Raw genomic sequence first — 54,032 nt, 5'->3', positions numbered from 1 at the left:
CAGCTTGGGGTCGATGACCACCGCGGCGTAGGCGATGAACATGGGAACGAACGCGAAGGCGAGGTAGGCGGCGCCGCCCAGCAGCGAGCCGCGCACCGCGGTCTTCTCGTCCGTGGCGCTGGTCACGCGCTGGAACATGTCCTGGCGCGGCAGGGAGCCCAGCGCCATCGTCATCCACGCAGCGACGAAGGGCAGCCATTCCACCAGGCCGCCTTCGGGCCAGAGGTCGAGCCTGCCGGCGGCATGCGCATGGGCGATCACATTGGCCGGGCCGCCGGCCATGTCGCCCACCAGCCAGGCGACCAGCAGCAGGCCCACCACGATGACCAGGGTCTGCAGAACGTTGGTGAGCGCCACCGCCCACATCCCGCCGAGCAGGGTGTAGCCCGTCACCACCAGGGCGCCGGCCAGGATGCACCAGTCCAGGGGCCAGGCGCCGCCCGATGACACGTGGAGGACCAGGCCCAGCGCGGTCAGCTGCGCCGCGATCCAGCCCACGTAGGAGACGGTGATGGTCAGGCTGGTCACCACCTCCACCAGCTTGCCGTAGCGGCGCCGGTAGAAGTCGCCGATGGTCAGCAGGTCCATCCGGTAGAAGGCCCTGGCGAAGAAGATCGCGAAGAAGAACAGCGCGAAGGATGCGCCGAAGGGGTCGCCGGGGACGCCGCGCAGCCCTTCGCCGGTGAAGGTGGCCGACACCGACAGCACGGTCTGCGCGCCGAACCAGGCGGCGAACACCGTGGCGAAGTTGATGCCGAGCGGCAGGCTGCGGCCGGCGACCAGGAAGTCGCGCGAGCCGCGCACCCGTTTGGCGGCGTAGACGCCGATGCCGACGGTCAGCGCGAGGTACAGGAGGATGGAGCCGATCAGCATCCCGGGGGCGTCTTCCTATCGTCCGTGCGCATGGCCGGGCGCCGGTGCGGCGCTGCTGCCGTGCAGGTGGGCGTGGCCATGGACGGCTTCATCGACCACGTTCGGGTGGCCGCGGCCGCCAGCGATGGTGGGCGCCAGCGTGCCGGCGACCATGCCGAAGATTGCTGCACCCAGGCCCACCAGCTGCGGCGGGATCAGGCCTTCGGGAGCCAGCTGCTCCATCGTGATCCAGGTGGCCAGGCCGAACACGATCGACAGCAGCGCACCCTGCGGGGTGGCGCGCCGCCAGAACATGCCGAAGGCCAGCGGCGTGAACGCGGCCACCAGCGTGACCTTGTAGGCGTTCTGCACCATCTCGTACATCGACGATTGGCTGTTCAGCGCGAACAGCATCGTTGAGCCGGTGAACAGCACCAGCATGATCCGCGCGGTCATCAGCAGGTTGCGGTCGGACATGCGCCCGCCGAGCGCCGGCTTGAGGATGTTCTCGCTGAAGATGGCGGTGGGCGCCAGCAGCGCGCCGGAGGCGGTCGACAGGATGGCCGACAGCAGCGCGCCGAAGAACAGCGCCTGCGCGAACAGCGGCGTGTTGTTCAGGATGAGCGTGGGCAGGATGAGCTGGAAATCGTTGCCGTCGCTCGCGAGCATCTTCGAGACCATGTCCTTCTCGATCAGGAAGGCCGACATCGCGATGAACATCGGCACGAAGGCGATCACCAGGTAGGCGATGCCGCCGAACAGCGTGCCGCGCATCGCGGTCTTCTCGTCCTTGGCGCTGGTGACCCGCTGGAAGACGTCCTGCTGGGCGATCGAGCCGAGCGCCATCGTGAGGAAGGCCGCGAACAGCGCGATGACGTCTCTCGTCTCGAAGGAAGGCAGCACCACGAACTTGCCTTCGCCTGCGGCCGCCGACACCACGCGCTCGAAGCCGCCCGCCTGGCCGCCGAGCAGCACCGCAATGTAGAGCAGTCCCAGCACGATGATCACCGTCTGGAAGAGGTCGGTGAACGCCACCGCCCACATCCCGCCGATCAGCAGGTAGACCAGCACCACTGCGGCGCCGATCATGATGCCGGTCTCGAGCGGGATGGCGCCGCGCGAGAGCACGTTGAAGCAGATGCCCAGCGCCATCAGGTTGGCCGAAGCCCAGCCGAGATAGGACAGGGTGATCGCCACCGCGGTGCCGAGCTCCACGGTGCGGTTGTAGCGCTTCTTGTAGAAGTCGCCGATGGTCAGCAGGTTCAGCCGGTAGAAGCGCTTGGCGAACACGATGGCCACGATGATCAGGCAGGCGGCGGCGCCGAAGGGGTCGGCAGCGACACCGCCCAGGCCGTCCCGCAGGAAGGTGGAGGACACCGCGAGCACGGTCTCGGCGCCGAACCAGGTGGCGAAGACCGTGGCCATGTTCATGTACAGCGGAAGGCTGCGGCCCGCGACGAAGTAGTCGGTGGCGTTGTGGACGCGGCGGGCGGCGTACCAGCCGATGCCGATGGTGACGAGCAGGTACAGGGCGACGAATCCGACGAGCATGGTCGAAGGCTCCGGGGAGTCAGCGGTTGAGGTTGAGGTTGAGGGGACTCAGGCCGGCGGGCGCAGCAGCAGCGCCACCAGCAGCGCCGCCAGCACGGCCACTCCGGCGCCCAGCAGCCGCCGGGTGCGGCGCTGCTCGCGCAGCAGCGGCTCGAGCCAGACGGGCTGCACGCCGTCGCGGGTGCTGCGGCGCGCATGGTGGGAGATGATGGTGTGCGCCAGCCGCGGCAGCTCGGGCAGCATCTGCGACCACTGCACGGCCTCCTGCTCGAGGCGCTTGCGCAGGCCGGCGGGGCCCACCTGCACCTGCATCCAGCGCTCCAGGAAGGGCTTGGCGGTGACCCACAGGTCGAGCTCCGGGTCGAGCTGGCGGCCCAGCCCTTCGATGTTCAGCAGGGTCTTCTGCAGCAGCACCAGCTGCGGCTGGATCTCGACGTTGAAGCGGCGCGACGCCTGGAACAGCCGCAGCAGCACCAGGCCCAGCGAGATCTCCTTGAGCGGGCGGTCGAAGACCGGCTCGCAGCAGGCGCGCACGGCGCCCTCGAGCTCCTCCACCCGGGTATCGCGGGGCACCCAGCCGGATTCCACGTGCAGCTCGGCCACGCGGTGGTAGTCGCGCCGGAAGAAGGCGAGGAAGTTCTGGGCCAGGTAGTTCTTGTCGGTGTCGGAGAGCGTGCCGACGATGCCGAAGTCGAGCGCGATGTAGCGGTTGAAGTCCGGGCCCACGTCGCCGACCAGGATGTTGCCCGGGTGCATGTCGGCATGGAAGAAGCCGTGCTCGAAGACCTGGGTGAAGAAAATCTCCACGCCATCGCGCGAGAGCTTCTTCAGGTCGATGCCGGCGGCGCGCATCCGCTCGATCTGGCCGATGGGGATGCCGTGCATGCGCTCCATGGTCAGCACGCCGGTGGTGCAGAAGTCCCAGTGCATCTCCGGCACGCGCAGCAGCGTGGAGCGCCCGAAGTTGCGGCGCAGCTGGTTGGCGTTGGCGGCCTCGCGGATCAGGTCGAGCTCGTCGTGCAGGTACTTGTCGAACTCGTCGATGACGTCGAGCGGCCGCAGCCGGCGCGCGTCGGCTGACACCCGCACCAGCAGTCCGCCGGCCACCCGCAGCAGCGCCAGGTCGCGGTCGATCACCCCGGCCATGCCGGGACGCAGCACCTTCACTGCCACCGGAGTGCCGTCCTTCAGGGTGGCGAAGTGCACCTGGGCGATCGACGCGGACGCCACCGGCTCCGGCTCGAAGCTGCCGTAGATCTCGGCGACGCTGCGGCCCAGTTCGCGCTCCACCGCGGCGATCGCCTGCGCGCTCGGGAACGGCGGCACCTGGTCCTGCAGCCGGGCGAGCTCGTCGGCGATGTCGGGCGGCATCAGGTCGCGCCGGGTGGACAGCACCTGGCCGAACTTCACGAAGATGGGGCCCAGGCTCTCGAGCGCGAGCCGAAGCCGCTCGCCGCGCGGCGCATCCAGGCGCCTGCCGAAGCGCAGCATCCGCGAGACGGTCAGCAGCGCCCCCGAGCCGAAGGTGGCCGCGGCGCCCGACGCGGCGATCTCGTCGAGGCCGTAGCGCCAGGCCACGAACAGGATGCGGGTGAGTCGGAACAGGCGCACGGGGCGGGAGCGGGGGGTGGGTTGGACCGGCAGCGATTGTAACGGCGGGGCTTCAGCCGTTCCTGGCCACCAGCCGCGCGGGCGGCGCTGCCGCGGCGGCCGGACCCTCGAAGGCGGGGTCCACGTCGAAGGCGATGTCGCCGTCGGCGCGCGGCTCGCCGGTGGCCCGCAGCCCGGCGAAGTCGAACAGCTCGCGGTCCATCAGGTGCGAGGGCACCACGCGCGTGAGCGACGCGACGATGTTCTCCACGCGGCCCGGGAAGCGCTTCTCCCACTCGCGCATCAGCTGCTTGATCTCGCGCCGCTTGAGGTTCTCCTGAGAGCCGCACAGGTTGCAGGGGATGATCGGGAACTCGCGCCAGCGGGCGTAGTCCTCCAGGTCGCATTCCTGCACGTAGGCCAGCGGCCGGATCACCATGTGGCGCCCGTCGTCGGACACCAGCTTGGCCGGCATGCCCTTGAGCTTGCCGCCGAAGAACATGTTCAGGAAGAAGGTCTCGAGGATGTCGTCGCGGTGATGGCCCAGCGCGATCTTGGTCGCGCCCAGCTCGTCGGCCACCCGGTACAGGATGCCGCGGCGCAGCCTCGAGCACAGCGAGCACATCGTGCGGCCCTCGGGAATCACCCGCGTCACGATCGAGTAGGTGTCCTGGTTCTCGATGTGGAAGGGGACGTCGATCGAGCGCAGGTAGTCGGGCAGCACGTGCTCGGGGAAGCCGGGCTGCTTCTGGTCGAGGTTGACTGCGATCAGCTCGAAGGAGATGGGCGCGCGCTGGCGCAGGGTGCCCAGCAGGTCGAGCAGCGCGTAGCTGTCCTTGCCGCCGGACAGGCACACCATCACCTTGTCGCCGTCCTCGATCATGCCGAAGTCGCCGATCGCCTGGCCGGTCAGGCGCAGCAGCCGCTTGTGCAGCTTGTTGCGCTCGTAGGCGAGCTTCTGCCCGGCGCGCGTGGCGGCGTCGGCTGCGGCGCCGGCGCCTTCCGGGGCGTCGGCTGCGGCCTCGTCGGTGCCCGCGTCGAGACGGATGTCTGCGTTCATCGTCGGTCTCTCCTTGCCTTGCGCCTGCCGCTCAGGGCCGGAAGCGGAACACCTCGACGCCCACCGTGTGGCAGTCGGGGTAGATGTCGGGCTTCTCGGTGCTGGCGCGGACCGCGCGCACCGAGGGCTGGGCCATGCACAGGTCGACGATGCCGTCGAGCAGCGTCTCCTGCAGGTTGAAGTGGCGCGAGCCGGCCCATTCGCTGATGTCGCGCCGGATCAGGTCGTAGTCGAGCGTCTCGGAGACGTGGTCACTGTGCGACAGCGAGGCGTGCAGCGGCACGAACAGGTCGACGTTGATCAGCACCCGCTGCCGGGCCTCGAGTTCGAAGTCGTGGAAGCCGATGGACGCCTCGAGCGCGAGCCCGTGGAGGAAGATGCGCCGGCAGTCGGTGAGCCGGGGGTCGAGGAGGGCGTTCACGGCCTGGGGATCTCGGTGCTTGGGCTGAGCGGGCGCCGCCCGCAAAGGTCGTGCCGGAGCACGGTCGGTCTCATTGGTCTTCGAGGTACATCACGTCGCGGGCGAGCGGCATCAGGTGCTGCCCGCCGTCGACCAGCAGGTTGACTCCGGTGATCGCCGGCGCCTGGGCCAGGAAGATCACGGCGTCGACGATGTCGCGCGGGGTCGACGAGGCGCCCAGCGGGGTCCGCCGGTGCGCGCGCTCGAAGCCCGCCTCGGTCTGGTCGCCCGAGACCAGGGTGATGCCGGGCGAGACGCCCACCACGCGCACCCTGGGCGCGAAGGCCATCGCCATCATCCGGGTGGCGGCGGCCAGCGCGGCCTTGCTCAGCGTGTAGGAGAAGAAGTCGGGGTTCAGATTGTCCAGCTTCTGGTCGAGCAGGTTGACCACGACGCCGCATTCGCCCGGCGCCAGCCGGTCGTGCAGCCGGCGCGCCAGCAGCAGCGGGGCTGCGAGGTTGGGGCGCATGTGCTCGTCCAGCGCCGCGTAGCCGAAGGCCTCGGGGCGGTCGAAATCGAAGCGCGAGGCGTTGTTCACCAGGCAGCCGATCGGGCCAAGCGCCTGGCGGGCTGCGTCGAACATCGCCGCGGTGGCGGCTTCGTCGGCCAGGTCGGCCTGCACCGCCACTGCGCGCTGGCCGAGCGCGAGGATCTCGTCGACGGTGGCCAGCGCATCGCCGGCGGAGCGCCCGTAATGCACCGCGATGTCCCAGCCGGCGCGCGCCAGGCCGAGCGCAACCTCGCGGCCCAGCCGGCGGGCCGCGCCGGTGACCAGGGCGACGCGCGGCACCGCCTCGGCGGCGCGGCGCGGCGCGGCGTCGGGACGGGAGTCCGGGGATCGGTGGTCTTGGGTCATCGCCTGTGCGGGTGCGGTTTCCGGAGGCGGGAACACGGGGAAAGACGCCGGAGTTTACCGGCAAAGCCCCGGGGAACCATGCAGAAGCCCTCTACAATCGCCGGGTGACCAGCATCGAGTTCCCCGTTCCCGACGCGGCCGCGCAGCAGGCCAGCGACCTCCTCTCCCGGCGCATCGCGCAGCGGATCCGCGCCGCCGGCGGCTGGATCGGCTTCGACGCCTACATGCAGGCGGCGCTCTACGAGCCCGGCCTGGGCTACTACAGCGGCGGCGCCGTGAAGTTCGGCCCGGCCGGCGATTTCGTCACCGCACCCGAGATCAGCCCGCTGTTCGCCGCCTGCCTGGCGCGGCAGTGCGCGCAGTGGTTCGGGCATCTGCCGCAGCGCATCCACGAGTTCGGCGCAGGCAGCGGCGCGCTGGCCGCCGACCTGCTGCTGGAGCTGGAACGGCTGGGGCACGCGGAGCTGGACTACCGGATTGTCGAGCTGTCGGGCGAACTGCGCGAGCGCCAGCGCCGCACGATCGAAGCGCGCGCGCCGGCGCTGGCCGGGCGCGTGCAGTGGCTGGACCGCTGGCCCGACGAGATCGAGGGCGTGGTGCTCGGCAACGAACTGCTCGATGCGATTCCTGCGCGCCTGTTCCGGCTGCGCGACGGGCAGGTGCTGGAGCGCGGGGTGGGGCTGGAGGAGGGCGATGCGCGCGGCGCGGCGGTGCACGGCGCTGTGACGGCGGGCGGCGCCACGGCCGGCGTCCGCTTCGGCTGGCGCGAGCGGCCGGCCGATCCCGCCTTCGCGGCAGCGGTGCGCGCGCGCCTCGCCGCGCCGATCGCGGAGGCGGGCGCCGACTGGCCGGACGACTACGAAAGCGAGCTCGGCGAGCAGGCGCAGGCCTGGGTGGCGGAGCTGGCCGGCCGGCTGCGGCACGGCGCGCTGCTGCTGGTCGACTACGGTTTCCCGGCGCGCGAGTACTACCACCCGCAGCGCCGGCTCGGCACGCTGATGTGCCACTACCGGCACATCGCCCACGGCGATCCCTTCCTGCTGCCGGGCCTGCAGGACCTCACGGTGCACGTGGACTTCTCGGCGGTGGCGCAGGCTGCTGCCGGCGCCGGGCTGGACCTGCTTGGCTACACCTCGCAGGCGGCGCTGCTCTTCAACCTGGGCCTGGTGGAGCGGCTGCAGGAGATCCCGATGGAGCCCGCGGCGGAGTACCTGAAGCTCACCCAGGGCGTGAAGCGGCTGATTTCCGAGGCCGAGATGGGCGAGCTCTTCAAGGCGATCGCCTTCGGGCGCGGGCTGCCGGGCGATGCGCTGGGCTTCCTGCGCTCGGACCGCAGCGGAGGCCTCTGAACGTGCCGGAGCTCGGGCGGCGGGCGGGCGCGCAACGATGAAGTGGCTGCTGGTGACGGTGCTGGCCATGGTGGTGTTCTCGGGGCTGCGTCCCTGGCTGGCGAAGCTGGGCATCGGCCGGCTGCCGGGCGACCTGCACTTCCGGGCCTTCGGCCGCGACTGGTCGCTGCCGATCGGATCGACGATCCTGCTGTCCCTGCTCGCCGCGGGATTGGCGCGGCTGCTCTAGCGCTCTGCTGAGCTCAGTCCGCGAGCGCCTGCGCCACTGCCCGCACCCGGGCGTCATGCACCCGCTCGCGGATCGCCTCGCCCTTGGGTGTGGCCTTGGCGATCGCGCCGGCATCCACCGAGCGGGCCGCGGCCAGTGCTGCGCGGATCCGGTCGGCCTGCGGATAGGGGCGGTCGGCATAGCCGGGCCGGCCGCGGAAATCGGCTGCGCAGGCGGACAGCACCTCCTCGACCCGCGCCGGCCGGCGCATCGCATCCATGCGTTCGAGCAGCTTCACCAGCGTGGCCGGGCGCAGCTCCAGCGCGCGATGCACGTTGCCATGCTCCGCCGCGACGATCCGCGCCAGGTCGCGCACCTCGGTGGGTGCGCGCAGCCGCTCGCAGGCCTGCTCCACCAGCCGCACCGAGCGCGCCTCGTGGCCGATGTGCCGGGGCAGCACGTCCTGCGGGGTCTCGCCCTTGCCCAGGTCGTGGGTGAGCGCGGCGAAACGCACCGCCAGGCCGTGACCCTGGCCGGCCGCGTGATCGAGCACCAGCATCGTGTGCACGCCGGTGTCCACCTCGGGGTGGTGGTCGGCGCGCTGCGGCACCCCCCACAACCGGTCCAGCTCGGGGAAGATCCGCGCCAGCGCGCCGCTCTCGCGCAGCACCTCGAACATCCGCGACGGCTTCGCCTCCATCAGCCCGCGCGCCAGCTCCTGCCAGACCCGTTCCGGCACCAGCGCGTCCACCTCGCCCTCGCCGACCATCCAGCGCATCAGCGCCATGGTTTCGTCGGCCACCGTGAAGTCGGTGAAGCGCGCGGCGAAACGGGCCAGCCGGAGGATGCGTACCGGGTCCTCGGTGAACGCATGGCTGACGTGGCGCAGCACGCGGGCCTGCAGGTCGCGCAGGCCGCCGTGCGGATCGGTCAGCGTGCCGTCCTCGTCGCGGGCGATGGCGTTGATGGTGAGGTCGCGCCGGCGCAGGTCGTCCTCCAGCGTGACGTCGGGCGCGTGGTCGACGGCAAAGCCTCGGTAGCCGCGGGCCACCTTGCGCTCGGTGCGCGCCAGCGCGTACTCCTCGCGGGTGCGGGGATGCAGGAAGACCGGGAAGTCGGTGCCCACCGGGGTGAAGCCCAGCGCGATCAGCTGCTCCGGGCTGCCACCGACCACCACCCAGTCGTGGTCCTTCACCGGCAGGCCGAGGAGTTCGTCGCGGACCGCGCCGCCGACGCTGTAGAACTTCATGGCGCCCCCGGCTTCAGGGCGCGCGCCGGTAGGGCTCGTCTTCCGGCAGGAAGCAGTGCTCGGCGAGCGCCTTGTCGGTCCATTCGCGCATCGCGGGCAGCGCCAGCACCGTCTGCCGGTACTGGTCGCAGATCGGCGGCAGCGCAACCGCGTGGGTGGTGAAGCGCGAGCACACCGGCGCGAAGAAGGCATCCGCCGCGCAGAATTCGCCGAACAGGAAGGGACCCCTGGCCGCGTGCAGGGTGCGCAGCTCGGTCCAGATCGACACGATGCGGTCGATGTCGGCCTGCACCGCCAGGTCCCAGCCCATGCCGGGCAGGCTGGCTTCGATGTTCATCGGCATGCGGCTGCGCAGGTTGCCGAAGCCCGCATGCATCTCGGCGCACACAGCGCGCGCGCGGGCGCGCTCGCGCGGGTCGGCCGGCCAGACGCCGGCCTGCGGATGGCGCTCGGCCAGGTACTCGACGATGGCGAGCGACTCCCAGATCGCCAGGCCATCGTCCACCAGCAGCGGCACGCGGGCCACCGGCGACACCTTCGCCAGCACGCTGCGGAACTCCTCGCTGAAGAGGCGCAGCGGATGCTCGTCGAAGTCGATGCCCAGTTCGCGCATCAGCAGCCATGCCCGCAGCGACCACGACGAGTAGTTGCGGTTGCCGATGTAGAGGGTGGGCCGCTCGGCGGGCATCGTGGGCGCGCTCCTCAGCGGCGCGCCTGCGCGCGTTCGTCGTTGTAGCGGACGCGCTGCGGCAGGTAGCTCGGCGCCACCGAGGCGAGCGGGGTGGGGACGATGTTCAGCTCGGGCGCGATCGGGCCGCTGGCGACGTTGTCGATGCTCATCGAATCGAAGTTGTCCATCGACATCATCGGGCGCGGCAGCGCGCCCAGCACTCCGGCCTGCAGCTGGCCGAGGGTGTAGCCCAGCGGCCAGACCGGGCGCGGGTGGCCGCTCCAGCGGCCCGACAGCTCGACCAGCTCGCGCAGCGTGAACACATCGGGACCGGCGAGCTCGTAGGTCTTGCCGATGGTCGCCGGGGTGTCCAGCGCATTGACGATGGCCTGGGCGACATCGCCGACGAACACCGGCTGGAAGCGGGCCTCGGCGCGCGCCAGCGGGATCACCGGGAAGACGCGCTGCAGCTTTGCGAAGGCGTTGAGGAAGCTGTCTTCGGGGCCGAACACCACGGACGGCCGCAGGATGGTCCAGTCGACGCCTTCGACGGCGCGGATGGCGCGCTCGCCGTCGGCCTTGGAGCGCAGGTACATCGAGGGGCCCGGCGCGGCGGGGTCGTCGGAGACGCCCAGCGCGGACACGTGGACCAGCCTGCGCACGCCGGTGCTGGCGCAGACCTCCGCGAGCCGGCGCGGCAGCTCGACGTGCGTCTGCGCGAATTCCCGGCCGTAGGGGTCGCCCCAGCTGCCGTGCAGGATGCCAGCCAGGTTGACCACCGCGTCGCTGTCCGCCACCAGCGACTCCAGGCTGGGAGCGTCCGGGGCGGCGAGGTCCACCAGCCGTCCGGTCGGCAGCATCAGGATGTGGCGCGCGCGCTCGGCGCGGCGGCTCGGGACGATGACGCGGCGGTTCTGCGCGGAGAGCCGGGCGGTGAGGTGGCGGCCGAGGAAGCCCGAGCCCCCGACGATCAGGATGCGGGACGGTTTCATGGGATTGGGACGCGTGTCTGTGGCTGGCGGAGCGGGCGCGGCGCGCCCGCAATGACCGTCATTCTAGGCGATCGATCCCGGCGCGGGTCACTCGGGAGACGTCACGCGCGCCACGCTGGCCCCCGCCCGGGGCCGTCTCGCGTCAGGGCAGGTCGGCGCGGCCGGCGGACGACGAGGGCGCGACGCTGCCCAGGCGCCGCTTGAGCGACTGGGGCTCGCCGCTCAGCAGCGCCGCATAGAAAGTGGCATTGGACAGCACGTTCTTGACGTAGTCGCGGGTCTCGGTGAACGGGATGATCTCGGCGAACACCGCGCCCTCGACCTTGCCGGGCAGCGTGTTGCGCCAGCTGCGCGGCCTGTTGGGGCCCGCGTTGTAGCCGGCCGAGGCCAGCACCGGCGAGCCGTCGAGGTCGTCCAGCACGTTCTTCAGGTAGAAGGTGCCGAAGCTCAGGTTGGTCTCGATTGTGTTCAGGTCCTCGAGCCGGAAGTCGGTGACGCCGAGCTTGCGCGCGATCCAGCGTGCGGTCGGCGGGATGATCTGCATCAGCCCCTGCGCGTTGGCCGAGGAGCGCACGTTCATGATGAAGCGCGACTCCTGGCGGATCAGGCCGTAGACCCAGGCCGGGTCGAGCTCGCGCTCGCGGGCGGCCGGCTGGAGCTGCTCCAGGAACGGGGTGACGAAGCGCAGGCTGAAGTCATGCTCCTGGCGGGTGCGGTCGGCGGTGTTCACGCAGCGGTCGAGCACCGATTTCCGGCAGGCCCAGTGGGCGGCGGCCAGCAGCTGGCGGTCGTCCATGCCGCGCAGCTGGTAGTTCCACTCGCGGTTGCCCTCGAAGCGCAGGCCCAGCTCGTAGAACTTCAGCGCGCGGGCGAAGCCCGGGTTGCGCGCCGGCGCTGCGAACTCCTCGTCGGTGGGACGCGGCGCCGACGGGGGGGTGACGGTGAGCTGGCCGAGTTCCTCGGCGGCCAGCTGGCCGTAGAAGTGGAACTGCCCGGCGATGGAGCGCAGCGCAGCCTGCGCCTGCTCGGGCCGGCCCAGCGCCTGGTGCGCGCGGGCATGCCAGTAGACCCAGGCCGGCTCGCGGCGGTTCGCGAGGCTCATCTTCTCGATCACCGCATGAAGCGTGCGCCAGTCGGAGTCGCGCAGCGCAGCGCGCGCCAGCCAGTCCAGGGTCTCGTCCGAGACCTGGGCGTCCAGCGACTGCCGGGTCCACTGCAGCGCCTGCGGCATCAGCCGGCGCATCGCGTGCGCTGCCGCCTGGGACAGCGCAAAGGAGCGGTCCGTGGCGCCGAGCATGCGGGCGTCCTCGAGGGCGGCGACCGCCCGCTCCGGATCCTGGCGCGCCAGCCGCACCGCGGCGATCAGCGCGATCTCGGGCGAGGACGCCGTGCGCAGCGCCACCGCCGGGCGCTCGAGCGCGGCGTCGAGCTCGCTGGCGGGGAGTTCGAGCAGCGTTCCGACGCGGCGGATGGACGTGGGGGCGTTCGCCTCCAGCGAGACGCGCAGCAGGCGCCTGAGGTCTGCCGGCGTGAGCGTGCCGTCGCGGGCCAGGGCCTCGATCAGCGCGCCGCAGGCCTCGCCCTGGTCGCGGGGCTTGAAAAGAGTGTCCTCGGCCTCGCGGGGCAGGGCGCCGCCGCGCGCGGCAGCGCCCTGCCAGCCGCGGCAGTGCACCGCTGTGTCGTCGCGGAGGATCCACTGGGCGTACTGCTCGTCGAAGATCTTCCATGCGCCGCGGCGGCCGAGGTCCAGCATCCAGTCGCGCCGGAGCAGGTCGGCGACCAGGCTGTCGGGCTGCCGCTCGATGAACGCGCGGATGTCGGCGTCGGCGCCGCCGTCGCTGCCGGACCTGGAGTCGCGCCCGCTGGCGGATGGCTCCGACAGGCGAAGGCGCAGCCGCCAGTAGTCCAGGTAGCCCGATAGCGGGTGGCCGGCGGCCTGGGCGGCGGCGAGCTCGAAGCGGGCACGGTCGCCGCGCGCGGCGGCGTGGCGGGCCTGCACGATGGCCTCGTCGGGTGTGGCCGGAACCGCCTGGGCCGAACGCCTGGCCGAGGATTGCGCGAGGCCGTCGCCGGCGCCGAGCCCTAGAATGGCCGCCAGCAGGAGGGGCAGCAGTGCACGGGAATAAGACATCATCGCAAACGATAGCATGCGAGCCGATCGAGGCCGGCGACCGGGCCGCGGCGCGCCGGGAGCTGCGCGCGCGGCGCGCCGCGATGGGCGGACCGGGGCGTCTGGAGGCCGCAGCAGGGCTCGGCGCGCGGCTGCGTGAACTGGTGGCGGAAAGCGGTCGGCAGGTGCTTGCCGGCTACTGGGCGATGAAGGATGAGCCCGACTTCGAGGCGGTGATGGCGCGCTGGCATGCGGACGGGCTGCAGGTGGCACTGCCGCGGGTGGTGGCCAGCGAGGCGCCGCTGGTCTTCACGCGCTGGAGGCCGGGTACGCCGCTGGTGCCGGGGCCATTCGGAACCTTGCATCCGGACGATCCGGAGCCGGTGACGCCGCAGCTGCTGGTGATTCCCTGCCTCGGTTTCGACGCCCGCTGCTTCCGGCTGGGCTACGGCGGCGGCTACTACGATCGCACGCTCGAGCAGCTGCCCGGCGCGCTGACCGTCGGGGTTGCCTACGACTGCTGCGAGGTGCGCGGTTTCGTCCCGCACGAGCACGACCTGCCGCTGGACTGGGTGATCACCGAGCGGAGGGTTCTTCGGAGGTCCGCGCCGTCCGGTTGATCCGCACCGAGCCGCTGGCCAGGCCCCGGGCGATGCGGCCCGGCCCGCTCGTGGCGTCCTGGCGGGCGCGCGGCGGCAGGTCGACCTCGAGGGACACTGCGAGCGGCCGGCGGTCCGGCCAGGTGAGCAGCCGGATGCGCGGCGAGAGCGGCCGCTGCGGATCCTGCTCGCGCACCACTGCGACCTCGCCTCCGGACAGCTCGACCAGGGTGCCCACCGGGAACACGCCGATCGCGCGGACGAATTCCTCCACCAGCGCGGCGTCGAAGGAGCTCCCGCCCCACTGGAACAGGTTCATCAGCGCGTCCTGCGGGGCGAGCGGGCTGGCATAGGCGCGCGGCATGGTGAGCCCGGCATAGCTGTCGGCGATCGCGGCCATCCGGCCGAAGGCGCCGATGGCGCCGTCGCCCAGCCCCTTCGGATAGCCGCTGCCGTCGAGACGTTCATGATGCTCGGCGATGCCGCGGGCCACCCCGGCGGCAAGCCCGCCGGCCGCGCCGAGCAGGTCCAGGCCCAGGCGGACGTGCTCCTTGACGATGCCGTACTCGGCGGGGTTCAGCATGCCGGGCTTCTCCAGCAGCGCACGGGGCAGCCGGGTCTTGCCGATGTCGGCGAGCATGCCCACCATCGCCGCCTGCGCCATCGCCTCGCGCGGCAGGCCCAGCCGGCGCGCCAGCGCCGCCATGTAGAGCCCCACCCGCAGGCCCTGCTGGTGGGCCGAGAGCAGTTCGTCGCGCAGGTGGGACACCCACAGCAGCGCGTCGGGGTTGTCCGCCATGCTGTCGGCGAGATGGCGGGCATCGACTTCGAGCTGATCGAGGCGCGGTGCGTTGCCGGCGCGGACCTGTTCGAACAGCGCGCCGAGCGTCTTTTCGGCGCGGGCGTGCGCCTGGCGCGCGCGCGGCATCTCTTCGCGGGCGCCATGCCGGACGGGCCAGGCGCGCAGCCGCTCGCCAGCGGGCAGCGACGCCACGAGCTCTTCGCGCAGCGCGCGGGGCAGCGTCACGGCGCCGGCGCGCGCGCGTTCGCCGCCGGCGCCGAACAGCCCCCTGATCCGGCCGAGCGCCCGCCCTGCGAGGGTGTCCGGGCCGGCCCGCGCACCCTCGGGCGGGCGGCCGTCGACCAGTTCCCGGAAGCGCCGACGGGTGTCGCGCGAGATGTGAACGTCGGAGCGCGCGCGGAAGGTGCGTGCCGGCGCGCGGGCTCGGGGTCCGTCGCCGGCCGCCTGCGCCTGCGTGTCGCCGCCGTCGGCCGCGGCCGCAGCCGCGGGCTCGTCCGGCGCGTCGGTCAGCGTGTCCGGCGCGCCGTCGCCGCTCTCAAGTCCCAGCGGCCCGATCGCGCGCAGCAGGTCGGCCGACTCCTGGGTCGAGCGCTCGAGATCGACGTGCACGTGCCGGCAGTACCGGCGCAGCGTGCTCAGTTCGATCTTGCTGTCGATCGCGAAGCCATGGATCAGGAAGGGCGTGTCCGACCAGGGACGGTCGAGGTCGGAGACGAACATCCCGAGGCGCAGGTGAGCGGCGGCCACGCGCAGGCGCCGCTGGCTGGAGAGCGGGCGTGCATGCTGGCGTTCGGTGCGGGGCCGGGTCGGGGTTTCGGGGGACATGGGCTGCGCCACGGGTTACGTGGTCGGATGGTAGCCATGCCCGGCCCGCAGGTGACAGGGGGGGAACCCGCCGTCCGTCGCCCGGCACGGGTCCAACCGATGGACGGGCCGTGTCTGCGAGCCAGCGGCGGCTCCTCTCCTGGTCCCTCGGCGCTCGGGGCGCGCTCAGCGCGCGGTTGCTGTGCTCAGGCAGCGGGCCTGCGGCGGAGCAGCCCGACACCCGCCAGGCCGGCGCCCAGCAGCGCAACGGTCCCCGGGAGGGGCACAGGCTCGGTCGGGGTGGATGCCACCGCGATGCGGAAGACGAGCCACTCGCCATGGTTGAACCCGGGGCTCGTCGGATCCGTATCTCCGTTGGCGCTGTACCACACCCAGCGGGCGGCGGCGTCGATGCCGGCCTGGGATCCCCAGGGGTCCGAGCCATTGCCAGGGCCGGCGGTCAGCCCGGTCCAGCCCTGCGAGACGTTGCCGCCGCCGTTTGCATCCTGGATTTCCTGCGACAGGAGCGCCAGGTCGGCGACGGAGCCGGAATAGGGCGCGCCGGTATTGCCGAGGCCCGTGGCCATGACCTGCCACTGGGGGTCGTTGCTGTAGAACTTGTAGCCGCTGTCCAGGTTCTCGAACTGCCCGAGGAAGCCCTGGGCGACGGACAGGTCCGATGCGGTGACCACGTAGAGGTAGCGGTCGGCCGGCAGGTCGAAGTTGTAGGTCTCGACCGCTTGCCAGTTGTAGTCGGCGCCGACGAAGTTGGTCGCCTGCGTGCCCGTGCCGTAGAAAAGCGCATACGAGTTGTCGACGGTCATCGTCACCTTGACGTTGATGGCATTCGCCACCGCCGGCAAGGCAATCATCGCCGCAGCGGCCAGGCTCATCATCGTGCGCTTCATGTTCGTTCTCCGTGTCGATCATTGCATGGACACGGGCGTGTCACAGCATTGAGCGACAGCTGAAGCACATGACGTGCCAGATCGGAAAACGCCCATCGATTCAGGGGGTTGGAGCCATGGCGAGGCGGCGCACCGGAGCAAGTGTAAGCGCCGCCGACAGGTCGGCGGCGCATGGCCGGTCCGTCAACGCGCCGCCTGCCAGAGGTCCAGGCTGGGCTGGGCCTGGTTCAGCGTGTAGAAGTGCAGCGCAGGCACGCCGCCGGCGACCAGCCGTCGGCAGAGGTCGGCCACCACCTCGAAGCCGAAGGCCCGGATCGCCTCGCGGTCGTCGCCGAAGCTGGCCAGGCGCACCCGCACCCAGCGCGGCAGCTCGGCGCCGCAGGACTCGGAGAAGCGGGCCAGCTGGGTGAAATTGGTGATCGGCATGATGCCCGGCACGATAGGCACGTCCACTCCGGCGGCGAGCGCATCGTCGCGGAACCGGAAGAACGCATCGGCGTTGAAGAAGTACTGGGTGATCGCCGAATCGGCGCCGGCGCGCACCTTGGCGACGAAGGCCTGCAGGTCCTCGGCGGGCGTGCGCGCCTGCGGATGCATCTCCGGGTAGGCGGCCACCTCGATGCGGAACCAGTCGCCGGTCTCGGCGCGAACGAATTCCACCAGCTCGCTGGCGTAGCGGAAATCGCCGTGGTCGACCATGCCCGAGGGCAGGTCGCCGCGCAGCGCCACCAGGCGGCGGATGCCGTGGCCGCGGTACAGCTCGAGCAGTTCGCGCAGCGATTCGCGGGTGGCGCCGATGCACGACAGGTGGGGCGCCACTGCGCGGCCCTCGGCCGCGATCTCCTCGACCACCGCGAGGGTCTTGTCGCGGGTGGCGCCGCCCGCGCCGTAGGTGACGCTGAAGAACTCCGGGGCCGCCTCGGCCAGCGCGGCGCGGGTCGCGCGCAGCTTGACCGCGCCCTCGGGGGTGTTGGGGGGGAAGAACTCGAAACTGACGTTCGGGGTCATCTGTCGGATTCCGGGGAAGCGTGCAGCGCGGGCGCGCGCTGCGCATGCAGAAAGAACTCGCGGTTGCCGTCGCCGCCTGCGATCGGGCTGTCCAGCCAGGCCAGTGGGGCCCAGCCGGAGCGCCGCGCGCAGTCGGTGACCGTCTCGCGCACGCCCTCGTAGAGCGCCGGCGACTTCACCAGCCCGCGGCGGTCGAGACCGGCACGCCCGACTTCGAACTGCGGCTTGACCAGCGCCAGCAGCTGCGCGCCGGGCGCGACCAGCGCGGCCAGCGGCGGGAGCACCAGCGTCAGCGAGATGAAGGACACGTCGATCACGACCAGGCCGAAGCCGCCCTCGGGCATCTGCGCGCCGAGCGCAGCGGCATCCAGCGCGCGGGCGTTGACGCCCTCGATGCAGGCCAGCCGCGGGTCGCCGGCAAGCCGCGGATGCAGCTGGCCGTGGCCCACGTCGACGCCGACCACCCGCGTGGCGCCCGACTGCAGCAGGCAGTCGGTGAAGCCGCCGGTGGACTGGCCAACGTCCAGGCACACCAGCCCGCGCGGCTCGACGCCGGCCGCGGCCAGCGCGCCGGCCAGCTTCAGCCCGCCGCGCGAGACGTAGCGGTCCTCTTCGCCTGCGGTCACCGCAAGCCTTGCGTCCTCGTCGAGTTCCGTGGACGGCTTGCGGACCGGCGTGCCGTCCGCGCTGACCCGGCCGGACTCGATCATCCGGCGGGCCAGCGTGCGCGAGTCAGCAAGGCCGCACTTCACCAGCAACTGGTCTGCGCGCAACGGGAGGCCCCGATCAGTAACGGTACGCGTCGGGCTTGTACGGCCCTTCGAGCGGCACGCCGATGTAGGCGGCCTGCTCCGGCGTGAGCTCGGTGAGCGTCGCGTTCAGCTTCCGCAGCTGCAGCCGCGCCACCTTCTCGTCGAGGTGCTTGGGCAGCACGTAGACCTTGCCGCGCTCGTAGAAGTCCTTGTGCGACCAGAGCTCGATCTGCGCGATGGTCTGGTTCGCGAACGAGGAGCTCATCACGTAGGACGGGTGCCCGGTGGCGCAGCCCAGATTCACCAGCCGGCCCTCGGCGAGCAGGATGATGCGCCTCTCGGGCTTGCCGCCCTCGGCCGGGAAGATGATGTGGTCGACCTGCGGCTTGATGTTCTCCCAGCGGTACTGGCGCAGCGAAGCGACCTCGATCTCGTTGTCGAAGTGGCCGATGTTGCAGACGATCGCCTGGTCCTTCATCGCGCGCATATGGTCGTGGGTGATCACGTCCTTGTTGCCGGTGGCGGTGACGAAGATGTCGGCCTTGTCGGCGGCGTATTCCATCGTGACCACGCGATAGCCTTCCATCGCGGCCTGCAGCGCGCAGATCGGGTCGCACTCGGTGATCCACACCTGTGCCGACAGCGCGCGCAGCGCCTGGGCGCTACCCTTGCCCACGTCGCCGTAGCCCGCGACGACCGCGACCTTGCCGGCGATCATCACGTCGGTGGCGCGCTTGATGCCGTCGACCAGCGACTCGCGGCAGCCGTAGAGGTTGTCGAACTTGCTCTTGGTGACCGAGTCGTTGACGTTGATCGCGCGGAAGGCGAGCTCGCCCTTGGCCGACATCTGGTAGAGGCGCTTGACCCCGGTGGTGGTTTCCTCGGTGACGCCGACGATCGCGTCGAGGCGCTGCTCGTACCAGGACGGGTCCTTCGCGAGCTGGCGGCGGATCGACGCGAACAGCGAGGTCTCCTCGTCGCCCTTGGGGTTGTCGAGCACCGACGGATCCTTCGCGGCCTTCGTGCCCAGGTGCAGCAGCAGCGTGGCGTCGCCGCCGTCGTCCAGGATCATGTTCGAGAGCTTGCCGTCGGCCCATTCGAAGATGCGGTGCGTGTAGTCCCAGTACTCGTCCAGGGTCTCGCCCTTGACCGCGAACACGGGGATGCCGGCGGCGGCGATCGCGGCCGCGGCATGGTCCTGCGTGGAGAAGATGTTGCACGAGGCCCAGCGGACCTGGGCGCCGAGCGCGACCAGCGTCTCGATCAGCACCGCGGTCTGGATGGTCATGTGCAGCGAGCCGGTGATGCGCGCGCCCTTCAGCGGCTGGGCGGCGGCGTACTCGTCGCGGATCGCCAGCAGGCCGGGCATCTCGGTCTCGGCGATGCGGATCTCCTTGCGGCCCCAATCGGCGAGCGAAAGGTCGGCGACGCGGAAATCGGTGAACTCGGGGGTCTTGGGTACGGCGGACATGGTCACTCCATCAAAAAGTGACCGGTCGGGCGAAGGCAGGGAGGCCAGGGGCCGGGCTCGTTCGCCGTGACCGGGTCACGGATCGACGAGCGCCGTTTTGCATCGGGAACCCGAGCCTGGCGGCGGCCGTGACCACGGCGGCCGTTGCAGCGCTCCTCGGGAACGCGCGAATTATAGCGTCGGCCGGCGCGCAGCGTGCAGGCCGGCGGCGCGTACGGGCGATGCCGGGCAGGCCTTGCCCGGCGAGGGCGGGCCGCTACTTCTGGCGCGCGACGACGTCCTCGCGGATCTGGTCGTACACGGATTGCGGGACGATCTTGCGGCGCACCAGGTCGTCCTTGCCCTTGTAGGGTCGTCCCTTGACGATCGCCTCGGCGCGCACCGGGCCGATGCCCTTGAGCGTGGCGAGCTCTTCGGCGCTGGCGCTGTTGAGGTCGAGCTTGGCACCCGTCTGCGCGGGAGCCGCCTTGGGGTCCGCGGCGCGGGCGTCCGGCGAGTGCGCAAGCGGCGCGGCGGCGATCGCAAGGGCGGCGAGCAGTCCGAGCAGGGTCTTCTTCATCCGGTTCTCCGGCAGGGGGACATGGAGACGTCAGTCTATGCCGCGGCGGCCCGATGCGGCACCGGCTGTTGCACGCGCGCACGCCCGGCGCTGCACTAAACTGGCGCGATGGACAAGAACATCTCCGACCTGCGCAAGAGCTACGAGCGCGGCGAGCTCGAGGAAGGCAGCGCGCACGAAGTGCCGCTGCGCCAGTTCTCCGACTGGCTCGACGAGGCCATCCGCTCCGGCGTCCCCGAACCCAACGCGATGACCGTCGCCACCGTCGGCGAGGACGGGCGGCCGTCCACCCGCGTGGTGCTCATCAAGGGTTTCGACGAGCGCGGCCTCACCTGGTTCAGCAACTACGAGAGCCGCAAGGGACGCGAGCTGGCGGCGCACCCCTTCGCGGCCCTGCAGTTCCACTGGGTGGAACTGGAGCGGGTGGTGCGCATCGAGGGGCCGGTGGAGCGGGTGGAAGCCGCCGAGTCCGACGAGTATTTCGCGACCCGCCCGCTCACCTCGCGGATCGGCGCCTGGGCCTCCGAGCAGAGCCGCCCGATCTCCTCCCGCGCGGTGCTGGTGGCCCGTGCCGCGGAGTTCGGACTGAAGTTCGGGCTGCATCCGCCGCGCCCGCCGCACTGGGGCGGCTTCAGGCTCAGCCCGGAATACTGGGAGTTCTGGCAGGGGCGGCCCTCGCGGCTGCACGACCGGCTGAGCTACCGGCTGCTGCCGGACGGGCGCTGGCACCGGGAGCGGCTGGCGCCCTAGCCCGCGACTTCAGGTCAGCGCCCAGCGCCGCAGCAGGTTGTGGTAGACGCCGGTGAGCCGCAGCAGGCGCGGATCGTCGGCGCGCACCGCGGGCGTCAGCGCCTGGATCGACTGGTCCAGGTCGAACAGCAGCGCGCGCGCGCCGTCGTCGCGCACCATGCTCTCGATCCAGAAGAAACTGGCCACTCGCGCGCCGCGCGTCACCGGCGTCACCCGGTGCAGGCTGCTCGACGGGTAGAGCACCAGATCGCCGGCGGGCAGCTTCACGCTCTGCACGCCGAAGGGTCCGTCGATCTCCAGTTCGCCCCCTTCGTATTCGTCGGGCTCGCACAGGAAAAGGGTGGCGGACAGGTCGCTGCGCACCGTCAGGTCGGTGCCCGGCACCTGCATCAGCGCGCTGTCGACATGCGTGCCGTAGGCGCCGCCGCCAGCGTAGCGGTTGAACTTCGGCGGGAAGATCCGGCGCGGCAGCGCCGCGGACACGAAGAGCGGATGCGCGCCCAGACGGCGCAGCACCTGCTTGCCCAGCGCGCTGGCCAGCGCCGATCCGTCCTCGAGCTGCAGGTTGCGCTTGACCGACTTCGCCAGCGTGCCCGCGGTCTGCGCGCCGTTTTGCCATTCGGCGGCGTCCAGGCGCTGCCTGAACTCTCGGACCTCGTCTGGAGGGAGCACGCCTTCGATCGGGATGAGCATGTGGTCTGGTCCGTCAGATGGGTGGATCGGGCTGGCCGCAGGCCCCTGGCGGGGCTAGTAGTCATGGAAGCGGTGGATCAGTCCGTCGTGGATGTCGGCGAGCGTCCGGCAGCCGGTGGCGGCCATGCAGAGCTCGAGCTCCTCGCGCAGCAGCCGGATCATGTGCGCCACGCCGAGCGCGCCGGCCACGGCCAGCGCATGGACCTGCAGCCGGCCCACCATCACCGCGTCGGCGCCCAGCGCGATCGCCTTGAAGGCGCCGGCGCCGCTGCGCACGCCGCCGTCGAGCAGCAGCGGGCAGCCGGGGCCGACCGCCTGGCGGATCGACGGCAGCACCGAGAGGCTGGCGGGAGCGCCGTCGATCGTGCGCCCGCCGTGATTGGAGACCACCAGGCCGGCTGCGCCGTGGTCGAGCGCGAGGCCGGCGTCCTCGGGATGCAGCACGCCCTTGACCAGCAGCGGCAGCGAGGTCTGCGCTGCCAGCCAGTCGAGATCCGCCCAGGTGGTGGCGTCGCGTGTCGCAGCCTGGAAGATGCGGCTCGCGCCGGGCAAGGGCGCGGGCGACTTGGGCGGAGTGGGCGGGTAGTCGGCCAGGTTCGCCGCCCGCAGGCCGGCCGGCATGCGGAAGCCGGCGCGCAGCGCGCGCAGGCTGGGCGCCTGGATCGCGGCGTCCAGCGTGACCACCAGTGCGGTGTAGCCGGCCGCCTCGGCGCGCCTGACCAGGTCGAGCGTGGCAGCGCGCTGCGGCTGGAAATAGAGCTGGAACCAGCGCTGCGGGCCGGCATGCGCGGCGACCTCCTCGAGGCTGGCCGAGGACAGCGTGCTGCAGGCCATGCACGCTTCGGCCGCGGCGGCGCCGCGGGCGGTCTCGATCTCTGCGCGCGGGTGCGCGAGCGCCTGGTACGCGACCGGGGCCAGCAGGATCGGGTGGGCGAGCTCCTGGCCGAGCAGGCTCAGGCGGGTTTGCGCCCCGCGCAGATCCGGCAGCAGGCGGGGAACGAGGCCGAGCCGCCCGAAGGCGGCCCGGTTGGCGGCGAGGGTGCGGTCCTCGCCGCTGCCGCCGTCGATGTACGCGAGCGTCGGGGCGTCGATCGCCCCGGCGGCCAGCCTCGAGTAGTCGGCTGCGCAGTGGATTCCGTCGGGGAGCCGGGCAGGCATCGGGTCAGAACTGGTAGTTCAGCGTCAGCCGCGCGTTGCGCGCATCCCCCTTGTAGAGGAAAGATCCCGACTGGTAGCCCGCCAGGTAATAGTCCCGGTCGGTCACGTTGCCGACGTTCAGGCGGGCGTCCAGGTTCCGGTTGAACCGGTAGCTCGCGAACAGGTTGAACACCGTGTAGGCCGGAATCGGCTGGCTGTAGTCGCCGTCGGCATTGAAGCCCGCGGCCGAGTCGGGCTGGCCCGCGTACTTCCTGCTCTCATGGCGCAGGTTGGCGCCAAAGGCGAAGCCCTCGGTGGCCTGGTACTTGAGCTGCAGGAAGGCGCTCTGGTCTGCGAAGTTGCTCAGCCGCCTGCCGACCGCATCCGGGTTGGCGGAGCGGGTCACCTTCGACTTCATCAGGGCGACGCCTGCCTGGGCGGTCAGCTTGTCGGTGATCTGCCCGACCAGGCCCAGCTCCAGGCCGCGCACCCGGTTGCGGCCGGTGTTCAGCGAACCGAGCGACCCGTAGCCGTCGCTGCCGACCGCCTGCTCCATCACGTCCGACTTGTCGATCTGGAAGAGCGCTGCGGTCGCCAGCAGGCGGCCGTCGAGAACGTTCCACTTGGTGCCCAGCTCGAAGCTGCGGGTGGTCTCGGGCTTGCTCGAGGCAATGGTCACGCCATTGGCCGGGTCGACGCAGATGCCGCCGTAGCCGCAACTGGTGCCGAGATCGGACTCGCCGCCGTTGATGTCGCTGGCGGTGGCGAAACTGGCGTAGACCTGCGCGTCCGGGCGGATCTTGTACGACAGGCCCAGGTGGCCGTTGGCCAGGCCGTCCGAGTACTCATAGCGGGTGGACTCGAAGGCGCTGTTCTGCGTGCGGGTGTCGAAGCTGAAGTGGTCATAGCGCAGGCCGCCGAACGCAGTCCAGCGGTCGCTCAGGTCGACGGTGTCCATCGCTGACACCGATACGGTGCGAACGTTCCAGTCGACGTCCCATCGGCCCTTGTCGATCTGCCGGTTCATGATCGTGCCGATGCCCGGCAGCAGCGCGCCCGAGGCATCGGTGATGCACCAGCCGGGAGATGCGCCGCCGCGACCGCCCACGAGGCAGTTCGAGCCCGAGTTGCTCACGTCGTAGATGCCGTTGAGCACCTTGTGGTCGGTGAATTCCAGGCCCAGGATGATTTCATGGCGCTTGCCGCCGATGCTCCGGTCCAGGAACAGGTTGGTCTGGTTGGCGATGTAGTCGACTTCCTGCCAGCCCTGGTGGGTGCTCAGCGAGATGGTGTCGTAGGCGCCGCCGGGGCCCGCCGCCGCGGTGGTCGACGCGCGCGCGCCGGTCGCCACGTAGCCGTTGACCGAGCGGCCGACTCGCGTGATGTTGGTCAGGCGCGTGTCGGCGGAGAACAGGTAGCGGATGCGGCCGGTCAGCGTGTCGACGTCCGAGCTGAGGAAGTCCTGCTCCTGCGCGTAGAGCGGCGGGTTCGACGCCGGCCGGCGATTGGGCAGCGAGCCGACCAGGAAGCCGCCGAGGTCGGGGTTGTCGCGCGCGCGCAGGCCGTAGTAGTCGACCACCACGGACAGCTTGTCGGTCGGCTTGAACAGGCCCGACAGCGCCAGGCCGCGGCGATCCCGGTCCGCCGGCCCGCGGCCCGGCACTTCCTCGTAGCCGTACAGGGCATTGACGCGCACCGCGGCCTTGTCGCTGAAGACCTTGTTGGCGTCGAGCGTCACGCGGGTATGGCGGTCGGTGCCAACGCCGGTGGACAGGCGGGTGTAGTCGAAGTCGGTGCTCGCCTGCTTGGTGATCGAGTTGATGGCGCCGCCCGAGGTGCCGCGGCCGGCGAAGCTGGAGTTCGGGCCCTTGGTGATCTCGACCTGCTCGGTGGCAAAGCTCTCGCGGATGGTCATGCCGGGGTCGCGCAGGCCGTCGACGAAGACGTCGCTGCGGGCCTCCTGGCCGCGGATGATGTAGCGGTCGCCGAACGCGTTGCCGTTCTCGCCGGTGCCCAGCGTGATGCCGGGCTGGGCGTCGAGGATCTCGCGCAGGTCGCTGAAGCCGGACTCCTCGATCTGGGGCCGGGTCAGCACGGTGATGTTCTGGGTGGTTTCGGCGATCGGACGGGTGTGGCGCTCGTCGCCCGAGTAGCGCGCCTTGTAGGGAACGCCGGGCTCGGCGTTCGGGTTGGGCTCGATGGCCTGCGCCTCGACATTGACCGGCGCCAGCGTGCGTGCCTTGTCGGACTCGTCGGCGGCAAGCGCCGCGGCCGGCATCAGCATCGCGGTCGACAGGCCGACCGCGAGTCCGGTCCTGACCGCCGGTGACGGCCTGCCCGCGGCAGCTGTCCTCAGGCTGATCGGCGCGCCCATCGGTCGAACCCGGTTCCCGGCCCGTTCGTTCATTTCAGCTCCTGGTGATCTTCGTTCTCTGTTGTCAGGGAGGGCGTGCCCGCGGTGCGCGCCGGCACGCCCCGTTCCGGTTATCCCGAAACGGAAACGAAGTGTAAATGCGAATGAGTCGCATACACAACCAAGAAAGAAGGCTGTTGCATTCCGGAAACCGGACGTGAAAAGGGGAGCCTCGCGGGCTCCCCTTCGGGCCGGTGTCAGGCGCGCTCAGGCGCCTGCGGCAGCCTTCAGTGCCGCCGCGCGGTCGGTGCGCTCCCAGGTGAACTCGGGTTCGTCGCGGCCGAAGTGCCCGTAGGCAGCGGTCTTGGAGTAGATCGGCCGCAGCAGGTCGAGCATCTGCACGATGCCCTTGGGGCGCAGGTCGAAGTGCTCCTGCACCAGCGCCGACAGTTTCTCGTCGCTGATCGTCCCGGTGCCGTCGGTGCTGACCATCACCGAGGTGGGGCGGGCCACGCCGATCGCGTAGGACACCTGCACCAGGCACTTCGTGGCCAGCCCGGCGGCGACGATGTTCTTCGCGACGTAGCGTGCCGCGTAGGCCGCCGAGCGGTCCACCTTGGACGGATCCTTGCCCGAGAACGCGCCGCCGCCGTGCGGCGCCGCGCCGCCGTAGGTGTCGACGATGATCTTGCGGCCCGTGAGGCCGCAATCGCCCTGCGGACCGCCGACCACGAAGCGGCCGGTGGGGTTGATCAGGTAGCGGATCTCGCCCGTCATCAGCTCCTTGGGCAGGACCGGCTTGACGATGTCCTCGATGACCGCCTCGCGCAGGGTCTCGTAGGCGATGTCCGGCGCGTGCTGGGTGGACAGCACCACGGTGTCGATCGAGTGCGGGCGGCCGTCGACGTAGCGAAGAGTGATCTGCGACTTGGCGTCCGGGCGCAGCCAGGGCAGGCGGCCATCCTTGCGCAGGTCGGCCTGGCGCTCGACCAGCCGGTGCGCGTAGTAGATGGCCGCGGGCATCAGCTCGGGGGTCTCGTCGCAGGCGTAGCCGAACATCAGGCCCTGGTCGCCGGCACCCTGTTCCAGGTCGAGGCCGCGGCCCTCGTCGACGCCCTGGGCGATGTCGTGGCTCTGCTTGTCGTAGGCCACGAGCACCGCGCAGCCCTTGTAGTCGATGCCGAACTCGGTGTTGTCGTAGCCGATGCGACGCAGGGTGTCGCGCGCGACCTGGATGTAATCGACGTTGGCGGCCGTGGTGATCTCGCCCGCGAGCACCACCAGACCGGTGTTGCACAAAGTCTCCGCGGCGACCCGCGAGAACTTGTCCTGTGCGAGGATTGCGTCGAGAATCGCGTCCGAAATCTGGTCGGACACCTTGTCCGGGTGACCTTCCGAGACCGATTCGGACGTGAAGAGATAATCGTTGGCCAAGTCACTTCTCCGTTCGATGATGAGGACACGCGGTGCGAACATCGCATCCGTCCGGCGCGGCCGTCTTCGGAGAAGCGGCGACGCTTTAGCGGAACTTTCATTTGCCCGAAAGCGCATGCCACGGGCTGCCGCCCCGCAAGTTGTCCATTAAACCGGCGGCGCAGGGATTATAAATCAGGGTCCGGCAAGGGGCCCTGCCTCCAACAAGAAGCTGCCACGATGCTCCGGTCGTTCCGACTCCTCGCCCGCCTGCCGCTGGGGCTGCTGCAGGCGCTGGGTGCAGGGCTTGGGCTGCTCGTCTACCTCGTCTCGCCCGCCTATCGGCGCAAGCTGCTGCGCAATCTGGAGATCGCCGGGCTGCCGCGCGAGCTGCGCTGGAGCTGCGCGCGGCACGCCGGGCGAATGGTCGGAGAACTGCCGTGGATCTGGTTCCGGCCGCGGGCGGCGCTGACGCGGCGGGTGCGCTGCGACGACCAGCCGGTGCTCGAGGCGGCCGAACGCGAGGGCCGCGGCGTGCTGTTCATGACTCCCCACCTGGGCGCGTTCGAGGTCGCCGCGCGCTGGTATGCCACCCGCGCACCGATCACCGTGCTGTTCAAGCCGCCCAGGCAGGCGGCACTGGCGCAGGTGCTGGCTGCTGCCCGCAACGCCGACGACATGCAGTCGGCGCCCACCACGCTTGCTGGCGTGCGCGCGCTGCTGCGCGCGTTGCGCCGTGGCGAGGCCGTCGGGCTGCTGCCCGACCAGGTGCCGGGCGAGGGCGAGGGGCAATGGGCGCCGTTCTTCGGCGCGCCCGCCTGGACGATGACCTTGCCGCTGCGGCTGGCCCAGGCCAGCGGCGCGGTGGTCGTGCTGGCGGTGGGCGAGCGGCTTGGCGCGGGCAAGGGCTGGCACATCCACTTCGAGCGGCTGGCCGGGGCGCCGACGCCCGAGGCGCTGAACGCAGCGATGGAGCGCTGCATCCTGCGCATCCCCGCGCAATACCTGTGGGGCTACAACCGCTACAAGCGTCCGCCCGGCGCGGGCGAGCCGCCCGGCGGGGCTGCGCCATGAGCGGCGAATGGCTGGTGCGCGCCGGGCTCGCGCTGCTGCGCCTGCTGGCGAAGCTGCCGTTCGGCGTGCTGCGCGGGATCGGCGTCCTGGCCGGCGACCTGATCTGGGTGCTGGCGCGGCCGCGCCGCCGGATCACGCTGACCAATCTGCGGCTGTGCTTTCCCGGCTGGACCGAGGTGCGCCGGCGCGCGGTGGCGCGCGCGCATTTTCGCGCCTACGCGCGCAGCTTCTTCGACCGCTTCGTGTTCTGGTTCGAGCCCGAGGAGCGCCTGCGTGCGCTGGTCGAGCTGCGCGGGCTGGAGCACTTCCAGCCCTGGCTGGGCAAGCCGGTGATCCTGCTGGCGCCGCATTTCGTCGGCCTGGACGCCGGAGGGATGCGCTATCAGGCCGATTTCCCGGGGGCGTCGATGTACGCCAACCAGAAGAGCCGCGTCCTCACCGAGGCGATGACCGCGGGGCGCAACCGCTTCGGCACGGCCCGTCTGCTGCTGCGCAACGACGGGATGCGCCCGGCGCTGCGGCTGATCCGGCAGGGCGTGCCTTTCTATTTCCTGCCCGACATGGATCTCGGGCCGCGCGACGCGGTGTTCGTGCCCTTCTTCGGAGTGCCGGCGGCCACCGTCACCTCGCTTGCGCGGCTCGCGAAGGCGACCGGCGCGGTCGTGATCCCGATCGTCACCAGGATGACCGATACCGGCTACGTGGCCAGTTTCCATCCCGCCTGGGAAGGCTATCCGGGCGAGGACCTCGAGCAGGCCACCCGGCGCATGAACGCCTTCATCGAGGAACGCGTGCTGGAGATGCCGGAGCAGTACCTGTGGAGCCACAAGCGCTTCAAGACCAGGCCGCCGGGCGAGCCCGGTTTCTACGATTGAATCGGTGATAATCCTTCGATGAAGCTCAGGTTCACCAAAATGCATGGCGCAGGCAACGACTTCGTCGTGATCGACGGCGTCCGCCAGCGCATCGATCTCGCTCCCGGTCAGTGGCGCGCGCTCGCCGACCGGCACTTCGGCGTCGGCGCGGACCAGCTGCTGCTGGTCGAGGCGGCCAGCCAGCCGGGGGTCGATTTCCGCTACCGGATCTTCAACGCCGACGGCGGCGAGGTGGAGCAGTGCGGCAACGGCGCCCGCTGCTTCGTGCGCTTCGTCGTCGACCAGGGCCTCACCGCCAGCCGCTCGATCCGCGTCGAGACGCTGTCCGGCGTGATCGAGCCCCGCCTCGAGGACGACGGACGGGTGACGGTGGACATGGGCGCGCCGGTCTTCGAGCCGCGGCTGGTCCCGTTCCGATCGCACACGATGAAGCCCTCGCAGGTCGGCGACGAGACCCTCTGGCCGCTGCCGGTGCATGACCGCACCTGCTGGGTGGCCGCGCTGTCGATGGGCAACCCGCACGCGGTGCAGCTGGTCGAGGATGTGGACGCCGCACCGGTGGCCGAGGACGGGCCCGCGATCGAGCATCACCCCGCCTTCCCGAACCGGGTGAACGCGGGCTTCATGCAGGTGCTGTCCTCGCACCGTATCCGGCTGCGTGTCTGGGAGCGCGGCGCGGGCGAGACCCTGGCCTGCGGCACCGGCGCGTGCGCCGCGGCGGTCTCCGGCATCCGGCGCGGGCTGCTGAGCTCGCCGGTGGACGTCGAGATGCGGGGCGGCGCGCTGACCATCGCCTGGGAGGCGGGCGGCACGGTGAGGATGACCGGCCCGGCCGTCCGGGTGTTCGAAGGCGAAATCGACCTGACCGACCTCCAATGACCGAAAGCACCCCCGCTCCCGACGAGGTGGCCCGCTACCTGCGCGATCACCCCGAGTTCTTCGCAGCCCATCCGGAGCTGCTGGTCTCGATGACCGTGCCGGATCCGCACGGCGGCCGCGCGATCTCCCTGCACGAGCGCCAGCTCGAGGTGCTTCGCGACCGGAATCGCGGGCTCGAGCACAAGCTCGCCGAGCTGGTGCGCATCGGCCAGGAGAACGACGCGATCACCGAGCGCCTGCAGAAGTGGACGCGCCAGCTGCTGCTGGCTGCCGAGGCCGAGCGGCTGCCGCAGGCGGTGGTCGACGGCATGCACACCGTGTTCTCGGTGCCGCACGTCGCGCTCAGGCTGTGGGGCGTGCGCGAGCGATTCCGCGGGCTGCCCTGTGCGGCGCCGGTGGAGGTGGACGTCATCACGCTCGCCAACAGCATGAAGCAGCCCTACTGCGGGCCGAATGCCGACTTCCAGGCCGCCACCTGGCTGCCGGAGGGCGGCGCCACCACGCGTTCGCTCGCACTGCTGGCATTGCGCAAGGGCGTCGATCCCAATGCCTTCGGGATGCTGGTGCTGGGCTCGGCCGATCCCGACCGCTACCAGATGAACATGGGCACCGCCTTCCTCGAGCGCATCAACGAGATCGCCAGCGCTGCGTTGTCGCGGCTGGTCGAGTAGGCGGGCGCGTTGGCGGCCGAGCCGGTGAAGCCGCGCATCGAGGCCTGGCTGCGCCGCCTGGCCACCGAGCGCGGCTACTCCCCGAAGACCATCGCCAGCTATCGCGGCGACCTCGCCGAGCTGCAGCGGGTTGCGGCGGACCGTCCCTGGTCCGAGCTCGACGAGGCCGACCTGCGCCGCTGGATCGCCGGCGCGATGCGCGCAGGTCTGGCGCCGCGCTCGATCGCACGGCGCCTTTCAGCCTGGCGCGGCTTCTTCGACGCACTTGCCGAAGCCGGCGAGGTTTCGTCGAACCCCGCGCGCGGCCTGCGCGCGCCAAAGGCCGGGCGGCGCCTGCCCAAGGCGCTGTCGCCCGACCAGGCGATGCGGCTGGTCGACGGCGCCGGAGGCGGCGCAGCGGCGGCAGACGGTGCAGCGGCAGCTGGCGCCGACGGCAAGTCCGCAGGCGCTGGCGAGGATCCGCCCTTCGAGGCGCTGCGCGACCAGGCGATGCTGGAGCTCTTCTATTCGTCCGGGCTGCGCCTGTCCGAACTCACCGGGCTGGATTTGCGCCACTTCGACGGCCCGCCGCACCGTTCCGCGGGCTGGCTGGACCTCGCCGAGGCCGAAGTCACGGTGACCGGCAAGGGCGGCAAGCGCCGCACCGTGCCGGTGGGCGCCGCTGCGATCGCAGCGCTGCAGGCCTGGATCGACGAGCGCGCGCGCTGGCTGGCGCTGCACCCCGCCGCCGACCCGCGTCCGCTGTTCCTGAGCGGGCGCGGCGCGCGCCTGGCGAACCGGACCGTGCAGGCCCGGCTGGCGCGACTGGCCCGTCGCAGAGGCGTGCCGGTGGGCGTCCATCCCCACGTGCTGCGCCATTCCTTCGCCAGCCACCTGCTGCAGTCCAGCGGCGACCTGCGCGCGGTGCAGGAGTTGCTGGGTCACGCCAGCATCGCCACCACTCAGGTCTACACCTCGCTCGATTTCCAGCGGCTCGCCAGCGTCTACGACACCGCGCATCCGCGGGCGCGCCGCCGATAGTTCCGGGCCTGCGGCCGCGGGCGGGAGATGCGGCGCGCGGCGGGCCGCTGCGTACAGGGATAGAATCCCGGCCTTCGACGGACGCGGACCCGCATCCTGGAGGCCAGACATGACGACCAAGCACGTGCCGGTGACCATCCTCACCGGCTTCCTGGGCAGCGGCAAGACCACGCTGCTCAACCGCATCCTCAAGGAAGATCACGGCCATCGCATCGCGGTGATCGAGAACGAGTTCGGCGAAGAGGGCGTCGACAACGACCTGCTGCTGCAGGAGCGCGAAGAGCAGATCGTCGAGATGAACAACGGCTGCATCTGCTGCACGGTGCGCGGCGACCTGGTGCGCATCCTTGGCGAGTTGAAGGAGCGACGCGATGCCGGCGAGATCTCCTTCGACCGGGTGATCATCGAGACCACCGGCCTGGCGGATCCCGGTCCGGTCGCGCAGACCTTCTTCCTCGACGACGAGATCGCCGACGCCTACCTGCTCGACGCGGTGATCACCGTGGTCGATGCGGCGCACGGCGAGCGCCAGCTGGACGAGCACCGCGAGGCCCAGGAGCAGGTGGGCTTCGCCGATCGCATCCTGATGTCGAAGGTCGACGTAGCGACTTCCGAGGCGCAGGAGCGGCTGCGCCACCGCCTGGCGCGGATCAACCCGCGCGCGCCGATCAGGCCGGTGCATTTCGGGCAGGCGGACATCGGCGAGATCCTCGACATCCGCGGCTTCAACCTGAACTCGGTGCTGGAGATCGATCCCGACTTCCTGAAGGACGACTCGCACGAGCATGACGACGCGGTCCAGTCCTTCGTGTTCCGCTCGAACAAGCCCTTCGACCCCACCAAGCTGGAGGATTTCCTCGGCGGTCTGATCCAGGTTTACGGGCAGGACATGTTGCGGTATAAAGGCGTGCTTTTCATGAAGGGCTCCGACCGCCAGACGGTCTTCCAGGGCGTGCACCAGATGATGGGCGCGGATGCCGGAAGACGCTGGAAAGCGGGCGAAAAGCCCTCCAGCAAGATGGTGTTCATCGGGCGCAACCTGCCCCGCGACATCTTCGTCAAGGGCCTGGAGCAGTGCCTGGCTTGAACGCCCGGCAGTGCGCGGGCCCTTTTGCGGCATCGTGGGCGAAACCGCGGACCGCGCCCGAACCGGTGCGCATCCCGGGTCGTCCTTGCAAGAGGTAGGACATGGCGGCAATCAAGGAAAAAAAAATCCCGACCGAGGCTGAACTGCTGAAGATGCCCGAGTCGGACTACATGAACGACGCGCAATTGGGGTTCTTCCGTGCGCGGCTCCAGCAGATGGAGCGAGAGTTGCTGCAGAACGCGGATGAGACCACCGAGCATCTGCGCGAGACGGTCATCGTCCCCGATCCGGCGGATCGCGCCACGATCGAGGAAGAGCACGCGCTCGAGCTGCGTACCCGTGATCGCGAGCGCAAGCTGATCAAGAAGGTCCAGCAGTCGCTGGCCCGCATCGAATCCGGCGACTACGGCTATTGCGAAGAGACGGGCGAGCCGATCGGAATTCCGCGCCTGCTCGCGCGTCCCACCGCCACGCTCTCACTCGAGGCGCAGCAGCGCCGCGAGCTTCGCCAGAAGCTCTACGGAGACTGATTCCCACGGCCTGGGACGAGCGGTCCCGGAGGGCCGACCGTCGGCCCGGCGCGGCCGCTCCCGGGCAAAAGGCCCGGTGCTACACTCGATCGACACTTTCGAGGAGTGGCAACAGGTGGTGTTTTCTCTGTTCGGCCGAAAGGACAAGTCCGATGCCCGCCGTACGCGCGGCGGGCTTCCCGTGCGGATTCCGGACAGCACCCTGAGGGGGCCGGCCACGGTGCCCAGCGTCGCTGCGCAGCGCGAGCTGGCCCGCCGCACCGCCGAGAAGATCGACCTCATCGAGTCCGAGATGATCGACGCACAATCGTCGCTCGTCCGGCCCACGGCGCCCGCGCCGCAGGCGCATGTCTCGATGCAGGCGCATGTCTCGATGCAGGGGCGTGTTTCGGCGCAGGCGCATGCTTCGGCGCAGGCGCACGGTTCGAGCCCATCGCTGTTCGCTTCGTCCCCGACGCATCCGCCGGCCGCGCCGATCTCGCAGCAACACGCCGCAGCAGCCGCGCCGTTGCGCGCCGCTGCGCAATCGCTGCCGAGGGCGCCAGCTCCCGCGTTCGCCTCTGCTCCTGCGCCGACGTCGGCTTCCGCTTCCGCCTCCCCCGCCGTTCGAACTCTCGATTCGCTCGAGTTCGACGGCGCCGTGCCGGCTGGCCCGGCGGCCGTCTCTGGCATCCAGGTGAGCGCTTCCACGCTGCCGTCGGATCTCGAGGAGGCGGCGATCCTCTACGCGAACGGACAGTCGCAGGCGGCGATTGCCACGCTGCGCGCCTCGATCGCGCGGGGCGGCCGCGACGCGCAGGCGCTGCAGGCGTGGCGCATGCTCTTCGACGTGCTGCAGGCGAGCGGCGCGCGTGCGGACTTCGAGGCGGTGGCGATCGAGTACGCCGCCCGTTTCGAGAAGTCGCCGCCGGCCTGGCAGGAGATGTCCGCGCAGGCGGCCGCGCCGAAGCGGGCCCAGGCCGCCTCTTCTGTGGCCTTCACGGGGCGGCTCGATGCTTCCATCCAGTCCCGGCTCGAGTCGGCGCAGCGGGCTGGCGCCGGGCGCCGTCCGGTCGCCTTCGACTTCGGCGCGGTGCGCGCGGTCGATGCGCAGGGGGCGGCGCTGGTGGTTTCGGCGATCGCCGCATTCGAGAAGGCCGGGCGCGAGCTTTCGGTCGCCGGGGCGGGCGCGCTGTTCAAGGCGGCCCGGGCTGCGATCGAGACCGGTCGCCGCGATCCGGGCGACGGCTGCTGGCAGCTCGCGATGCTCGGGCTGAGACTGATCGGCGACCGCCAGGCCTTCGAAGATCTCTCCATCGACTTCTGCGTCACCTACGAGGTGTCGCCGCCGCCGTGGGAGCCGCTGCCGGCCTGCATTCGTGCCGAGGCGGACGGCCCGGCGGCGCCGGCCAGGGCCCAGGAGCAACCGGCCGCTGCGCAAACGCATGCGCATGCCGACGCAGGCGGGTTCTCGCTGCTGGGCGAGATCGCCGGTCGAATGGCGGCCGAACTCGAGTCGCTTCGCGAGTGGGCCGGCGCGCGCACCGAGGTGCCGATCGATTGCCGCGGCCTGCGCAGGCTGGACTTCGTGGCGGCTGGCGAACTGCTCAACGAGGTGCTCACCCTGTGCAGCGCCGGCCGGCGGGTGATCATCGTGGAGCCGGGGGCGATGGTGGAGTCCCTGATGGTGGTGATGGGCATTCACGAGCTCGCCGACATCCGTCGGCGTAGAATCTGACTCCCTTTCCCCACTTGGCGCCGCGGCAATCGCGCGCGGCGCCCGCCTCCTCGTCATGGAACAGTTCCACGGCACCACCATCGTGTCGGTGCGCAGGGGTTCGTCGGTAGCACTGGGCGGCGACGGCCAGGTCACCCTCGGCTCCATCATCATCAAGCAGGGCGCGCGCAAGGTGCGCCGCCTGTACCACGACCGCGTCCTCGCCGGTTTCGCCGGCGGCACCGCCGACGCCTTCACGCTGTTCGAGCGCTTCGAGGCCAAGCTCGAGAAGCACTCCGGCCACATGCTGCGGGCAGCGGTCGAGCTCGCCAAGGACTGGCGAACCGACCGGATGCTGCGCCGGCTGGAGGCGATGCTCGCGGTGGCGGACCGTGAGCACTCGCTGATCCTCACCGGCAACGGCGACGTGCTCGAGCCCGAGGGCGGGCTGATCGCCATCGGCAGCGGCGGCGCCTACGCGCAGGCGGCAGCCAGCGCGCTGCTCGACAACACCACGCTCGATCCCGAGACCGTGGTCCGCAAGTCGCTGGCGATCGCCGGCGACATCTGCATCTACACCAACCAGAACCACACCGTCGAGACGCTGGGCTGATCGCGCGAGCGCGGCCCGGCGTCGCGGCCAGCATCGAAGGCACCGCGATGACCCAGATGACCCCCGAGGAAATCGTCTCGGAACTCGACAAGCACATCGTCGGCCAGTCGCGCGCCAAGCGCGCGGTGGCGATCGCGCTGCGCAACCGCTGGCGCCGCCAGCAGGTCGCAGATCCGCTCCGCCAGGAGATCACGCCAAAGAACATCCTGATGATCGGGCCCACCGGCGTGGGCAAGACCGAGATCGCGCGCCGGCTGGCGCGGCTCGCGAACGCGCCCTTCATCAAGGTCGAAGCGACCAAGTTCACCGAGGTCGGCTACGTCGGCCGGGACGTCGACACCATCATCCGCGACCTCGCCGAGTTCGCGGTCAAGCAGGTGCGCGAGCAGGCGATGCGCCGGGTCGACCAGCGCGCGCTGGATGCCGCCGAGGACCGCGTGCTCGATGCGCTGCTGCCCTCCGGCCGGCCGCAGGGCGGCTTCGGCTTCGGCGGGAGCGACGATGCAGCCGCACCGCGCGAGGGCGGCGGCGATTCGGCCGCACGCCAGAAGTTCCGCAAGCGGCTGCGCGAGGGCGAGCTCGACGACAAGGAGATCGAGATCGAGATCGCCCAGCCGATGCCGGCGATGGAACTGATGGGCCCGGCCGGCATGGAGGAGATGACTCAGCAGATCCAGTCGCTGTTTTCCGGGATGCAGGGCAAGCGGCGCGCGCGCAAGCTCAAGATCCGTGAGGCGATGAAGCTGCTGGCCGACGAGGAGGCCGCCAAGCTGGTCAACGAGGAAGAGGTCAAGGCCCAGGCGGTGCAGGCGGTGGAGCAGAACGGCATCGTCTTCATCGACGAGATCGACAAGGTGGCCAGCCGCTCCGACATGCAGGGCGCCGACGTCTCGCGCCAGGGCGTGCAGCGCGACCTGCTGCCGCTGGTCGAGGGCACCGCGGTGAACACCCGCTACGGCGTCATCCGCACCGACCACATCCTGTTCATCGCCTCGGGCGCCTTCCACCTGTCCAAGCCTTCGGACCTGATCCCCGAGCTGCAGGGCCGCCTGCCGATTCGCGTCGAGCTCGATTCGCTGTCGGCGCGCGACTTCGAGTCGATCCTGACCGACACCGACGCCAGCCTGGTCAAGCAGTACCAGGCGCTGCTGGAGACCGAGGGAGTCTCGCTGGACTTCACCACCGAGGGCGTGCAGCGGCTGGCCGAGATCGCTTTCTCGGTCAACGAGAACACCGAGAACATCGGTGCGCGCCGGTTGCACACGGTGATGGAACGGCTGCTGGAGGAGGTCTCCTTCGCTGCGGTCCGCCACGCGGGCGAGACGGTGCGCATCGACGCGGCCTTCGTCAACGCGCGGCTGGCCGACGTCGCGTCGCGCGAGGACCTGGCGCGCTACATCCTCTGAGAAGGAGCCGGACCGGCATGGACCAGGGCATCCTCGCGCCGACCATCGGCGACACCCTCGCAGCTGCGGCGCGCGCGCGGGGCGGCGCCACGGCCTACGTCGACGAGCAGGGCCGCAACGTGCCCTGGTCGGAGATCGACGCTGCGGCCGACCGGGTGGCCTGCGGCCTGCTCGCGCTGGGCTTCGGCAGGGGCGACCGCATCGGGCTGATCGCCCCCAATGGCATCGGCTGGCTGCAGGCCTTCTATGGCGCGGCCCGCATCGGGGTGGCGGTGGTGGCGCTGAGCGTGCGCTACCGCGACGCCGAAATCGAGTACATGCTCGCCGACAGCGGCGCGCGCGGGCTGATCGCGGTCGGGCAGGCCGAGGGCTTCGACCTGCTGGCGATGGCCGGCCGGATCGCGGCGGGGCTGCCGCGGCTGGCGCACCTGATCCCCTTCGAGCCAACCGCCGGCCATGCGGCGAGCCTGGCCTCGCTGCTGGACGCGCCGGTCGACGCAGCCGCGCTGGCGGCAGCCCGCGAGGCGGTGATGCCCGAGGACCTGGCGACCGTGATCTACACCTCCGGCACCACGGGCCGGCCCAAGGGCGCGGGGCTCACGCACGCCAGCATGCTGGCGTCTGCGGCGGCGCAGGCAGTGCACCAGCAGGCCTGCGCCGCCGACCTGCTGCAGCTTGCGCTGCCGTTGAACCACGTCGGCGGCATCACCTGCGGCGTGCTCACCAACCTGATCGGCGGCGGGGTCTGCGAACTGGTCCCGATGTTCAAGGCCGAGCTGATGCTCGAGCTGATCGCCCGGCGTCCGCCGACCATCCTCACCGGCGTGCCGACGATGCTCACGCTGTTCATCGCGAACCCGGCCTGGGCCACGGTGAACCTGGACTCCGTGCGGCTGATCGTCACCGGCGGCTCCAACGTCGAGAGCGGGCTGCTCGCCCAGCTGCGCCAGCGGATGCCGCAGGCGCAGATCATGAACCTGTACGGGCTGTCCGAGTCGTCCGGCGCGCTGGTGATGACGCCGCCGGGCTGCGACGAGGCGCGGCTGATGAGCTCGATCGGCCGGCCGCTGGCGGGCGCCGCGCTGCGCGTGGTGACCCGCGAGGGCCGCGAGGCGGCGGTGGGCGAGGTGGGCGAGCTCTGGTTCCGCGGCCTGGGCGTGGTGCCCGGCTACATCGGCGCGGCCGCGGCCTCGGATGCCTTCGACGCCGACGGCTGGCTGCACACCGGCGACCTGGGCGAAGTGGACGCCGACGGCTACATCCGTCTGCGGGGCCGCGCGAAGGACATGTACATCCAGGGCGGCTTCAACGTCTACCCGGCGGAGATCGAGGACTTCATCGGCCGCCATCCGAAGGTGCTGATGGTGGCCGGCATCGGCGTGCCGGACCGCGTGCTGGGCGAAGTGGGCCGCTACTACGTGGTGCCCAGGCCGGGCAGCGGGCTCACCGCGCAGGAGATCCTGGATCACTGCCGCGGCAAGCTGGCCGACTACAAGGTGCCGCGCCAGGTGGTGCTGCGCGACGAGCTGCCACTGACGCCGGCCGGCAAGATCCGCAAGGCCGAGCTGCGCGAGGAGCGCGGCTGAGCGCTGGATCGGGTCGCGACCCGGACTCTCCCGGGGCCGGCGCTGCGCCGACGCAGGCGCCCGGCCGTGGCCAGCGCGCCCGGCGCGCCCGGCGCGCCCGGCGCGCAATCAAGGCGCGACGTTGTACGACTCCAGCTCGTAGCCGTCGCCGCGCCGCACCAGGGTGCTGATGCTGGAATAGTCGACCGGGGTGGCGCCGAAGCCGGTCATCGGCTCACTGCGCAGCAGCCGGCGCAGCGTCTGGATGACCCCGACGTGCGTGACCAGCACCACCTCGGCATCCGGGTCCGCGTCGCGCGGCAGGTGCTCGTCGGCGAAGGACAGCAGGCGGCTGGCGAGGTCCTGCAGCGATTCGCCCCCGGGCGGCCGGTGGTTGGCGATGTCCGCACGCCAGGCGTCGATCTCATGCCGGGGGAGTTGCGCCCAGGGCCGGCCTTCCCATTGGCCGAAGTGGACCTCGGCGATGCGCTCGTCATGGCGCACCTGCGGCCAGACGTCGCCGGCCAGCGCGCCGGCCAGCAGCGCGCAGCGCTGCAGCGGGCTGCTGAAGACGGCGGCAGGCGGCGGATGCGCGCCGGACAGCCAGCGCTCGCGCAGCCTGCGGACGCTTTCCTCCAGGTGGGCACGCTGGGGAGCGACGTCCAGCCGGCCGTAGCAGGTGCCTTCGGGGACGTCCGGCCTAGGATGCCGGATCAGCAAGAGTTTCATCGGCGATCGACAGGGTTGCGAGAATTCCGAGATGGAAGCCGAGTTCGGCCAGCTGCTGGACGGCGCCGAGCGCGCGCTCGTCGCGCGGCAGGCGCCTCGGCGCAAGCGTCCGGCGCACCAGGAGGGCGGCCGCGAGCGACAGGCCGGCGGCCGTGCCGAACCCTTCCAGGTTGCCGGTCCACAGGGCCGCGGCGATCACCGGGACCAGGCCCAGCGCCAGGGCGATCGCGCCGTCGGGCGCGCGCGGCCCGGGGGCCCGGGGTCCGTCGATGGCGATCGCGTCGCCCAGCACGAAGACCGCGCAGCCGCGCGAGAAGACGGCGGCGGTGACCAGCGTGACTGCGATCCAGCTCGGGTCGATCGACGACAGTGATTCGAATCGTCCCAGCACCACCAGCAGCAGGCCGGTCGCGCCTGCCGCCGTGAAGCTGCCGTCGGTGCGGGTTCGCGCGGCGAGGTCCTCGCACCAGGCGGCAAGCCCGCGCTCGTGGATCGCCCCGGTGAGCAGCGTCAGCACGCCGAAGGCGACCAGCAGCGAGGCCTCGTGCGGCAGCCAGAGACCGGCAATCGCATAGGCCACCGCCGCCGGCAGGGCCACCGCCGCGCCGGCGAGCGGGAGGTAGCGCAGGCTTCGGGCGCGGGCCTCGGCGGCGTCGCTGCCATGCGCGATGGCGGCCGCGGGCAGGCGCGTCCACGCGGCGAGTGCGAGGGCGAGCAGCCTGAGCTGGAGGCTCAGCACGGCGCTTCGGGTCCGGGGGGAGGCAAGGGGGCGGTCATCGCGGCCTGCTGCGTGGCATCAAGGCAGGCGGGCTGCCGGGGCTGTCGTAGAATGCCGCGAATCTTAGCCGATCGGCCCGGGAACACCTCATGAGCGAACAGCAGACCTCCGTCACGCGCAAGGCCGAGATCCTTGCCGAGGCGCTTCCCTACATCCGCCGCTTTCATGGCCGCACCATCGTCATCAAGTACGGCGGCAACGCGATGACCGACGAGAATCTCAAGAAGAGCTTCGCGCACGACGTGGTGCTGCTCAAGCTGGTCGGCATGAACCCGGTGGTGGTGCATGGCGGCGGTCCGCAGATCGAGCAGCTGCTGGCCAAGGTCGGCAAGAAGGGCGAGTTCATCCAGGGCATGCGCGTCACCGACGAGGAAACCATGTCCATCGTCGAGATGGTGCTCGCGGGCCAGGTGAACAAGGAGATCGTCGAGCTGATCAACACCGCCGGCGGCAAGGCGGTGGGCCTCACCGGCCAGGACGGCGGGCTGATCCGGGCGCGCAAGATGCTGCTTGCCGACAAGGACCGGCCGGGCGAGCAGATCGACATTGGCCAGGTCGGGGAGATCGCCTCGCTCGATCCTTCCGTGATCCAGACGCTGACCGCCAACGGCTTCATCCCGGTGATCGCGCCGATCGGCTCCGGCGACAGCGGCGAGACCTACAACATCAACGCCGACCTGGTCGCCGGCAAGGTGGCCGAGGTGCTGCGCGCCGAGAAGCTGGTGCTGCTGACGAACACGCCGGGCGTGCTCGACGAGGCGGGCAAGCTGCTCACCGGCCTGACCGCCAAGCGCATCGACGAACTGTTCGCCGACGGCACCATCTCCGGCGGCATGCTGCCGAAGATCTCGTCGGCGCTCGACGCTGCGCGCGGCGGCGTCAACTCGGTGCACATCGTCGACGGCCGCGTCGACCACTGCCTGCTTCTCGAGATCATGACCGACTCCGGCGTCGGCACGATGATCAGCTCCCATTGAGCGCTGCGCGGCCGGTGCGGCGCGGCCCGAGCTCGGCCTCCCGCGCGCGGCCGCAGGCGCGGGGCCGGCAGCCCGTCTGGCTGCTCGACCTCGACAACACGCTGCACGATGCGATGCCGCACGTGTTCCCGCGCATCAGTACCGCGATGACGGATTACGTCTCGCGCCACCTGGGGCTGCCGCGGGAACAGGCCAGCGCGCTGCGGGTCCACTACTGGCAGCGCTACGGCGCCACCATGCTGGGGCTGATCCGGCACCATGGCGTCGACCCGCACCACTTCCTGCGCGAGACCCACCCCTTCCCGGACCTGCACGCGATCGTCTCGCGCGACCATGGGCTGCGCGATGCGCTGCGCCGGCTGCCGGGACGCAAGATCGTCGTCACCAATGCGCCGGGCGCCTATGCGGCCGCGGTGCTGCGGCGGCTGGGCGTGTCCGCCCAGGTCGAAGGCGTGATCGCGATCGAGTCGATGCGCTTCGGCGGCCGCTATTTCCCGAAGCCTTCGCGCAGCATGCTCGCGCGCATCGTCGCGCGGCTGCGGGTGCCGGCTTCCCGCTGCATCCTGGTCGAGGACTCGGTCGCCAACCTCGCCAGCGCGCGCGCCTGCCGGCTGCGCACCGTGCTGGTGACCGGTCTGTCCCACCGCGCGCATGGGCCGCACGGACGGCCGCGCGCCGGCGCCGGCCGGCGCATCGACGTGCAGGTGCCGTCGGCCTGGCTGCTGGCGCGCGTCGTCCACCGTCTCCAGCGATGAGGCCTGCCATGACTGCCGACGAATTCCTGTTCCTCGACGCCTGCGCGCTGTCCGGCGCGATCCGAGGCCGCCAGGTGTCGTGCCGCGAAGTGATGCAGGCGACGCTGGCGCGGATCGACCGGCTCAATCCCCGCTTCAATGCCATCGTCTCGCTGCAACCCGCCGAGAGCCTGCTCGCGCAGGCCGACGAGCGCGACGCGCAGCTCGCCCGCGGCGAGTGGCTGGGCTGGATGCACGGTTTCCCGCAGGCGGTGAAGGACCTGGCGAACACGCGCGGCATCCGCACCACGCTGGGCTCGCCGCTGCTGCAGGATTTCGTGCCGCGGGAGGATGCGCTCATCGTCGAGCGCGCCAGGCGTGTCGGCGCCATCGTGATCGGCAAGACAAACGTGCCCGAGTTCGGCCTGGGCTCGCAGACCTACAACAGCGTGTTCGGCGCCACCGCCAACGCCTGGGACCCCTCCATGTGCGCCGGCGGCTCCAGCGGCGGCGCCGCAGTGGCGCTCGCCCTGCGCATGCTGCCGGTGGCCGACGGCAGCGACATGGGCGGATCGCTGCGCAACCCGGCCGCGTACAACAACGTGTTCGGACTGCGGCCCTCGGCCGGCCGCGTGCCCAAGTACCCGGCGGTCGAGAGCTTCATCGAGCAGCTCGGCACCGAAGGACCGATGGCCCGCAGCGTTGCCGACCTCGCGATGCTGCTGTCGGTGCAGGCGGGCCACGACCCGCGCGCGCCGCTGTCGCTGGCCGAGGATCCGGCGGTCTTCGCCGGGCCGCTGGCGCGCGACTGCCGCGGCCTGCGCGTCGGCTGGCTGGGCGATCTCGGCGGTCACCTGCCCTTCGATCCGGGCGTGCTCGAGCTCTGCGGCGAGGGGCTGCGCGCGCTCGAGGCCGTGGGCTGCGTGGTCGAAGAAACCCCGCTGGGCTTCGCGCCAGAGCGGCTGTGGGCGATGTGGCTCACGCTGCGCAGCTGCCTGGTGAGCGGCGCCCGGCAGGCTGACCATGCCGACCCGGCACGGCGTGCGCGGATGAAGCCCGAGGCGGTGTGGGAGGTGGAGAACGGCCTGAAGACCTCGGCGCTGGACGTCTACCGCGCATCGGTCGAGCGCACCGCCTGGTACCGCCATGCGCTCGGGCTCTTCGAGCGCTTCGACTTCCTCGCGCTGCCTGCCGCGCAGGTTTTCCCTTTCGACCTCGCCAGCCACTGGCCACGCGAAGTGGGCGGGCGCACGATGGACACCTACCATCGCTGGATGGAGGTGGTGATCGGCCCCACGCTGGCCGGGTTGCCGGCGATCAGCGTGCCGGTGGGCTTCGATGCGCGCGGGTTGCCGATGGGGATGCAGCTGATCGGCCGGCCGCGCGGGGACCTCGAGGTGCTGCAGCTCGCGCATGCCTATGAGCAGGCGGCGCCGTGGGCGCGGCAGGCACCGGCGGCGGCCCGCGGCTGATCGCCGAATCTTCGTGCCGGTCTGAAGCGTCCACGCACTGTTCAAGGAACTCGATGACCCTGCCGATCGTCATCAGGCTCGATCCCGCGGATCCGCTGCATGCCCAGGCCATGCTCGTGCTGCTCGACGAGTACGCAGCCGGCCCGACCGGCCGCGGCTACGGGCTTGAGCCGCAGGCGCGCGAGCGCCTTCCAGCGATGCTCGCCGCGCAGCCGCACTATTGGGGCTGTCTCGCATTCGTCGACGGCGAGCCGGCCGGCTTCGCCAACTGCTTCGAAACCGTGTCCACCTTCCGCGCCAGACCGCTGCTCAACATCCACGACATCGCGGTGAGCCCGCGCTTCCAGCGTCGCGGCGTGGGCGCCGCGCTGCTGGCGGCCATCGAGGCGGCGGCGCGCGAACGCGGCTGCTGCAAGCTGACGCTGGAGGTGCTCGAGGGCAACCACGGCGCGCGACGCGTCTACGAGCGCGCGGGCTTCGCGGGCTTTGCGCTGGATCCACGGATGGGGCGGGCGGCGTTCATGGAAAAGATGCTGGCCTGATCGCCGCGCGTCCGGCCCGCCGGATGCGACGGTTCGGGCCGCGACCCGGGGACTGCAATCCGCGACATCACCGGGCCGGCGCCCGGGACCCGCACACCCCGCACTCCGGAGACCGCCCCACCGCGATCCGCTCGAAACGCATCCGCCGCGCGTCGATCATCAGCAGCTGGCCGGTCATCGGCACACCGAATTCGCCGGCGATCTTCAGCGCCTCGGCCGCCTGCATGGTGCCGACCATCCCGGTCAGCGGAGCGAACACGCCCATCGTCGCGCACTGCGCCTCCTCCACCGCCTGGTCCTCGGGGAACACGCACTGGTAGCAGGGAGAAGCCGGGTCGCGGGGATCGAACACCGTCAGCTGGCCTTCGAAGCGCAGCGCCGAGCCGGACACCAGCGGCACGCCCTCGGCGAAGCATGCGCGGTTCACCGCGTGGCGGGTGGCGAAGTTGTCGGTGCAGTCGAGCACCACGTCGGCCTCGCGGACCGCGTCGGCAAGCGCGGTCCCTTCCAGACGGGCCTGCAGCGGCACCACCTCCACCCGCGGATTGACCTCGGCGAGCGCGCGCCGGGCGGACTCCACCTTGGGCAGGCCGATGCCGGCCTCGCGGTGAAGCACCTGGCGCTGCAGGTTGGTGAGGTCCACGGTGTCGGCGTCTGCGATCAGCAGGCGGCCGACCCCGGCCGACGCCAGGTACAGCGCCGCGGGGCAGCCGAGGCCGCCCGCGCCCACCACCAGCACCGAGCACGCCAGCAGCCGCTCCTGGGCCTCGATGCCCATCTCGTCCAGCAGCAGGTGACGGCTGTAGCGCAGGAGTTGGTGGTCGTCCATCGAGATAGGCGGTCGGGCGGCTGGCACCGCGACCCCGGACAGGGCAGCATCGGAGGGCAAGCACCATAGCACGCAGTTGCTTGCTGGTGGCAGGCGATAGGTTGCGCGCAACTTTTGACAGAATTTCCAGTCCGAACCAGGCCTTGCAGGAGGGCAAGATGGCCCGCGCTCCGGTGAACGACGGTTTGAACAAGTCCCAGCGCTATCGCCAGCGCAGGGCGATGCAGGGCATGAAGCTGTTGCGGCTCTGGGTTCCGGATCCAGCCGCCCCCGGCTTCGCCGAGGAGTTGCGTCGGCAGGTTTCGCTGCTGCGTGGCGCGCCCGAAGAACGCGAGGCGCTCGACTTCATCGAGGCCAATGCAGATACAGCAGGCTGGCGTTGAGGCGCGGTGACCTGGTCACGGTCGCGGTCGCGGTCCAAGGGGATTACGGCAAGCCGAGGCCTGCGGTCGTCGTCCAGTCGGATTGGCTCGCCGACACCGAGAGCACGCTCTTGTGCCTCGTCACCAGCGAGGTTCGGAATGCGCCGCTGATCCGGCTCACGCTGGAGCCCTCGGCTTCGAACGGCCTCTTGCGGCGATCCCAGGTGATGGTCGACAAGATCGTCGCAGTGCGGCGCGACCGCTGTTCGCCGCGCATCGGGCGCCTCGCAGACGATGAACTGATCTCGCTCGATCGGATGCTGGCGCTGGTGCTCGGACTGATCGATTGGCGCTGGCGCTGGTGCGCCGCGCGCCCGAAAGACAACGGGCCGGCATCGCCGGCCCGTTGACCCTGCGCCGAGGCGCCTTACTTCGCCTTGCCGTTGGCCTCCGGCCTGGCGCCCGCGCCGCTGGCGGTGGCCTTGGCGGCCTCCGCATCGGCGGTTTCGTCCTTGGCCTTGGCCACCATCACCGGCTTGCCCTTCAGGTGGTTCATCGCCTGCTGGAGCTGGTAGTCGTCGGTGGAGCCGAACTCGATCGGCTTGCGGTCCTTGAGCCGGTCCGCGTTGGCATCGGGGGCGGTTGCCTTCGGGACGTTCGGGGCCGCCTCGGACTCCTTCGGGTTCGACAGGTGGCGGTTCAGGTCCGCCTCGCGCAGCCGGAAGGAGCCGCTGATGTCGCCCTCGGGCGTTTCCTCGACGAGGAAGTCAGGCGTGATCCCCTTGGCCTGGATGGAGCGGCCGTTGGGCGTGTAGTAGCGTGCCGTGGTGAGCTTGATCGCGGTGTTGTTGGTGAGCGGGAGGATGGACTGCACCGAACCCTTGCCGAAGGTCTGGGTGCCGAGGATCACCGCCCGCTTGTGGTCCTGGAGTGCGCCGGCGACGATCTCGGAGGCCGAGGCCGAGCCGCCGTTGACCAGCACCGTCATCGGCACGGTCTTCACCGCCACCGGCAGCTTCTGGAGGAAGTCGTCGCGGGTGCCGCGCAGGTAATCCTCCGGCGAGCTGAGGAACTTGCGTTTTGCGTCCTCGGTTCGGCCATCGGTGCTGGTCACCACAACCTTGCCTGGCAGGAAGGCGGCGGACACGCCGACCGCGCCATGCAGCAGGCCGCCCGGATCGTTGCGCAGGTCGAGCACCAGTCCCTTGAGGCTGCCCTCCTTGTAGAGGTCGCCGACATGCCTGACCAGATTCTCGACGGTGTGCTCCTGGAACTGCGTGATGCGCACGTAGCCGTAGCCGGGCTCGAGCATCTTCGACTTCACCGACTGCACGCGGATGACGTCGCGCACGATCTGGATGACCAGCGGCCGCGCCTCGCCCTTGCGAGAGACGGTCAGCACGATCTTGCTGCGCGGTTTGCCCCGCATCAGCTTGACCGCGTCGTTCAGGGCCATCCCCTTGGTGGGTTTCTCGTCGATCTTGATGATGAGGTCGCCGGCCTTGATGCCTGCGCGAGCCGCGGGGGTGTCCTCGATCGGCGAGACCACCTTGATGAAGCCGTCCTCCATGCCGACCTCGATGCCGAGGCCGCCGAACTCGCCCTGCGTGCCCACCTGGAGCTCGCGGAACGCGTCCGCGTCAAGGTAGGCCGAGTGGGGGTCGAGGCCGGAGAGCATGCCGCTGATCGCCTCGGTGATCAGCTTCTTGTCCTCCACCGGCTCGACGTAGTTCGCCTTGATGGCTCCGAAGACGTCGGAGAACTGCCTGAGCTCCTCGAGCGGAAGAGGCACGCGCGCATCGCGCTGGGCGACGGCGCTCAGGCCGATGCTGACCAGCACGCCTGCGACGGCGCCGATGGAGACCAGACCGAATTGCTTGAGCCTGCCGTTCATGGAACTACCTGCCGTGGAGGGCGGATGCCCTGTCGAGTCCGGGCGCCCGCGGGCGCGGGCGCCGCGCCTCCCATATGCATGGGATTGCGTACAGCCAGTATAAACAACAGCGGCAGGCCGCGGGGGCGGGCCTCGAAGGCTAGTGTTTCGCCTTGCCCTGGGCGGCGACCGCGGCCATCGCGGCTTCGATCTCGGCCTGGTCGCCGAGGTAGTAGCGGCGGATCGGCCGGAGGTCGTCGTCAAGCTCATAGACCAGCGGCCGGGCCGTCGGGATGTTCAGGTTGACGATCTCGTCCTCGCCCATGTCGTCCAGGTATTTCACCAGGGCCCGCAGGGAGTTGCCGTGGGCGGCGATCAGCACGCGCCTGCCGCTGCGGATCGCCGGGGCGATCTCGTCGTTCCAGTACGGCATCACCCGGGCGACGGTGTCCTTCAGGCACTCGGTGCGCGGGATCTGGTCAGCGGGGACGTCGGCGTAGCGCGGGTCGCCGTCGGATTGACGCGGGTCGCCGGCCGGCAGCGGCTGCGGCGCGATCGCGTAGGCGCGGCGCCAGACCAGCACCTGCTCGTCGCCGTACTCGGCAGCTGTCTCGGCCTTGTTCAGGCCCTGCAGCGCGCCGTAGTGGCGCTCGTTCAGGCGCCACGAGTGCACGACCGGCAGCCACATCCGGTCCATCTCGTCGAGCGCGGTCCAGAGGGTGCGGATCGCGCGCTTGAGCACCGAGGTGTAGGCGACGTCGAAATCGTAGCCCTCGGCCTTCAGCAACTGGCCGGCGCGGCGCGCCTCGGCGAGGCCGTTCGGGGTGAGGTCGACGTCGGTCCAGCCGGTGAACCGGTTTTCGAGGTTCCACTGGCTTTCGCCATGGCGCAGCAGTACGAGTCGGTGGGTCATCGTCGCGAGCAGGAAGGGGGCAGGCCGCTATTCTATAATCCGGCGGTCCGAAGGCGGATTTCCCGCCTCCTCCCCCTGCGAATCCCCCACCGTGCAATTCCTGACCGAAAATTTCGTGCTGATCGCCGTGGCCTTCGCCTCGGGCGCGATGCTGCTGTGGCCGATGATCCAGCGCCGCTCCTCGGGGCCGGCGCTCGACTCCCTCGGCGCCACCCGCCTCATCAACGACTCCGGCGCCATCGTGCTCGACGTGCGCGAGCCGGCAGAGTTCGCCGCCGGCCACCTGCCGAACGCGCGCAACATTCCCCTCGGCGAGCTCGACAAGCGCGTCGGCGACCTGCCCAAGGGCAAGCCGGTGCTGGTCTGCTGCGCCTCGGGCGCGCGCTCCGGCAAGGCGATTTCCCTGCTGCGCCAGGACGGCCGCGAGGCGTTCAACCTCGCCGGCGGCGTAGCCGCCTGGCAGCAGGCAGGCCTGCCGGTGGTCAAGAAGAAGTGAGCGCGCCTGGCGGGCGCGAACCCGATCCACTCCATCCCGGGAAGTCCAGATGACAGCGAAAGTCGTGATGTACGCCACCGCCACCTGCCCCTACTGCATGCGCGCGGAGCAGCTCCTGACGGAGCGCGGTGTGGATGCGATCGAGAAAATTCGCGTCGACGAGAATCCGGCGCTGCGTGACGAGATGATCGAGCGCTCCGGGCGCCGCACCGTGCCCCAGATCTACATCGACGGCAAGCACGTCGGTGGTTTCGACGACCTGTCCGCGCTCGATCGCGCGGGCGGTCTGACTCCCCTCCTGAACGGTTAAGGAATTTCCATGTCCTCGATGCCCGGCAACGACCCGGTGTTCGCGATCCAGCGCACCTATCTGAAGGATCTTTCGCTCGAGATCCCCGGCGCGCCGCAGATCTTCCTCGAGAACCAGCAGCCGGCGGTCGAGATCCAGCTCGACGTGGCCAGCCAGGGCGTCGTCGAGGGCATCTACGAGACCGCGGTCACGGTCACCGTCACCACCAAGGTCGGCGACAAGGTGGCCTTCCTGGTCGAGGCCAAGGAAGCCGGCATCTTCGAGATCCGCAACGTGCCGCAGGAGCAGATGCCGCTGATCCTGAACGTGGTGTGCCCGAACATCGTCTACCCCTACCTGCGGGCCAACGTGGCGGACATCATCCAGCGCGCGGGCTTTCCGCCGATCCACCTCGCCGAGATCAACTTCGAGGCTCTCTACCAGCAGCGCCTGCAGCAGCAGCAGGAGCAGGAGGTCCAGAAGGGCCCCGAGCTGTACGTTCCCAACCGATGATCCGCGCGGCGGTTGCCTGCTTCGGCCTGGCATTGGCCGCCGCAGCGTCGGCCGCCGAGTACGGTTCGGTCGGCGGGTCGGGCGCCGTGATCTACGACGGGCCATCCGCCAATGCACAGAAGATCTTCGTCGCTCCTCCTGGCATGCCGGTGGAACTGCTCTCGCTGATCAACAAGTGGGTCAAGGTGCGCGACCAGACGGGGCAATCGTTCTGGATCGAGCGCGGCGACATCTCCCCGAAGCGGACGGTGGTGACCACCCGCGTGGCGTCGGTGCGCAGCGCCCCGCGTGACGACGCTTCCCTCTCGTTCCGCGTACGCAAGGGCGTGCTCCTCGAGCTGATCGGCGGCACGCCCGGTTCCGGTTGGGCACAGGTGCGGCACGCGGACGGTGACACCGGCTTCGTGCGCGCCAACGAGGTATGGGGTTTCCAGTGAGTGCCGTCTCCTCGATGCGCGTCGCGATCCTCGGGGCGGGCGCCTGGGGCACCGCGGTTGCAGTCCACGCCGCCGCGCGCCACCAGGTGATGCTCTGGACCCGCGATCCCGCTCACGCAGTCGCGATGCGCGAGGCGCGGCGCAACGCCCGCTACCTGCCGGAGGCCCGCCTGCCGGACGCGGTGGAGCCGGTGCACGAGCTTGGCGCCGCGCTGCGCTGGGTCCGTGATGGCGCGGAAGGCGGGCTCGTCGTGCTTGCCACTTCAGTTGCTGGCCTGCGTCCGACTGCGCGCGCGCTGGCGGGCCTGGCGGGCGCGGGCGCGGATGCGCGCACGCCGGTAATCTGGCTGTGCAAGGGGCTGGAGCGCGACAGCGGACTGCTGCCGCACCAGGTGGTGACGGCGGAGGCGCCAGGGCTGGCGTGCGGCGTGCTTTCGGGACCGAGTTTCGCCCAGGAGGTGGCGGCCGGCCTGCCGGTGGCGCTCACGGTGGCCTCGGACGACGAGCGGGTCTGCCGGGTGTCGGTGGAGGCCCTGCATCACAGCGCTGCGCGCATCTACCGCTCGGACGACGTCGTCGGCGTGGAGATCGGCGGCGCCCTGAAGAACGTCATGGCGATCGCTGCGGGCATCTGCGACGGGCTGAGCCTGGGGCAGAACGCCAGGGCCGCGCTGATCACCCGCGGGCTCGCCGAGATCGGCCGCTTCGGCATCGCGCTCGGCGCGCAGCCCGAGACCTTCCACGGGCTCACCGGACTGGGCGACCTGGTCCTCACCTGTACTGGCGACCTCTCGCGCAACCGCAGGGTCGGGCTCGGCCTGGCCGCCGGCAAGCCGCTGGCGCAGGTGGTCGGCGAACTCGGCCACGTGGCCGAGGGCGTGGCCTGCGCGCACGTGGTCCACCGCCGCGCCGGCGAGCTGGGCGTCGACGTGCCGATCGTCTCCGCGGTGCATGCGGTGCTCGAGGGCGAACTCGACGCGCGCGAGGCGGTGCTGTCGCTGCTGTCGCGCGGCCCGAAGCGGGAGAACTGATGACCGCCGTCCCGTCGGATCGGGCGGCCCCCGCCCTGTGCGTGTTCTGCGGCGCAAAGACCGGCGCGGATCCGCGCTGGATGCCGCTGGCGCGCGGCTTCGGCGCCGCTGTCGCGCGCCGCGGCTGGACGCTGGTCTTCGGCGGCGGCCGCGTGGGCCTGATGGGCGCGCTGGCCGATGGCGCGCTCGAGGCCGGCGGCAGCGTGGTCGGCGTGATCCCTCGCAGCCTGATGGCCCGGGAGGTCGCTCACCAGGGGCTCACGCGGCTCGAGGTGGTCGAGGACATGGCGGTGCGCAAGACCCGGATGATCGAGCTGTCCGACGCGTTCGCCACCCTGCCGGGCGGCCTGGGCACCCTCGACGAGCTGTTCGAGGTGCTGACGCTCAGGCAGATCGGCGAGCACGCCAAGCCCGTCGGGCTGCTCGACCAGGACGGCTATTGGCAGCCGCTGCTGCGCGCCTGCGACGCGATGGTCGAGGCGGGGTTCGTCCATCCGCGCGATCTGGCGGCGCTGCTGCCAGCCGGCGACACCGAGACGCTGCTTGACGAGATCGGCCGGGCGCTGGGCTGAGGCTGTGCGCGGGCCGAGGCCGCTTCGGGCTGATGCTGCGCCGCGCGGGGCGTCAGTCCGCCCCGTCGAAACCATTCTGGCGCCAGGCTTCATAGACCGTCACCGCGACCGCGTTCGAGAGGTTCAGGCTGCGGTTGCCCGGCCGCATCGGCAGGCGCAGGCGGCGCTCTTCGGGGAAGGTCGCCAGCAGCGCTTGCGGCAGGCCCGAGCTCTCGGCGCCGAACACGAAGCAGTCGCCGGGCAGCAGCCGCAGGTCGGACGGGCGCAGGCCGGCGCGCGCGGCGAGGGCGAACATCCGGGCCGGCGCGGCGGCCGCGGCGAAGGCCGCCCAGTCCGGATGCACCCGGACGTCGGCGAACTCGCGGTAGTCGAGGCCGGCGCGGCGCATCTTCGCGTGGTCCATCGGAAAGCCGAGCGGCTCGATCAGGTGCAGCTGCGCGCCGGTGTTGGCGCAGAGCCGGATCACGTTGCCAGTGTTCGGGGGGATTTCGGGGTGGACCAGGGCGACGTGGAACATCGGTGCGGGAGCCGTTCTCGGGCGCTCGGGAGTTCAGGGCGCTTGGGGGTTCAGGGGTTCAGCGGTTCAGCGGTTCAGCGGTTCAGCGGTTCAGGGGGTTCGGGCGGCGACCAGCGCCGCGAGCGGGCCGGCGGCGGCCGTCCCGAGCGCGGCCGCCGCGGCCTCCAGCGTGGAGCCGCTGGTCATCACGTCGTCAACCAGGACCAGGCGCAGGCCGGCGGCGGCGGGCGAGGCACGGAAGGCGTCGGTGAGGTTGCCGCGGCGCTCGGCGAGCGCAAGCGTGGATTGTGCCGGCGTTTCGCGGGTCCGTGCGAGCAGCCCGCCGCGCACCGGCAGGCCGAGGCGGCGCCCGATGCCCTGCGCGATGGCCATCGACTGGTTGAACCCCCGCGTGGCGATGCGCTCGGCACCGAGCGGCACCGGCACCAGGGCGTCCGCGGGCCAGCCGGAAGCCTCGAGCAGCGGCGCCATGCGTGCGCCCAGCGCGCCGGCAAGCGCGAGCTCGCCGCCAAACTTGAGCGCATGAACCAGACGGTCGATCGGGGCCGCGTAGTCGGCCAGCACCAGGGTGAGCTCGAAGGGCGGCGGGGCGTGGCGGCAGGCTGCGCATTGCGGCGCGCCGGTCTGGCCCGCGGCTGCATCGCTGATTGCGCCCGGGATTGCGCCCGGGATTGCGCCCCGCGGCGCCAGGCCGCAGCGCGGGCAGCGCGGCGTACTGCGACCGGGCAGCGCGTCGACGCAGGGCGAGCACAGTCCGTCTTCGTTGCTGCCGAGGGTGGCGTCGCACAATGCGCAGCCGCGCGGCAGCCAGCGGTCGGCAAAGCTGCGCCAGGTGCTCGATGCGAGGCGGGCGAAGTGGCGGCGGTCCATGCGGAATCGTCTCACGCCGGCCCGTATACTGGGCCGCGATGCCAGCTCCCTCAGACCTAGATCCGCGGGCGGTGCGCCTGCAGTTCGGGCGCCGCACCGCCCGCCTGGCGCGCGCCGATTTCCTGCTCAGGGAGGTCGAGCGGCGCATGCTCGAACGCCTCGAGGTGATCCGGCTGTCGCCGGCCGTCGTGCTGGACGTGGGCACCGGACTGGGCCAGGGGGCGGCCGCGCTGCAGCGCCGCTATCCGGCCGCCAGCGTGTTCGGTGCCGACCTGGCGGCGCCATTGGCCGCGCAGGCCGCGCGGCTGCACGGCTCGACCGCCCGCAGCGGACTTGCCGGACGGCTTCGGCGCTGGTTCGGCGCCGGCGTGGACACCGAGGGGCGGGCGCCCGCCTTCTTCGCCGCCGACGCGGCGGCGCTGCCGCTGGCGCCCAACAGCGTCGACCTGCTCTGGTCCAATCTCGCCTGGCACTGGTTCGCAGATCCGGTCGCGGTGGTGGCGCAGTGGCATCGCGTGATCCGTCCGGAGGGGCTGCTGATGTTCTCGGCCTTTGGCGTGGACACCCTCAAGGAGCTGCGCGCGCTCGGCGCGGCGCTGCCTGCCTTCCCGGACATGCATGACATCGGCGATGCCCTGGGGGTCGCCGGCTTCGCCGATCCGGTGATGGACAGCGAGCGCCTCACCATCACCTGGACCGACGCCGACGCGCTGCTGTCCGAGCTGAGCGCGCTGGGCGGCAACGCCCTGCGAACCCGCAGTGCGGGCCTTCGGCCTCGGCGCGATCGCGATCGCTGGCGCGCGGCGATCGAGTCCCTGCGTGGCGCGGACGGCAGGATCGCGGTCAGCTTCGAACTGGTCTACGGGCACGCCTGGTGTCCGCCGCAGAAGCGGCGCGCCGATGGCTACTCGCCCGTCAGCTTCGTGCCGCGTCGTGGGCCGGGCGCGGCGGGCAGCAGGTGATCGCCGCCATGCAACAGCCCCGGGGAGTCCGCGCGGCGCGCGGCGCCTTACGGCGGTGGGGCCCCGAACGTCTCGAATCCGCACTTCCCGGCCGGTCCGATTTGGTTCCACCGGGGGCGGTCCGTATAATCGCCGCCTGCAGAATGTCAAGCAGCTGCGTCAAGGGTTTGCCGTCGCGTCGCGGCTCCTCAGCAGAGAGTTTCATGCCGTATCGGCGCTCCCAGCTTGCCGAGCTTTCGTCCCAGGAGTGGCTGATCAGCCGCAACTGCGCGCTGACGCCCCGGCAGCTGGGGTGGTGGTTCGGAACGCTGGCGGTGCTGTCGGTGGCGCTGGCAGGCCTGTTCGCGGTGCAGGGCGCCTGGCTGGTGCTTCCGTTCACCGCGGTGGAGTTGCTGGCGCTTTCGGTGGCGTTCGTGGCCTATGGCAGGCACGCCGGCGACTACGAGCGAGTGGTGGTCGCTCCGGGTCGCATCGTCGTCGAACACTGTTCCGGCGGGCGGCTGGCGCGGCAGGAGGTGGGGGCCGAGTGGGCCCGATTCGAATACGAGGGCGGTCGCCGCGGGGTCATCCGCCTGGTGGCAGGCCGCACGAAGGTAGCGATCGGGAGCTTCTTGCCCGAGGAGAGCAGGGAAGGCCTGGTGCGCGAGTTGCGCGCTTCGCTCGCCGAAAGGCGGGCGTGACGGAATCAGAAGATCAACGACAGTTTGGTGAGAGCATGATCAGCAAGAAAATCCAGCATTGGGTGGTCGCAACCGCGCTCTCGGCACCGGCCGCCATGGCCCTTGCCACCCCCGACATGCCCGGCGGTCCCCGCAACAACCAGTGGACCCTCACCGAGCCCGCCACCCGCATCGCTGCCGACCAGATCTGGATCCACGGCTTCCTGATGTGGATCTGCGCGGCGATCTTCGTCGCCGTCTTCGGGGTCATGTTCTATTCGATCTGGAAGCATCGGAAGTCGAAGGGGCACAAGTCCGCGGAGTTCCATGAGAGCACTGCGGTCGAGATCGCCTGGACCATCGTTCCCTTCATCATCGTCATCGGAATGGCGCTGCCCGCCACCCGCATGGTGGTCGAGCAGAAGGACACCTCCAACGCCGACATCACCGTCAAGGCCACCGGCTACCAGTGGAAGTGGGGCTACGACTATCTGAGGGGCGAGGGAGAGGGCATCGCCTTCCTCTCCGCGCTGTCGACGCCGCGCGATTCCATCGACGACAAGAACTTCCCGGGCGCGAAGGAAAAGCGCGAGAAGAACGAGACCTACCTGCTCGAAGTCGACAACCCGCTGGTGGTGCCGGTCGGCAAGAAGGTCCGCGTGGTCATCACGGCCAACGACGTGATCCACTCGTGGTACGTGCCGGCGCTGGGCGTCAAGCAGGACGCCATCCCCGGCTTCGTTCGCGACACCTGGTTCAAGGCCGAGCAGCCCGGTATCTACCGCGGCGCCTGCGCCGAGCTGTGTGGCAAGGAGCATGCCTTCATGCCGATCGTCGTCGAGGTCAAGTCCGAGGACGACTACCG

Annotated in this window: 57 protein-coding genes and 1 riboswitch (2 of these 58 running past the window's edge); of the genes, 30 read left to right on the top strand and 27 right to left on the bottom strand. The window is 70.8% G+C overall.

Annotated elements, in window-relative coordinates; translation table 11 throughout:
- The 6 genes from HNQ70_RS16105 to HNQ70_RS16080 form a co-directional block, all read right to left on the bottom strand.
- Positions 1–873, bottom strand: partial view of a high affinity choline transporter 1 gene (locus tag HNQ70_RS16105; RefSeq protein WP_183969581.1) — the 5' portion only. The gene continues 555 nt to the left of window position 1, outside the view; only the first 873 of its 1,428 coding nucleotides appear in the window; it begins with the start codon at positions 871–873; the stop codon falls past the left edge of the window.
- Between the two features lie 15 nt (positions 874–888).
- Positions 889–2,403 (bottom strand): high affinity choline transporter 1, encoded by a 1,515-nt coding sequence (locus HNQ70_RS16100; protein WP_183969579.1) that lies wholly within the window; start codon positions 2,401–2,403, stop codon positions 889–891.
- A 48-nt stretch (positions 2,404–2,451) separates the two neighbouring features.
- Entirely contained in the window at positions 2,452–4,014 is a 1,563-nt protein-coding gene (gene ubiB / locus HNQ70_RS16095) for a ubiquinone biosynthesis regulatory protein kinase UbiB (protein WP_183969577.1), read from the bottom strand.
- Positions 4,015–4,066: 52 nt separating this feature from the next.
- On the bottom strand, positions 4,067–5,053 hold the full coding sequence (ttcA, locus tag HNQ70_RS16090) for a tRNA 2-thiocytidine(32) synthetase TtcA (protein ID WP_183969575.1): 987 nt from the start codon (positions 5,051–5,053) through the stop codon (positions 4,067–4,069).
- 31 nt (positions 5,054–5,084) lie between these two features.
- Positions 5,085–5,474, bottom strand: coding sequence for a dihydroneopterin aldolase (locus tag HNQ70_RS16085; protein WP_183969573.1), 390 nt, complete (start codon positions 5,472–5,474; stop codon positions 5,085–5,087).
- A 70-nt stretch (positions 5,475–5,544) separates the two neighbouring features.
- A complete protein-coding gene (locus HNQ70_RS16080) occupies positions 5,545–6,369 on the bottom strand; it encodes an SDR family oxidoreductase (protein ID WP_183969571.1) in 825 nt (274 codons plus the stop codon).
- Between the two features lie 104 nt (positions 6,370–6,473).
- On the opposite strand from HNQ70_RS16080, the gene HNQ70_RS16075 reads away from it, so the two are divergent.
- Entirely contained in the window at positions 6,474–7,718 is a 1,245-nt protein-coding gene (locus tag HNQ70_RS16075) for an SAM-dependent methyltransferase (protein ID WP_183969569.1), read from the top strand.
- Positions 7,719–7,755: 37 nt separating this feature from the next.
- A complete protein-coding gene (locus tag HNQ70_RS16070; RefSeq protein WP_183969567.1) occupies positions 7,756–7,947 on the top strand; it encodes a DUF2905 domain-containing protein in 192 nt (63 codons plus the stop codon).
- A gap of 13 nt (positions 7,948–7,960) precedes the next feature.
- Here HNQ70_RS16070 and HNQ70_RS16065 read toward each other — a convergent pair whose 3' ends face one another.
- The 4 genes from HNQ70_RS16065 to HNQ70_RS16050 all read right to left on the bottom strand — a co-directional run bounded on the left by HNQ70_RS16065 (position 7,961) and on the right by HNQ70_RS16050 (position 12,986).
- Positions 7,961–9,175 (bottom strand): multifunctional CCA addition/repair protein, encoded by a 1,215-nt coding sequence (locus HNQ70_RS16065; protein WP_183969565.1) that lies wholly within the window; start codon positions 9,173–9,175, stop codon positions 7,961–7,963.
- A 13-nt stretch (positions 9,176–9,188) separates the two neighbouring features.
- Positions 9,189–9,863 carry a glutathione S-transferase family protein gene (locus HNQ70_RS16060; RefSeq protein WP_183969563.1) on the bottom strand — a complete coding sequence of 225 codons (675 nt, stop codon included), beginning with the start codon at positions 9,861–9,863 and terminating at the stop codon, positions 9,189–9,191.
- Positions 9,864–9,877: 14 nt separating this feature from the next.
- Positions 9,878–10,837: a complex I NDUFA9 subunit family protein gene (locus HNQ70_RS16055; protein ID WP_183969561.1), complete on the bottom strand. Its 960-nt coding sequence runs from the start codon at positions 10,835–10,837 to the stop codon at positions 9,878–9,880.
- A 142-nt stretch (positions 10,838–10,979) separates the two neighbouring features.
- On the bottom strand, positions 10,980–12,986 hold the full coding sequence (locus HNQ70_RS16050) for a lytic transglycosylase domain-containing protein (RefSeq protein ID WP_183969559.1): 2,007 nt from the start codon (positions 12,984–12,986) through the stop codon (positions 10,980–10,982).
- Positions 12,987–13,051: 65 nt separating this feature from the next.
- On the opposite strand from HNQ70_RS16050, the gene HNQ70_RS16045 reads away from it, so the two are divergent.
- Positions 13,052–13,567, top strand: coding sequence for a 5-formyltetrahydrofolate cyclo-ligase (locus HNQ70_RS16045; RefSeq protein WP_183969557.1), 516 nt, complete (start codon positions 13,052–13,054; stop codon positions 13,565–13,567).
- Here the strand turns inward: HNQ70_RS16045 and HNQ70_RS16040 are convergent.
- The 6 genes from HNQ70_RS16040 to HNQ70_RS16015 all read right to left on the bottom strand — a co-directional run bounded on the left by HNQ70_RS16040 (position 13,524) and on the right by HNQ70_RS16015 (position 19,850).
- Positions 13,524–15,173 carry a cyclic di-GMP phosphodiesterase gene (locus HNQ70_RS16040; RefSeq protein ID WP_183969555.1) on the bottom strand — a complete coding sequence of 550 codons (1,650 nt, stop codon included), beginning with the start codon at positions 15,171–15,173 and terminating at the stop codon, positions 13,524–13,526. The two genes, HNQ70_RS16045 and HNQ70_RS16040, sit on opposite strands and share 44 nt — an antisense overlap.
- A gap of 185 nt (positions 15,174–15,358) precedes the next feature.
- Positions 15,359–16,060, bottom strand: coding sequence for a PEP-CTERM sorting domain-containing protein (locus HNQ70_RS16035; protein ID WP_183969553.1), 702 nt, complete (start codon positions 16,058–16,060; stop codon positions 15,359–15,361).
- Between the two features lie 183 nt (positions 16,061–16,243).
- Positions 16,244–17,068, bottom strand: coding sequence for a methylenetetrahydrofolate reductase [NAD(P)H] (gene metF, locus HNQ70_RS16030; protein ID WP_183969551.1), 825 nt, complete (start codon positions 17,066–17,068; stop codon positions 16,244–16,246).
- Positions 17,065–17,841: a TlyA family RNA methyltransferase gene (locus tag HNQ70_RS16025; protein WP_183969549.1), complete on the bottom strand. Its 777-nt coding sequence runs from the start codon at positions 17,839–17,841 to the stop codon at positions 17,065–17,067. Before HNQ70_RS16025 ends, metF begins: the two co-directional genes overlap by 4 nt.
- A 13-nt stretch (positions 17,842–17,854) precedes the next feature.
- Positions 17,855–19,291, bottom strand: a complete 1,437-nt coding sequence (ahcY, locus tag HNQ70_RS16020) for an adenosylhomocysteinase (protein ID WP_183969547.1) — start codon at positions 19,289–19,291, stop codon at positions 17,855–17,857.
- Between the two features lie 80 nt (positions 19,292–19,371).
- A riboswitch (S-adenosyl-L-homocysteine riboswitch) is annotated at positions 19,372–19,455 on the bottom strand.
- A gap of 92 nt (positions 19,456–19,547) precedes the next feature.
- Complete coding sequence (locus HNQ70_RS16015; protein WP_183969546.1) at positions 19,548–19,850, bottom strand: ComEA family DNA-binding protein; 303 nt, start codon at positions 19,848–19,850, stop codon at positions 19,548–19,550.
- Between the two features lie 108 nt (positions 19,851–19,958).
- Between HNQ70_RS16015 and pdxH the strand changes: the two genes are divergently transcribed.
- On the top strand, positions 19,959–20,600 hold the full coding sequence (gene pdxH / locus HNQ70_RS16010) for a pyridoxamine 5'-phosphate oxidase (protein ID WP_183969543.1): 642 nt from the start codon (positions 19,959–19,961) through the stop codon (positions 20,598–20,600).
- Positions 20,601–20,609: 9 nt separating this feature from the next.
- Here pdxH and HNQ70_RS16005 read toward each other — a convergent pair whose 3' ends face one another.
- The 4 genes from HNQ70_RS16005 to metK form a co-directional block, all read right to left on the bottom strand.
- Positions 20,610–21,293 (bottom strand): Fe2+-dependent dioxygenase, encoded by a 684-nt coding sequence (locus tag HNQ70_RS16005; RefSeq protein WP_183969541.1) that lies wholly within the window; start codon positions 21,291–21,293, stop codon positions 20,610–20,612.
- Between the two features lie 54 nt (positions 21,294–21,347).
- Positions 21,348–22,451: an alpha-hydroxy acid oxidase gene (locus HNQ70_RS16000; RefSeq protein WP_183969539.1), complete on the bottom strand. Its 1,104-nt coding sequence runs from the start codon at positions 22,449–22,451 to the stop codon at positions 21,348–21,350.
- A gap of 4 nt (positions 22,452–22,455) precedes the next feature.
- A complete protein-coding gene (locus HNQ70_RS15995) occupies positions 22,456–24,837 on the bottom strand; it encodes a TonB-dependent receptor (protein WP_246435007.1) in 2,382 nt (793 codons plus the stop codon).
- A gap of 213 nt (positions 24,838–25,050) precedes the next feature.
- Positions 25,051–26,217: a methionine adenosyltransferase gene (gene metK, locus HNQ70_RS15990; protein ID WP_221302844.1), complete on the bottom strand. Its 1,167-nt coding sequence runs from the start codon at positions 26,215–26,217 to the stop codon at positions 25,051–25,053.
- 219 nt (positions 26,218–26,436) lie between these two features.
- Here metK and HNQ70_RS15985 point away from each other — a divergent pair, with 219 nt between their 5' ends.
- The 11 genes from HNQ70_RS15985 to HNQ70_RS15935 all read left to right on the top strand — a co-directional run bounded on the left by HNQ70_RS15985 (position 26,437) and on the right by HNQ70_RS15935 (position 37,633).
- On the top strand, positions 26,437–27,270 hold the full coding sequence (locus tag HNQ70_RS15985; protein WP_183969535.1) for a lysophospholipid acyltransferase family protein: 834 nt from the start codon (positions 26,437–26,439) through the stop codon (positions 27,268–27,270).
- Positions 27,267–28,145 carry a lysophospholipid acyltransferase family protein gene (locus HNQ70_RS15980; RefSeq protein WP_183969533.1) on the top strand — a complete coding sequence of 293 codons (879 nt, stop codon included), beginning with the start codon at positions 27,267–27,269 and terminating at the stop codon, positions 28,143–28,145. Before HNQ70_RS15985 ends, HNQ70_RS15980 begins: the two co-directional genes overlap by 4 nt.
- 18 nt (positions 28,146–28,163) lie before the next feature.
- Positions 28,164–29,024 carry a diaminopimelate epimerase gene (dapF, locus tag HNQ70_RS15975; protein ID WP_183969531.1) on the top strand — a complete coding sequence of 287 codons (861 nt, stop codon included), beginning with the start codon at positions 28,164–28,166 and terminating at the stop codon, positions 29,022–29,024.
- Positions 29,021–29,695, top strand: a complete 675-nt coding sequence (locus HNQ70_RS15970) for a DUF484 family protein (protein WP_183969529.1) — start codon at positions 29,021–29,023, stop codon at positions 29,693–29,695. The genes dapF and HNQ70_RS15970 overlap by 4 nt, the downstream gene beginning before the upstream one ends.
- Positions 29,696–29,719: 24 nt before the next feature.
- Positions 29,720–30,715 (top strand): tyrosine recombinase XerC, encoded by a 996-nt coding sequence (locus HNQ70_RS15965; RefSeq protein ID WP_343060807.1) that lies wholly within the window; start codon positions 29,720–29,722, stop codon positions 30,713–30,715.
- Between the two features lie 109 nt (positions 30,716–30,824).
- Complete coding sequence (locus tag HNQ70_RS15960; RefSeq protein WP_183969525.1) at positions 30,825–31,802, top strand: CobW family GTP-binding protein; 978 nt, start codon at positions 30,825–30,827, stop codon at positions 31,800–31,802.
- Positions 31,803–31,903: 101 nt separating this feature from the next.
- On the top strand, positions 31,904–32,332 hold the full coding sequence (gene dksA, locus HNQ70_RS15955; protein ID WP_221302843.1) for an RNA polymerase-binding protein DksA: 429 nt from the start codon (positions 31,904–31,906) through the stop codon (positions 32,330–32,332).
- 76 nt (positions 32,333–32,408) lie between these two features.
- The gene (locus HNQ70_RS15950; protein ID WP_183969523.1) at positions 32,409–34,049 is read left to right on the top strand and encodes an STAS domain-containing protein; all 1,641 of its coding nucleotides are present in this window, start codon (positions 32,409–32,411) and stop codon (positions 34,047–34,049) included.
- A 55-nt stretch (positions 34,050–34,104) separates the two neighbouring features.
- Positions 34,105–34,641, top strand: coding sequence for an ATP-dependent protease subunit HslV (hslV, locus tag HNQ70_RS15945; protein ID WP_183969521.1), 537 nt, complete (start codon positions 34,105–34,107; stop codon positions 34,639–34,641).
- A gap of 47 nt (positions 34,642–34,688) precedes the next feature.
- The gene (gene hslU / locus HNQ70_RS15940; RefSeq protein ID WP_183969519.1) at positions 34,689–36,047 is read left to right on the top strand and encodes an ATP-dependent protease ATPase subunit HslU; all 1,359 of its coding nucleotides are present in this window, start codon (positions 34,689–34,691) and stop codon (positions 36,045–36,047) included.
- A 17-nt stretch (positions 36,048–36,064) separates the two neighbouring features.
- Entirely contained in the window at positions 36,065–37,633 is a 1,569-nt protein-coding gene (locus HNQ70_RS15935; protein ID WP_183969517.1) for a class I adenylate-forming enzyme family protein, read from the top strand.
- Between the two features lie 108 nt (positions 37,634–37,741).
- On the opposite strand, the gene HNQ70_RS15930 is transcribed toward HNQ70_RS15935, so the two are convergent.
- On the bottom strand, positions 37,742–38,341 hold the full coding sequence (locus HNQ70_RS15930; protein ID WP_183969515.1) for a histidine phosphatase family protein: 600 nt from the start codon (positions 38,339–38,341) through the stop codon (positions 37,742–37,744).
- A complete protein-coding gene (locus tag HNQ70_RS15925; protein ID WP_183969513.1) occupies positions 38,313–39,080 on the bottom strand; it encodes an adenosylcobinamide-GDP ribazoletransferase in 768 nt (255 codons plus the stop codon). The genes HNQ70_RS15930 and HNQ70_RS15925 overlap by 29 nt, the downstream gene beginning before the upstream one ends.
- A gap of 128 nt (positions 39,081–39,208) precedes the next feature.
- On the opposite strand from HNQ70_RS15925, the gene argB reads away from it, so the two are divergent.
- The 4 genes from argB to HNQ70_RS15905 are packed head-to-tail and all read left to right on the top strand — an operon-like array spanning position 39,209 to position 42,844.
- Complete coding sequence (argB, locus tag HNQ70_RS15920; RefSeq protein WP_183969511.1) at positions 39,209–40,096, top strand: acetylglutamate kinase; 888 nt, start codon at positions 39,209–39,211, stop codon at positions 40,094–40,096.
- The gene (locus HNQ70_RS15915; protein WP_246435006.1) at positions 40,093–40,851 is read left to right on the top strand and encodes a pyrimidine 5'-nucleotidase; all 759 of its coding nucleotides are present in this window, start codon (positions 40,093–40,095) and stop codon (positions 40,849–40,851) included. The genes argB and HNQ70_RS15915 overlap by 4 nt, the downstream gene beginning before the upstream one ends.
- An 8-nt stretch (positions 40,852–40,859) precedes the next feature.
- The gene (locus HNQ70_RS15910; protein WP_221302842.1) at positions 40,860–42,302 is read left to right on the top strand and encodes an amidase; all 1,443 of its coding nucleotides are present in this window, start codon (positions 40,860–40,862) and stop codon (positions 42,300–42,302) included.
- A 53-nt stretch (positions 42,303–42,355) separates the two neighbouring features.
- Positions 42,356–42,844, top strand: a complete 489-nt coding sequence (locus tag HNQ70_RS15905) for a GNAT family N-acetyltransferase (protein WP_183969507.1) — start codon at positions 42,356–42,358, stop codon at positions 42,842–42,844.
- 67 nt (positions 42,845–42,911) lie between these two features.
- Here HNQ70_RS15905 and HNQ70_RS15900 read toward each other — a convergent pair whose 3' ends face one another.
- A complete protein-coding gene (locus HNQ70_RS15900; protein WP_183969505.1) occupies positions 42,912–43,673 on the bottom strand; it encodes a HesA/MoeB/ThiF family protein in 762 nt (253 codons plus the stop codon).
- A 158-nt stretch (positions 43,674–43,831) separates the two neighbouring features.
- Here HNQ70_RS15900 and HNQ70_RS15895 point away from each other — a divergent pair, with 158 nt between their 5' ends.
- Together HNQ70_RS15895 and HNQ70_RS15890 are read left to right on the top strand one after the other, a co-directional pair.
- The gene (locus HNQ70_RS15895; RefSeq protein ID WP_183969503.1) at positions 43,832–44,056 is read left to right on the top strand and encodes an antitoxin MazE family protein; all 225 of its coding nucleotides are present in this window, start codon (positions 43,832–43,834) and stop codon (positions 44,054–44,056) included.
- The gene (locus tag HNQ70_RS15890; protein WP_183969501.1) at positions 44,053–44,445 is read left to right on the top strand and encodes a type II toxin-antitoxin system PemK/MazF family toxin; all 393 of its coding nucleotides are present in this window, start codon (positions 44,053–44,055) and stop codon (positions 44,443–44,445) included. Before HNQ70_RS15895 ends, HNQ70_RS15890 begins: the two co-directional genes overlap by 4 nt.
- Positions 44,446–44,462: 17 nt before the next feature.
- Here the strand turns inward: HNQ70_RS15890 and HNQ70_RS15885 are convergent, their stop codons facing one another.
- Both HNQ70_RS15885 and gpmA read right to left on the bottom strand, forming a co-directional pair.
- Positions 44,463–45,929, bottom strand: coding sequence for a S41 family peptidase (locus HNQ70_RS15885; RefSeq protein ID WP_183969499.1), 1,467 nt, complete (start codon positions 45,927–45,929; stop codon positions 44,463–44,465).
- Between the two features lie 139 nt (positions 45,930–46,068).
- On the bottom strand, positions 46,069–46,821 hold the full coding sequence (gene gpmA, locus HNQ70_RS15880; RefSeq protein ID WP_183969497.1) for a 2,3-diphosphoglycerate-dependent phosphoglycerate mutase: 753 nt from the start codon (positions 46,819–46,821) through the stop codon (positions 46,069–46,071).
- Positions 46,822–46,912: 91 nt separating this feature from the next.
- On the opposite strand from gpmA, the gene HNQ70_RS15875 reads away from it, so the two are divergent.
- The 6 genes from HNQ70_RS15875 to HNQ70_RS15850 are packed head-to-tail and all read left to right on the top strand — an operon-like array spanning position 46,913 to position 50,159.
- Positions 46,913–47,317, top strand: a complete 405-nt coding sequence (locus HNQ70_RS15875) for a rhodanese-like domain-containing protein (protein WP_425504378.1) — start codon at positions 46,913–46,915, stop codon at positions 47,315–47,317.
- A 49-nt stretch (positions 47,318–47,366) separates the two neighbouring features.
- Positions 47,367–47,627, top strand: a complete 261-nt coding sequence (gene grxC, locus HNQ70_RS15870; protein WP_183969495.1) for a glutaredoxin 3 — start codon at positions 47,367–47,369, stop codon at positions 47,625–47,627.
- A gap of 9 nt (positions 47,628–47,636) precedes the next feature.
- Positions 47,637–48,119 (top strand): protein-export chaperone SecB, encoded by a 483-nt coding sequence (gene secB / locus HNQ70_RS15865; protein WP_183969493.1) that lies wholly within the window; start codon positions 47,637–47,639, stop codon positions 48,117–48,119.
- A complete protein-coding gene (locus HNQ70_RS15860) occupies positions 48,116–48,556 on the top strand; it encodes an SH3 domain-containing protein (RefSeq protein WP_183969491.1) in 441 nt (146 codons plus the stop codon). Before secB ends, HNQ70_RS15860 begins: the two co-directional genes overlap by 4 nt.
- 14 nt (positions 48,557–48,570) lie before the next feature.
- Positions 48,571–49,587 (top strand): NAD(P)H-dependent glycerol-3-phosphate dehydrogenase, encoded by a 1,017-nt coding sequence (locus HNQ70_RS15855; RefSeq protein ID WP_183969932.1) that lies wholly within the window; start codon positions 48,571–48,573, stop codon positions 49,585–49,587.
- Positions 49,587–50,159 (top strand): LOG family protein, encoded by a 573-nt coding sequence (locus HNQ70_RS15850; protein ID WP_183969489.1) that lies wholly within the window; start codon positions 49,587–49,589, stop codon positions 50,157–50,159. The genes HNQ70_RS15855 and HNQ70_RS15850 overlap by 1 nt, the downstream gene beginning before the upstream one ends.
- A gap of 52 nt (positions 50,160–50,211) precedes the next feature.
- Here HNQ70_RS15850 and HNQ70_RS15845 read toward each other — a convergent pair whose 3' ends face one another.
- Both HNQ70_RS15845 and HNQ70_RS15840 read right to left on the bottom strand, forming a co-directional pair.
- Positions 50,212–50,676, bottom strand: a complete 465-nt coding sequence (locus tag HNQ70_RS15845) for a tRNA (cytidine(34)-2'-O)-methyltransferase (RefSeq protein WP_183969487.1) — start codon at positions 50,674–50,676, stop codon at positions 50,212–50,214.
- Between the two features lie 90 nt (positions 50,677–50,766).
- Complete coding sequence (locus tag HNQ70_RS15840; protein WP_183969485.1) at positions 50,767–51,546, bottom strand: ComFC family protein; 780 nt, start codon at positions 51,544–51,546, stop codon at positions 50,767–50,769.
- A gap of 38 nt (positions 51,547–51,584) precedes the next feature.
- Here HNQ70_RS15840 and HNQ70_RS15835 point away from each other — a divergent pair, with 38 nt between their 5' ends.
- From HNQ70_RS15835 to coxB, 3 genes are all read left to right on the top strand, one after another.
- Entirely contained in the window at positions 51,585–52,508 is a 924-nt protein-coding gene (locus tag HNQ70_RS15835; protein WP_183969483.1) for a methyltransferase domain-containing protein, read from the top strand.
- A gap of 203 nt (positions 52,509–52,711) precedes the next feature.
- Complete coding sequence (locus tag HNQ70_RS15830) at positions 52,712–53,188, top strand: DUF2244 domain-containing protein (protein ID WP_183969481.1); 477 nt, start codon at positions 52,712–52,714, stop codon at positions 53,186–53,188.
- Between the two features lie 35 nt (positions 53,189–53,223).
- On the top strand, positions 53,224–54,032 hold the 5' portion of the coding sequence (gene coxB / locus HNQ70_RS15825; RefSeq protein ID WP_183969479.1) for a cytochrome c oxidase subunit II. It continues 376 nt past the right edge of the window; 809 of the gene's 1,185 nt are visible here — the first part of the coding sequence; its start codon is at positions 53,224–53,226; its stop codon lies off the right edge, out of view.

The sequence above is a fragment of the Quisquiliibacterium transsilvanicum genome (assembly GCF_014202215.1).
In the GTDB taxonomy this organism is placed as follows: Bacteria; Pseudomonadota; Gammaproteobacteria; order Burkholderiales; family Burkholderiaceae_E; genus Quisquiliibacterium; species Quisquiliibacterium transsilvanicum.
The sequence above is the reverse complement of the archived record's forward strand: the minus strand, read 5'-3'. Positions and strand labels throughout refer to the sequence as shown.

What these genes read in the sequence shown, in the direction of transcription:
- argB (WP_183969511.1), top strand. Translation starts at nt 39,209, where the DNA reads ATGAGCGAACAGCAGACCTCCGTCACGCGCAAGGCCGAGATCCTTGCC.
- HNQ70_RS16080 (WP_183969571.1), bottom strand. Translation starts at nt 6,369, where the DNA reads ATGACCCAAGACCACCGATCCCCGGACTCCCGTCCCGACGCCGCGCCG.
- HNQ70_RS15995 (WP_246435007.1), bottom strand. Translation starts at nt 24,837, where the DNA reads ATGAACGAACGGGCCGGGAACCGGGTTCGACCGATGGGCGCGCCGATC.
- HNQ70_RS16040 (WP_183969555.1), bottom strand. Translation starts at nt 15,173, where the DNA reads ATGTCCCCCGAAACCCCGACCCGGCCCCGCACCGAACGCCAGCATGCA.
- ahcY (WP_183969547.1), bottom strand. Translation starts at nt 19,291, where the DNA reads ATGTCCGCCGTACCCAAGACCCCCGAGTTCACCGATTTCCGCGTCGCC.
- HNQ70_RS15900 (WP_183969505.1), bottom strand. Translation starts at nt 43,673, where the DNA reads ATGGACGACCACCAACTCCTGCGCTACAGCCGTCACCTGCTGCTGGAC.
- HNQ70_RS15830 (WP_183969481.1), top strand. Translation starts at nt 52,712, where the DNA reads ATGCCGTATCGGCGCTCCCAGCTTGCCGAGCTTTCGTCCCAGGAGTGG.
- HNQ70_RS15985 (WP_183969535.1), top strand. Translation starts at nt 26,437, where the DNA reads ATGCTCCGGTCGTTCCGACTCCTCGCCCGCCTGCCGCTGGGGCTGCTG.
- hslU (WP_183969519.1), top strand. Translation starts at nt 34,689, where the DNA reads ATGACCCAGATGACCCCCGAGGAAATCGTCTCGGAACTCGACAAGCAC.
- HNQ70_RS16045 (WP_183969557.1), top strand. Translation starts at nt 13,052, where the DNA reads ATGGGCGGACCGGGGCGTCTGGAGGCCGCAGCAGGGCTCGGCGCGCGG.
- HNQ70_RS16005 (WP_183969541.1), bottom strand. Translation starts at nt 21,293, where the DNA reads ATGCTCATCCCGATCGAAGGCGTGCTCCCTCCAGACGAGGTCCGAGAG.
- HNQ70_RS15845 (WP_183969487.1), bottom strand. Translation starts at nt 50,676, where the DNA reads ATGTTCCACGTCGCCCTGGTCCACCCCGAAATCCCCCCGAACACTGGC.
- HNQ70_RS16015 (WP_183969546.1), bottom strand. Translation starts at nt 19,850, where the DNA reads ATGAAGAAGACCCTGCTCGGACTGCTCGCCGCCCTTGCGATCGCCGCC.
- HNQ70_RS15850 (WP_183969489.1), top strand. Translation starts at nt 49,587, where the DNA reads ATGACCGCCGTCCCGTCGGATCGGGCGGCCCCCGCCCTGTGCGTGTTC.
- HNQ70_RS15960 (WP_183969525.1), top strand. Translation starts at nt 30,825, where the DNA reads ATGACGACCAAGCACGTGCCGGTGACCATCCTCACCGGCTTCCTGGGC.
- dapF (WP_183969531.1), top strand. Translation starts at nt 28,164, where the DNA reads ATGAAGCTCAGGTTCACCAAAATGCATGGCGCAGGCAACGACTTCGTC.
- HNQ70_RS16000 (WP_183969539.1), bottom strand. Translation starts at nt 22,451, where the DNA reads ATGCCTGCCCGGCTCCCCGACGGAATCCACTGCGCAGCCGACTACTCG.
- HNQ70_RS16050 (WP_183969559.1), bottom strand. Translation starts at nt 12,986, where the DNA reads ATGCTATCGTTTGCGATGATGTCTTATTCCCGTGCACTGCTGCCCCTC.
- HNQ70_RS15860 (WP_183969491.1), top strand. Translation starts at nt 48,116, where the DNA reads ATGATCCGCGCGGCGGTTGCCTGCTTCGGCCTGGCATTGGCCGCCGCA.
- gpmA (WP_183969497.1), bottom strand. Translation starts at nt 46,821, where the DNA reads ATGACCCACCGACTCGTACTGCTGCGCCATGGCGAAAGCCAGTGGAAC.
- HNQ70_RS15935 (WP_183969517.1), top strand. Translation starts at nt 36,065, where the DNA reads ATGGACCAGGGCATCCTCGCGCCGACCATCGGCGACACCCTCGCAGCT.
- HNQ70_RS15895 (WP_183969503.1), top strand. Translation starts at nt 43,832, where the DNA reads ATGGCCCGCGCTCCGGTGAACGACGGTTTGAACAAGTCCCAGCGCTAT.
- HNQ70_RS15835 (WP_183969483.1), top strand. Translation starts at nt 51,585, where the DNA reads ATGCCAGCTCCCTCAGACCTAGATCCGCGGGCGGTGCGCCTGCAGTTC.
- HNQ70_RS15855 (WP_183969932.1), top strand. Translation starts at nt 48,571, where the DNA reads ATGCGCGTCGCGATCCTCGGGGCGGGCGCCTGGGGCACCGCGGTTGCA.
- HNQ70_RS15905 (WP_183969507.1), top strand. Translation starts at nt 42,356, where the DNA reads ATGACCCTGCCGATCGTCATCAGGCTCGATCCCGCGGATCCGCTGCAT.
- grxC (WP_183969495.1), top strand. Translation starts at nt 47,367, where the DNA reads ATGACAGCGAAAGTCGTGATGTACGCCACCGCCACCTGCCCCTACTGC.
- HNQ70_RS16060 (WP_183969563.1), bottom strand. Translation starts at nt 9,863, where the DNA reads ATGCCCGCCGAGCGGCCCACCCTCTACATCGGCAACCGCAACTACTCG.
- HNQ70_RS16070 (WP_183969567.1), top strand. Translation starts at nt 7,756, where the DNA reads ATGAAGTGGCTGCTGGTGACGGTGCTGGCCATGGTGGTGTTCTCGGGG.
- hslV (WP_183969521.1), top strand. Translation starts at nt 34,105, where the DNA reads ATGGAACAGTTCCACGGCACCACCATCGTGTCGGTGCGCAGGGGTTCG.
- secB (WP_183969493.1), top strand. Translation starts at nt 47,637, where the DNA reads ATGTCCTCGATGCCCGGCAACGACCCGGTGTTCGCGATCCAGCGCACC.
- metF (WP_183969551.1), bottom strand. Translation starts at nt 17,068, where the DNA reads ATGACCCCGAACGTCAGTTTCGAGTTCTTCCCCCCCAACACCCCCGAG.
- HNQ70_RS15885 (WP_183969499.1), bottom strand. Translation starts at nt 45,929, where the DNA reads ATGAACGGCAGGCTCAAGCAATTCGGTCTGGTCTCCATCGGCGCCGTC.
- ttcA (WP_183969575.1), bottom strand. Translation starts at nt 5,053, where the DNA reads ATGAACGCAGACATCCGTCTCGACGCGGGCACCGACGAGGCCGCAGCC.
- HNQ70_RS15930 (WP_183969515.1), bottom strand. Translation starts at nt 38,341, where the DNA reads ATGAAACTCTTGCTGATCCGGCATCCTAGGCCGGACGTCCCCGAAGGC.
- HNQ70_RS15970 (WP_183969529.1), top strand. Translation starts at nt 29,021, where the DNA reads ATGACCGAAAGCACCCCCGCTCCCGACGAGGTGGCCCGCTACCTGCGC.
- HNQ70_RS16055 (WP_183969561.1), bottom strand. Translation starts at nt 10,837, where the DNA reads ATGAAACCGTCCCGCATCCTGATCGTCGGGGGCTCGGGCTTCCTCGGC.
- dksA (WP_221302843.1), top strand. Translation starts at nt 31,904, where the DNA reads ATGGCGGCAATCAAGGAAAAAAAAATCCCGACCGAGGCTGAACTGCTG.
- HNQ70_RS15840 (WP_183969485.1), bottom strand. Translation starts at nt 51,546, where the DNA reads ATGGACCGCCGCCACTTCGCCCGCCTCGCATCGAGCACCTGGCGCAGC.
- pdxH (WP_183969543.1), top strand. Translation starts at nt 19,959, where the DNA reads ATGGACAAGAACATCTCCGACCTGCGCAAGAGCTACGAGCGCGGCGAG.
- HNQ70_RS16065 (WP_183969565.1), bottom strand. Translation starts at nt 9,175, where the DNA reads ATGAAGTTCTACAGCGTCGGCGGCGCGGTCCGCGACGAACTCCTCGGC.
- HNQ70_RS16035 (WP_183969553.1), bottom strand. Translation starts at nt 16,060, where the DNA reads ATGAAGCGCACGATGATGAGCCTGGCCGCTGCGGCGATGATTGCCTTG.
- HNQ70_RS16100 (WP_183969579.1), bottom strand. Translation starts at nt 2,403, where the DNA reads ATGCTCGTCGGATTCGTCGCCCTGTACCTGCTCGTCACCATCGGCATC.
- HNQ70_RS15980 (WP_183969533.1), top strand. Translation starts at nt 27,267, where the DNA reads ATGAGCGGCGAATGGCTGGTGCGCGCCGGGCTCGCGCTGCTGCGCCTG.
- HNQ70_RS15910 (WP_221302842.1), top strand. Translation starts at nt 40,860, where the DNA reads ATGACTGCCGACGAATTCCTGTTCCTCGACGCCTGCGCGCTGTCCGGC.